Origin of the sequence: Paenibacillus sp. GSMTC-2017 (assembly GCF_016019935.1) — a bacterium.
In the GTDB taxonomy this organism is placed as follows: Bacteria; Bacillota; Bacilli; order Paenibacillales; family Paenibacillaceae; genus Pristimantibacillus.
On sequence record NZ_JAECMT010000003.1, the window covers coordinates 692058 to 749728 of the forward strand.

The window sequence follows — 57671 nt, forward strand, 5'->3', positions numbered from 1 at the left end:
TATTAAGGAAAAGGGACTTCTTGACGAGAAATTTAAGGCGCTTAATGCAACGATCATATGGAGTGAATTTCCGAGCGGTCCGCCTCTTCTAGAGTCGCTTGCAGCAGGTAGAGTCGATATTTCGTTGTTAGGCGACGGTGCCGCATTACAAGGACAATCGGCAGGATTGCCTTTTGTGAACATTGGACTGCTCAGCGACGGTGCGAAGTTAAACTCCATACTTGTTCCAACAGGCTCAGATATTAAAACAATCGGTGACTTAAAAGGTAAAAAAATTGCGTTGGCGAAAGGTACGACATACCATGTTTTTCTGCTGAAGCTACTGGAGAAAAATGGGCTTAAAGAGAAGGACTTAAACATCGTCAATCTGCAAGCAACAGATGCGCTTCCTGCATTTTTATCGGGGCAAGTAGATGCGTGGGCTTCCGGTGATCCTTTTAAGACACAATTGTCGGTACAACAAAAGGCGACGGTACTTGCAGGGGATGAGCAAGGTGTATTAGCTCCAGTATCGTTAATTGCACGTACTGACTTTGCCAAAAAGTACCCTGAGCTTGTAATTGAGTTTCTGAGTGTTTATGAAGAGGCGTTGAAATGGCAAAACGATAATATAGACGAAGTAGCGAAGATCCACGCTGATGCAAGAAAAATTCCAGTTGAAATTATGAAAGAAGTTATCATCAATCAAAAAGCGGAACTGTCTCCGATTTCAGATGCTGCGGTGTCAACACAGCAAGCTTCAGCGGATATTTTGCTTGAGACGGGCTTTTTGAAAAAAGGGATTACGTATAAAGAGTACGTAGATAACTCATTTTTAGAGAAGCTTGCAGATAAATAAAGGCATGATGAAGCTAGAAAAGAGCGGCTCTGCCGCTCTTTCCTGTATTTTATCCATCTAGGGAGGTGCTTAAGATGACAACGGGGCTGCTCGAAGTCGTGAATGTTAGTAGAACGTTCCATTCCGACACTGGAGATGTACATGTACTGTCGGGACTGTCACTTACGGTGAAACAAGGTGAAATTGTTTCGATAATTGGGCCAAGTGGATGTGGTAAAAGTACGTTGCTAAAAATTGTCGCAGGACTGGATTTAGAAATTGAAGGCCAAGTGTTTCTGGAAGGTGAGCTTGTTACGAAACCTTCAGAGCAAAAGGGATTTATATTTCAAGAACATCGACTGTTCCCATGGCTGAATGTGGAGCGAAACATCGCAGCAGACCTTTCATTAAAAAATTCGAATGTAAGAAGTAGGGTATATGCTTTAATTAAACTAGTTAAGCTACAAGGATTCGAACGTGCGTATCCAAAACAACTTTCGGGAGGGATGTCTCAGCGTGTTGCTATCGCTAGAGCGTTGCTTCGTAATCCAAAAGTACTGCTGCTCGATGAGCCGTTTGGTGCATTGGACGCTTTTACTCGTAGTCACATGCAAGATGCACTTTTGGATATATGGAGAGAGAACAAAACTACGATGTTATTCGTGACACACGATATAGATGAAGCGTTATTTTTATCTCATCGTGTTGTCGTTTTGGATGCAAACATAGGTGGTATAAGAACGATATTGCCAGTTGACCTGCCGATGCCTCGCAAAAGAACAGGAAGTGCATTCCAAGAACTAAGAATGCACTTGTTGCGTGCGTTAGTAAATGAAACTCCAGACAAACACTCGTGGGAAATTTAAATCATCCAACTGAGAAAGGACGGATAGGATGAAATATGCCAAAACAGAGCGGCTACAAGGCTTTAGTTTAAACAGAAACAAGAAGACGGATGCACAACAATTAGCTATAAGGCAAGGTAAAATAAGTTCATTCAAAGGACGAAGGCTTATTATGGGCAGTTTGCTACCCGTAGTTGTCGTCGCTGGGTGGCAATGGGTAAGTGGGACAGGTATCGTAAACGCACAGCTTTTTCCTCCACCATCCGCAATTGCCGCAGAGTTTTACCAAATGATACTCTCGGGCGAGTTATTTCATCATTTGGAAATTAGTGTTTTACGCGCAATATTTGGTTTCTTATTGGGAGGCAGTTTGGGGTTAATTGTTGGGTTGACTGTAGGCATGTTTAGGAGAGCAGAAGAAGTAATTGATCCAACGGTGCAAATGATTCGTACTGTTCCACTACTTGCGATAACGCCGCTGTTTATTCTTTGGTTCGGATTCGGTGAGTTATCAAAAGTTTTGCTTATTGCTTTAGGCGCATTTTTCCCTCTATATGTGAACACCTTCCTCGGTGTTCGAAACGTAGATGCAAAGCTGTTTGATGTAGCGCGAGTACTGGAGTTTAGCCGAGCTAAGCAGATGCTACATCTCGTACTGCCTGCTGCTATGCCGAATGTATTGCTCGGTTTAAGGTTATCGATCAGTGTAGCTTGGCTGGTTCTCGTTGTTGCAGAACTTATGGGAGCGGATCGAGGCGTCGGTTATCTGATTCAGGATGCACGCTCCTTTATGCGAACCGAGGTTGTTTTTATTGGTATCCTTTTATTTGCTGTAGTAGGTAAATTAACTGACTCTCTCGTTCGATTATTAGAGAAACGGCTATTGAAATGGCAAGATAGCTACAAAGGATAAACAATAAGTTGGCACTCTCATTGCTATTTGAAGCGATGGGTGAGGTCGACTTTTTCTTTTTTTACAACAAAATGGTTTCGACAAAAACAGTAGCATTTTGCTCAATAATGGCGCATCGAATCGACATGTTCTACTCCAACACTCAAGTATAATAAAAAGATATTTCCAAGAACTTGAGGAGGATGTTGCTTTGAAAATCATTTTATTGTCTGGTGGATCTGGAAGACGAGTATGGCCTTTATCCGACAATAGTATTCCTAAGCAGTATCTCTCTGTGTTGGATGGACCAGAAGGAAAGCCAGAGTCGATGATTGAACGGTTATGGAGGCAACTAGGCAATGCTGACCTGCTTGAAGGAACTAGCATTGCAACTTGCACAGATCAAGTAGGGTTCATTAAAAGACAATTAGGTAATAATGTACCGCTACTCGTAGAGCCGATGCAAAGAGGAACTTTTTCTACTGCTGCACTTATGGGAGCATATCTCTATACTGTTGCAGGTGTATCTTTAAATGAGACTATTATTGTACTTCCTGTTGATATATATGTTGAAGCAAACTTTTACCACTGTATTCGTAGCTTACCCAAGCTTCTTAGAGAAAGTGATTCGGAACTTATGATGGTAGGCACGAAAGCAACACATCCTAGCCAGCAATACGGATATATCAGTCCAATCAACGATAGTGAATCCATCGAAACGAGCAGTTATGATTGGAAAGTAAAGGGGTATCACGAAAAACCTTGTGAGGCATTAGCAGAGCAATTTCTATCTGAGGGAGCGATGTGGAATAGCGGCGTATATGCTTTCAGCCTTGAGTTTTTGCTTTCGAAATTAACTGATGCCAAATTGCCAGTACATTATGAGGAACTTTACAAGCATTATAATAAGTTTCCTAAACTAAGTTTTGAGGAAGCGGTAATTAGTGATCCAACGGTTCATAAATCAGTGACATGTTACGAGGGATTATGGGTTAATTTAAACACATGGCTAACGATATCGGAAAGAATTGGAGTACAATAGTATTGTCGAATCACTGCATTCCAAATGTTTCCTAATTAGTATATAATAAAAAGGTTGCATATTTCTTGCGGAAATGAATAAAGGCAAATTGAAGGAGGCTTATTTAGTATGGATGAGATCATCGTCCGCTTACAGGATGTGACAAAGCGGATCGGTAAACGAACTATAATCGATCGATTAACACTTGATTTGCCGCGTGGTGAAGTTTTTGGATTTCTGGGACCTAATGGTGCAGGAAAAACAACGACCATTCGTATGATGGTAGGTCTAATGTCGTTGACCTCAGGTCAAATTCTGATTGATGGTCATAGCATTACGAAAGACTATGAAAAAGCGATTAGACATGTAGGAGCGATCGTAGAAAATCCTGAAATGTATAAATATTTAACCGGTTATCAAAATTTAATTCATTATGCTCGCATGATTCCTGGTGTTACGTCTCATCGGGTGAAAGAAGTTGTATCACTCGTCGGCTTGACGGGCAGAATTCACGATAAAGTAAAAACGTATTCGCTTGGTATGCGTCAACGGCTTGGCGTTGCGCAGGCTATTTTACATAATCCTAAACTTCTCATTCTTGATGAACCGACCAACGGGCTCGATCCAGCTGGTATGCGCGAGCTTCGAGACTATATTCGTAATTTGGCCAAAAATGAAGGAATCGCAGTATTCGTATCTAGTCATATGTTGTCCGAGATGGAGCTGATGTGTGATCGAGTTGCGATTATTCAAAATGGAAAGTTAATAGATGTCCGCCAAATCCAAGGGATGCGGGATACTTTGACTATAACAAGTATAATATTTGAAGTAAATAGTACAGAGGCTGCAATTGATGCGCTTGTTGCACTTGGGACAAATGCTGAAGTAGCGGGACCAAACCATATTGCATTTCAAGGTGATAAGGAGATGGCAGCGACTGTTAATGCTGCACTCGTTCAAGCAGGTTTAAAAGTGTATAGTATACGAGCCGAAGCGAAGTCGCTTGAAGATCAATTTTTGGAAGTGACAGGGGGCGAGAGTGTTGGCTGATTTCTTTAATCTCATTCAGAATGAAAATATGAAAATATATAGACGCCCAAGAACCTATATTATGATGGGGATAATGGTAGCGCTCGCCTTGATCGTTTCGATAATATGGTTGTCCGTTGCAAATGACAAACCTTCGATGTGGGAAGTTGTGCAACAAGAGTCATCGCTTTTGTTCATGCTTATAACGATATTTACGGTTATTGTCGCTGCAAGTATCGTAGCAGAAGAGTTTTCTGCGGGAACGATAAAGCTACTGCTTATAAGGCCATGGTCCAGATCCAAAATCCTTTTGTCTAAATATATTGCGACTGTGATGTTCGCTATTCTACTTGCTATTGTATTGCTCGCTAGCACATTATTAATTAACTGGATATGTTTTGATTTATTCAGTACGGCGGACACTACAAATGATTTTCGAATTTCAGAGGGATCTTCGAATTTTGGATATATCATACAATATTATGCATTGTCATTGGTTACTACAATTATGACTGTGACGATTGCGTTTATGATATCGACAATTTTCAGGAGCAACGGACTTGCCATCGGAATTTCACTGTTTCTTGTGTTAATCGTTAACAATATATTGTTTCTGCTTGGAGCTTTGCCATACAAATGGGTAGATTATTTGTTATTTGTTCATCTGTATTTAACGCCATATCTAGACAATATACCAATGCGTGAAGGCTCGACTCTAGGGTTTTCATTAATGGTTTTAGCAGGATATTATATATTGTTTATGGCAATTACTTGGTGGGTATTCAACAAAAGAGATGTAGCATCGTAATAACGGAAGTTCACATTTCTTTCACACACTCAAAAAATGGTCCCTGTTTTGTTCTCCTCATAGGAGACAATAACGGGGACCATTTATTTATTTTATAAACGACTGATCATCCCGCTTGACGGGACTTGGAGCGTGAGTCGTTTTTGGAGTCGCTTTTACTTTCATTTTTTGAATTGGAGCTAGAACCATCTACTGCAGTTTGGTTTTTGGATTCGGGCGATAGCTCCATTTTGCAACTGCCATTAATCATACCGCCATCTTGGACAATGAGAGCGTGAGCTGTTATATTACCTGTTAAGTGACCAGATGGGGTGATAATGAGTCTTCCTTTTGTTACAATGTCACCAAATAGCTTGCCAGCAACAGTAACGTCTTTGGCTGATATATTGGAGCGTGCGATACCACATTCACCAATAATAACATCACCGCGGCACTCAATATCTCCTCGGTATTCACCCTCGATACGTAGATTAGCTTCAGTGATTATCTTTCCCTCTGCAATCGTCCCTTGTCCGATTAAAGTATCAGTCGAGATAATCCGTTTGTTCTCCTTAAACATGAACGCAAACCTCCTTAGCATTGGCTTATGGATATGGGGTGAAAGACAGCCCCTATTGCCTGTCAGCTATGCTGCGCTAAATACTTTAAAGGATTGACAGGTTCGTTTTTTTGCATGATTTGAAAATGTAAGTGTGGCCCCGTACTTCTTCCGCTAGAGCCCAGCTGTCCGATTTTCTCTCCGCGCACGACGATGTCGCCTTCTCTAGCGTCAATTTTCTTTAAATGCATATAAGCGGTTTGGAGGCCTCCAAGATGTTCAATGATGACGTAATTTCCAAGCTGTGAATCAAATCCTACTTCGTTAACAGTACCGTCAGCAGCACTGAAAACAGCATCTCCACTATCACCGCTAATGTCGATACCAGCATGGAAGGTTGCTCTCCCTGTAAAAGGATCTTTCCTGTAACCAAAGCTAGATGTAAGCTGCTTTGAACGGGTTGGCCAATGTGACGGTATCGCATCAATGGTCATCCTCTTATGCTGTGCTTGCTTTAGCGTCTGCTCCATGGATACTTCCATAGAGTCAACCATCTCGTTAAGAGCTTGCAAATCGAGTGAAGTATGTTGTGCAAGTGAAGCAATTCCCATATTATTATTCGAAATAGAAGAATAAAGAGCGGGTTTTGCTCCTCTTGTACTGGTAGATAACGTTTGAACAAGGCCTCTGTGATCGTTCTCTGAAACAGAACTGGTTGTGCCAGTAACTGAGCCGCCATACTTCTCAATGAATAGCTTTAGCTTAACTTCCAATTGGCTAAGCTCATCCATCTTAACTTTCATCTCATTTGCTTGTTGCGATAATGCTAATAGTTCTTGCTGAAGAGAAACGATCGCATCATCCTTCCCGGCGATAACGAGATCCATTCCAGTAATCGTTTGTGTGAATTGTGCAGACTGGGAGGACAATTCCTCTTCAAGATGCTTCAGTTCAAAGGCAGCCTTCATTTGCAGGCCTGCTACACAGCCAGTCACTGCTAATATAGCTGCCACCGGCGCTACTAAAACTGATCGCTTTGATACAGAGAACTGCTTCACAGATTTATCAGCGCCGCGCATCACAACAAATGACCAAGTTGGTTTCCGCGCTCGTTTCACTAGTGTACTCCTTCCGGCCGATGTTATAGTCGTACAGAACGTTCTATGACTATTTATTCTCGGAAGGTATAAAACATACCTTAAACTTATTTCATTGAAGTAATAACAGCCTTCATTGGCTCAGTAAATGCAAAGTTTCGACCCTGAAATTGCTCAGGAGGAAGAGTTGCAAGTAGATCAATTCTTCGTTGAACCTCTTTAGTAATTTCGTCAATCCGTTCTTCATATTGTGCAGGCTTCGTATTATCACCTGCGGCTACTGCACTGCCATGTGCTAACGCGTAAGTAGTCATTGCACGTTCATAGGTTGTAATATCCCATGGGAATTTCACTAGCGTCTCTTCGATAACGGGCAAAGATTCTACAATCTGATTGTTTATATGAAGTAATTTAATTTGGTACTCGAAAATAGCTCTGCTGTAAGAATCCTTTTTTGCCGCTTCATTAACGGTTTCAATTGCAAGTGCTAATATTTTCGGATCTTTTGATTGTTCATAACCCTGCAGAAGCCAATTTACTTTCGTAACAGCATATGTAGTTTGGCTTGGAGCAATTTTCATCGACTTATCTAATCCAGCTAGCAACTGATTGAATGGAACTTGTTGCTTGCTTGCTTGATCAAGTGTTTGTGTGAAATTTGTAACTGCCCTGTTGTTTTGAATGGCGATAACAATTAAAACTAAGCTCATAATAATAAGTGACACAGGATATACTGATCTTCTCCATGATTGTGTAGTCAACTTGTTCAGACGATCAATTGTCAATTTCTCATGATAAGGTGCCAACATAGCTCCTAATGAGATGAATACAATAGCTGCAATATAGACATAGCTCATATCAAAGTCAATTGCGCTATGCATGAGTATAGTTAGAGACAAAATAAAAAATACTAAATGACTGCCTCTAAGCTCAGGATGGCGAATATGAGAGCGAATATATAAGAAATAGATGAATGCAATTAAGCCAAACAACGTTATAAATCCTACCCAACCGATTTCTACGAGAACCTGAACAAAGAAACTATGTGCTTGTCGGCTATTGTATGGGTTATTTTGATATTGTTCATAAATGGATTGCCATGCACCGCCCCCTGCTCCAAGAAGTGGATAGTCTTGCGAAGCACGAAGTCCGTCTTTATAAAACGTTAAACGCTCTAATACACTGTGCTGTTGTAAATTAATGTTGGCAATACGATCTGATAATTGTGCTGGTAACAAATCCCGAATTGCTGAACTACTAAACAAAAGAGTCATTAATAAGGTACTAACAATAACAATAGCTCCCGAAATGGAAAGAGATGACCATTTACGCTCTGCAAATTTCATTAATCTAGTTTCAACCCAACTATCTACTTTTGCATGGTATAGCCATGTAAATGCCAAAGTGATTAAGATGGCTGCGAATAGTAATCCCCAACTTTGTATAGCCAAACTGCTGAACATTGAAATTGTATCTGGAGCTTTTTCAGCGGTTGGTTGTACAATTTTTGCAATTTCAATTGTGTTTTCTGTCATTTTCCCAAGTACTAACATAGAAGCTAGAATGGAAATAGCGAGAAACGCCAAGTAAGCAATTTGTTTGGACAAGCGCAAAAATGGAATGATTAAAATAATAACCACTGGAATGATAACGATAGCTCCGCGTGAGAAAGTCATCATAAAAGATATCCAAATGGGAGCAAGCATTGCTGCATGAAACATTCGTGATCTAGTTGTCGAACTATGTACAGCATAATAGGCAGTAGCAAGGAACAAAGCGATTAGAAAACCTGCATATGCATTTGAGTATTGGAAAACAGATGATAAGCGATAGCCATCATGGGCAAGCCAAAGCGCGTCTTTAACGAAAATTTGTCCAAAAAGGTTGAATAGACCGAATAGGACAATGATAAAACCAGATAACATTATTCCAGATTCAATAATTGTTTGTGATAATTTTGTTTGAGCAGCGTATAGGCTGATAATAAATAAAGCTGCAAACATAGCATAAATGACGATAGTAAACTTGGCATTATAGCTAGAAACAGCATTAAATGAAGAAATCCAATAAAGTAGAGGCAATATTAGTATTAATATTGACAACAAGCTAGTGTAGCTATTTAACTGCCATTTACGGATGAAATAAAAGGCTACAATAATTAAAAGAATGAAAGAGTAGATGGATGCTGTATTTAATATTGGCTCAAAGCTAAATTCATAACCGTTAAACATCCCTCTATCATAAGGGAAAATTAGTAAAAACAATGCAATGCCGAGAGCACTGATAATAGAGATAAGAGGAGCCTCGGTTTTTTCAAGTGTGTTTCTTTTTGCAACTTTTTGTCGTGCACTCATTCATTTGAACTCCTAACGTCGTGGGATCTAGTATATGGTGTCGATTACTTTCTATATTTTATCAAATGGTTGGGAGGAATGCTATAAAAAAGGGAGTCTGTAGGGACTCCCTTTCGTTTAAACGAATTATTGTGTCAAAATTTGATAGATGATTTTAGCGGCTTCCGCACGTGTGAGATTTGCTTTTGGATCGAAATTACCATTTTGCTTACCCGAGAGGAGGCCTGCCTCTGCTGCAGCTTTTACATATTCACTTGCCCAATCAGAAATTTTATTTTGATCTTTAAATGTAACATTAATAGAATTCTGGCTTGAAAGGCTAGGGTTCTTTTCAATAAGTTTACCTATTATTACTGCCATCTCTTCGCGAGTAATGTTGTCGTTAGGACTGAATTTACCATCAGTACTTCCTTCAAGAAGACCAGCATTTTTAGCTGCTACAACGTAACCTGCATACCAGCTTGTAGGGTTAACATCTGAGAAGGTAGATTCTGTACTAACGTCAGATTCTAGTTCAAGTGTTCTACTAATGATCGCTGCAAATTGAGCACGTGTAATATTGCCAGACGGATTGAAGTTGTCTTTATCTATGCCTTCAAGAATATGTTTCGCTGTAAGTAATTTGATATAATCATGCGCCCATTGCTCGGAATTAACATCGTTAAAGCTCCTATTGTATTCTAGTACAGCGAGCGCTCCTGATTTGTAAACCTCAACTTCAATTTCACCTTTATCATTCAGCTTTCCACCAAGATACTCAAGTTTGCCATCCCCATTTATGGAGTAGACTCCCAAAAGGGCGGTATTAGTATCTTTTAACACGTTTAGAGTAAACTTAATTGGATTGCTCAAATCAGGTAAAGGTATAACTGTTCCAACCTTTGTAATAACAGCAACATTAAAGTTAATAGATGATCCAGCAGAATTTAAAATTGTGTTATTTGGTTTAGTTACTGTTGAAATTAGCTTAGTGGTACTGATATCTGAAAAGGGAGCTAATTCGATTGTAATTTGAGCATCTTTTAATTGTGCTTCAGTTAATTTCTCTTTAAATTTAGCAAGTTCGTCTGAAGGGAATTGTAAAGAGAATCCATTACCCTTTATTTCTAAAGAATTACTTCCTAGAAGCTCTGCTGCATTAATCGGCAGTTGGATCTTCTTAGTATCTTTAGCCAATTCAACGTTAACTTTACCGTCTATTGGTTTAGAGAGAGCATCTGCTGTTAGCAACTGTATACTTGTATCTACTTTTTCCACCGGAGGAACTCCGGGAGTAGATGGGAATAATGGGTTAGTTGTACCTGTATTGTTATTTGTTAGGGTGACATTGTAGAAAAACTTCATATTTACACTGTCAAAGTAAGGAGTATCCCTATACTCAGTAATATCTCTCAGGTAGTCACCATATTCAATAGAAGCAATATAATCACTACCAGCACTTGGCAAGCGTATTTCATTATTTGAACTAGTTGATGAAAGTTTCAACTCATAATTATTTAGTTTACTTAACGGCTGTTGGAATTCTAAAATAAATGAATCACTAGATCGTCTCCATGTATTAGTGACACTGGAGAAATTGTGTACGGGATGTACGGCGTTAACGTAAACACTGCTCGTAACACTTTTATTGATTAATTCAAAATCTGTTGATGCTGTAACAGATGGATGGTATTGTGCGGATTTAGTTGTTTCATAATTATATGGCAAGTTTACCTGTATGTAACGATGACTATCAGCCTCAGGGACAAAAGATAGTATTGAATCTCCTGCTTTTAGATAGCTGTCCCCTAGTTTGCCAGTGAATGATTCAGTACCTGACATTCGATATACATTTAGTGATACTGATTCATCATAATATCCGAAAAAACCATTATTTCCTTTAGTTATAACATTAGCAGTGTTATTTTCTGTAATTCGTATTTGAGATGGATCGTAATTTAATTGTTCTGAAAAGCTTAGAAAATGGTGGAAGATATTATTATCATCATAGCTATATTTGCCCATGTCAGATACATGCCTATTCTTTAATTCCTGATACTGATTATTTTCATCCAAGTACTCTACTTTTACTTTATCAGGATCAGCAACGTAAATTCCTCCAGAAAATTTCCCGTTATAATAATTAAATTCAAACATACTTGCCCCATAGCTAATAAGCGGCAAGAGCATTGATAACAACATAATCGTACATAATGAGATACTTAGTCTCATTTTCCATTCCTTAATCATTTTTATTCCTCCTAATTATAGTAAATCATCCTTTTAATATTTTAACAGAGTAATTATACTATTACTATTGATTTACTTATTAGTTCAGTAAATTTTATTGTAATAAGTAGTTTCTAATTTCTTTCAATAATTCACTATATTTCTTTTGTCTTGGAACTTTTGCAGAAGCTACTATAAGTTTATCTTCAGCGATTGAATAGTAATATTGCTTGTTATCGATGTTTCCAAGCCGGACATCATTTTTTGCAGACTCGTAAAGAATAGAGCTTGACCAGGGTAACAATTTTTCAGCATACTCTAGATTCTCTTTAGCAATAAGTAGGTTACCTTCCCTTGCTATTTCTATGCCTAGTGATTTCTTATTGTATCCCACGGCAAACCAAGTAAACATTACTACTAAAATAATCGAACTAATAGAAATAATGAATAACCAACGGGTATTGATCTGGATCATCATATTTTTATGATCTATTGAAAGGATTAGAAACAGCAACATCGTCATTATTAATGGATAGATCAAATCAAAATCAAAAGCAGCGTGGGATAGAATGACCGTAACAATTAAAATGATGACCTTTGTGTCAAAATGGTTAGTTGTTTTATTATTTTTAATGTTTTGAATTCCTTGCCAGAAAAAAAACACTATAAACAGTAGTCCACATAAACCTCCAATAATACCAACATCCAATATGACCTGAATGTAATGATTGTGAATGTACTTTACAAAATAATCTTGTGATTGATACAAATGTTGAAGAGCAGTCCATCCGCCCCCACCGGAACCTCCAATTAAAAAATCAGACATCATATGTATACTGTCTTTCCAATAAACTAATCGTATTTGAAATTCTGATGTATTAGTTTGAATCGAAGAGACGCGATTAACAAAAAATAAGAAGTCTTGTTTTATTAGCGCCGCAAAAATCAAGCTCAGTAAGTGGGTTCCAAATACATAAGCAAGGGCCTTTAGTTTGCGCAACTCCGGTGTAATAGCAATAAGCACAATCACTGATATTAACCAAAACACCCAAACAGATCTCGACATCGTTAGAAGTAATCCGACCGAGTTTATTGCTAGTAGAATTAGCGTAATATTCGACTTCGTTCTAGTATAATTTGACATGCTAATTAGAATATTTATGAGTAAAATAATCGCTAATGCATTTGCATATTGTATCGTAGACTCTAGTCTGCCATTTCTGGACATATCGAATAGACTGCCTACAATAACCATAAAGGCTCCGGTCCACGGCCAAAGTGATAGTATATGATTATATTTTCCCTTAGGAATCATTGTAATCATTAATGAAAGTGGAATCAGACTTGAAACTCTTGATGCCTCTAATATAGCTGCTTCGACATCAATAGCATAGAAACAAGATATCCAATACCATGAAACAAATAGGATGATAGGAATATGTAACATTGTTAAAATGAGTTCTTTTCTAATCCATATTAAAGCTAGAAATGCAGTAAATACGATAGCGTTCATTGTTAATAGAGTTGTATCCGTAACAAAGCCAGACCAAATGACACCTGATATGAAGAAGAATAGCATGAAATAGTAAGGAAAGGTTTTCGACATGAGCACGCTCCTGAGATTTCTAAATTAGGTAAGTTTCAAATAGTATTTTAACAGATGTAATGAAGCGACAGTGATTATTTAATGTTTGGAGCATAAGATGATCACATTCTCAGTTACGTAAGTTCTGACATGAGAATTAGGTATTCATGTAATCGATTGTTTGGTAAACTATAAGGGAAGATTCGACATTTTTATCGGGGGAATGGGTTTGGAAAATCATTCTATGGCGAATGATGCGTTAATTACAGTTAACTCATCTACATAAAGTCGAATCAATTTTTTATTACAATAATTATGCTAAATCTCAACCAATATATGGTAGTAATTTTGAAGAAATGACTAGTAGGTTATAAAGGGAATGTTTAGTAAATTATATCCTTTGGTTGCTCACATTATATAAATAGTTGATTGGAAGTGTTATAGTAGTGTAGGTAAATCGGAGGATATTAGTTTTATTACATGCATATTAATAAATTTTGCATGTTTAATAATATATATTTTTTAACTACATAGTAAGTGAAAGGGGATCGATTTAGATCATGAAAGGAATTATATTAGCGGGTGGTTCAGGCACTCGTTTATATCCAATAACGAAAGCAATATCAAAGCAAATTGTTCCTGTATACGATAAGCCAATGATCTATTATCCTTTGTCTGTACTGATGTTATCAGGCATACAAGATATTTTAATTATATCCACTCCACGAGATATCCTTACATTTAAAGAACTGTTTGGAAATGGAGAGCATCTTGGGTTGAAATTGAGTTACGCAGTACAAGAGTCTCCAAATGGATTAGCAGAGGCATTCATTATAGGAGAAGACTTTATTGGCGATGACTCTGTTTCATTAATTCTAGGAGATAATATTTTCTATGGTCAAAGTTTTGGTAGAGTATTAACAGAAGCTGCTCAATTAAAAGAAGGAGCAACTATTTTTGGTTACTTTGTGAAAAATCCACAAGCGTATGGTGTTATAGAATATGACGAATATGGAAAAGTTCTATCAATTGAAGAAAAACCGAAAGAACCTAAATCAAATTATGCGGTTCCTGGTTTGTATTTCTATGACAATAAAGTGGTAGAAATAGCGAAAAGTATTAAACCATCTGCACGTGGTGAATTAGAGATAACGGAAATCAACAATCAATATTTGCTTAGAGGCGAATTAAATGTAAAGTTGCTAGGTAGAGGCATGGCTTGGATGGATACTGGTACTCATGACACAATGCTTGAAGCAAGTAATTTTGTAGAAGCAGTACAAAAACGCCAAGGATTATACATAGCTTGTATTGAAGAGATAGCATTTAAGAAAAAATATATTACCAAAGATCAGTTACTCCAACTGGCGTCTCCATTATTAAAGACAGAATACGGAAACTATCTGGTTCAAATAGCAGAAGGATACTATTAATATCTGCAGGAGGTATAAATGGGACAATTTATATTCACAAAAACAGGAATAGAAGGTTTGACGATCATTGAACCAAAGGTGTTTGGAGATGATCGTGGATACTTTATGGAAACTTATAATTTTAATGACTTCTCTGCTGCAGGACTAGATATGAAGTTTGTCCAAGACAACCAATCGAAATCCAAAAAAGGTGTTTTAAGAGGATTACATTTCCAAACTCAACATGCACAAGGGAAGTTAGTGCGAGTATTATCAGGTACTGTATATGATGTTGCAGTTGATTTAAGAAAAGATTCTCCTACTTTTAAACAGTGGCATGGAGTTATGCTCACTGGAGAAAACAATAAGCAATTTTATGTGCCGGAAGGTTTTGCTCATGGTTTTCTAGTTTTATCAGAGGAAGCGGAATTTGTATATAAGTGTACTAATTTTTATTATCCAGAATTTGATTCCGGTGTAATGTGGAACGATCCTGATATCGGGATTGATTGGCCACTAGATGGAATAGAAGAAATCTTATTATCAGAAAAAGATAAAAATCAAAAAGCGCTCTCAGAATTATTTTGATTAAGACTTAATTCATTTTTCTTTACAATCAGGAGGTAGTTAAATAATGACTTCGGTAGAAGTGACAGACAAACAAGATACGATATTAATTACAGGCGGAGCAGGTTTTATTGGTAGTAATTTCGTGTTGTATATGCTTGATAAGTACCCAAATTATAAAATAGTGAATCTTGATGCTCTTACATACGCAGGTAATTTAAACAATCTTTCTACGGTGGAAAATAACAGTAATTACACATTTGTACATGGTGATATATGTGATAGAAGTCTAATTCAAAGTTTGTTTGATAAATACTCTCCTAAGTATGTCATTAACTTTGCTGCAGAATCGCATGTAGACAGAAGTATTTCAAATCCTCAATTATTTTTAGAAACGAATATTAGTGGCACACAAGTGCTATTAGACGCTTGTAAAAAGAACTGGATTGATGCTGGAATTTCTCAATCAGAAGTAAAGTTTTTGCAAGTGTCTACAGATGAAGTATATGGCTCACTGGGAGAAGAAGGTTATTTCACTGAATCAACACCGTTAGCTCCTAACAGCCCATATTCTGCAAGCAAAGCTTCAGCTGATATGTTTGTTAGAGCCTATAACGAAACTTATGGTTTAAATGTAAATATAACAAGATGCTCTAATAACTATGGACCGTTTCAATTCCCTGAGAAATTGATTCCCTTGATTATCTCTAATGCTTTGGCAGATAAAGATTTGCCTGTTTATGGTGACGGATTAAATATTAGAGATTGGCTTTATGTAGGTGACCATTGCAGTGCAATTGATGTTGTTCTCCATAATGGTAAATCTGGTGAAGTGTATAATGTTGGTGGATTTAACGAAAAAACTAATATTGATATAGTTAAAATCATCTTAAAAGAGCTTGGGAAGCCGGAGTCATTAATTAAATATGTAACAGATCGACTAGGCCATGATAAAAGATATGCAATCGATCCTACAAAGATAAAAGATGAACTTGGTTGGGAACCTACAGTTATGTTTGATGAAGGAATTAAATTGTCTATACAATGGTATTTAACAAACAAAGAATGGCTAGAGAATGTCCATAGTGGAGAGTATAGTAATAATAAATTTTAAAAGTGGATCTAAAATGAGTTATGATTAAATCCTAATTTCACATTGTAATTATTAGGAGTTTTGAAGATGAGAGTACTGGTTACTGGAGTTAATGGTCAACTCGGATATGATATTATGCGATGCTTAAATGAAATTGGCATGGAAGCTAGCGGTGTTGGATCTGAATTGTTAGATTTACTTGATTCAACAAAGACAACTAAGTACATTTTAAATTATTTACCGGATGTAATTATTCATTGCGCAGCATTTACTAATGTAAATGCTGCGGAAGAAGAAAAAGAAAAGTGTAGGGCGGTTAATTTTGGAGCAACAGCTACTATTGCTGTTGCTTGCAAAACAATAAATGCTAAGCTTGTTTACATTAGTACAGATTATGTGTTTTCAGGTTCAGGCAATGATCCTTATGAAACGGATTCAACAACAAAACCGTTATCCTTCTATGGCCAAACAAAATTAGAGGGGGAAAATGAAGTTCTACGTCTTGTAGATAAACATTTCATAATTAGAACATCATGGGCATTTGGTGAAAATGGGAATAATTTTGTGAAAACAATGCTTAATCTGAGTAAGGAACGACAAAAAATTGATGTTGTGTCGGACCAAATTGGTTCTCCGACTTATACAAAAGATCTTGCCCTGCTTATTATCGATATGATTAAAACAGATAAATACGGAGTTTATCATGCAACAAATGAAGGATATTGCAGTTGGGCGGAATTTGCTGCTGAAATTTTTCGGCAAACAGGATCCCAAACAAGAGTTAATTTTATTAACTCAGAAGAATATGACACGAGTGCGACAAGACCAAAAAATTCGCGGTTATCAAAAAAAAGCTTAGATATCAATGGATTTAATCGTTTGCCAGAATGGCAAGATGCGCTTCATAGATATCTTATTAGTACGGATAATATTAATTGAAAGCCTACAATTCAGTAGGCAAAAAATAATTATTGAGGATAGATGTGTTATGAATAATTTTAAAAATATGTGGCGATATAAGGATCTACTACGTGAGTTTATAGTAAGAGATTTAAAGATCAAATATCGGCGTTCTTTTCTTGGGTATTTATGGAGTTTGTTAAATCCCCTTTTAATGATGTTAGTTTTAGTTGCAGTTTTTTCGAATATTTTTAGATTTGATATCCCTAATTTTCCTGTTTATTTGTTAGCTGGACAAATAATTTTTAGTTTTTTTGCTGAAGCTACCTCACTATCTATGAGTTCTATTATTAATTCAGGTTCATTGATCAAAAAAGTATATATACCCAAATATATATTTCCCTTATCAAGAGTCCTGTCTTCATTTGTATCACTTCTGTTTTCGTTGGCTGCAATACTAATAGTAATTATATCTACAGGTGCACCTCTAACGGCTACAGCTCTATTATTCCCATTACCATTAATATATATTTTAATGTTTGCAATAGGTGTAGGCTTAATTATGTCCGTATTGGCAGTTTATTTCCGTGATATGCTTCATTTATATACAGTTTTATTATCTGCTTGGATGTATCTAACTCCTATTTTTTATCCTATTAATATGGTGCCTGATTACGTACGGGCAATTATTTATGCAAACCCAATGTATTACTATGTAGAAGCATTTAGAGATGTGGTTCTTTATAATCAATTACCTGATGCTCAAACGAATATATTATGTATTACGTTTTCATTTGTATCCATTGCAGTCGGACTTTTTGTGTTTTATAAGAATCAACATAAATTTGTTTTGTATATTTAAAGGAATATGAAATGGAAGGATTAAAGCTATGTCTGAATTCGCAGTAGAAGTATCAAATGTCTCAATGAGATTTAATTTGGAAAAAGAAAAAACGAATAGTTTAAAAGAATATATGATTAAAATGTTGAAGAAGAAAATTAATCGCGAGGACTTTTTTGCATTAAAGGAGGTTTCTTTTAAAGTAGAAAAAGGAGATTCCTTTGCTATTATAGGTGCAAATGGTTCCGGGAAAAGTACCTTACTTAAAGTTATTTCTGGCATTTTTAAGCCATCAGATGGAAATGTGAAAATTAACGGCAGCATAGCCCCGCTGATTGAACTAGGAACAGGATTTGATGTGGAACTAACTGCTCGGGAGAACATTTTTCTAAATGGGGCTGTCTTGGGTTATTCTAAAAAAATTATGTTGCAAAAGTTTGATGAAATTGTTGAATTTTCTGAGTTACATGAATTTATAGATGTTCCCTTAAAAAACTTTTCATCTGGTATGGTAGCTAGATTAGGTTTTTCTATTGCTACATTAGTTAAGCCGGATTTACTAATTGTTGATGAAATATTATCGGTAGGTGATCAATCCTTCCAGGAGAAGTGCGAAAAAAGAATGGAAGAGCTAACTGCAAATGGTACTACACTAATATTAGTTTCTCATTCAATTGATCAAGTGAGAAGTGTGTGTAAAAATGCAATTTGGTTGAAAAAGGGTGAAATGCTGGCCTATGGTTCTGTAAACGAAGTTTGCGAAGCATATATGCAAGGATAATCTATGTTTCTATAGTTGGGAGATAATGTTATGTCAAAAGGGAAGACTGTGTTAGTCACAGGAGCTGGCGGATATATCGGGAGTAATGTAGTGACTAGTCTGTTGGATATGGGTATCAATGTAACTGCAATTAGTCATAAGACAACACACATTGATTCACGAGCAACTATTATTAGCTATGATATTTTTGGAGGAAGCGATAATATTTATGAGGAATTAGGACGTCCTGACGTATGTTTACATATGGCATGGACGGACGGATTTGTTCATAATTCAGATTCTCATATGAAAAATCTTTTTTTTCATTATCAGTTTATTAAAAATATGATAAACGGTGGCCTTAAACATATTGCAATAATGGGTACAATGCACGAAGTAGGTTATCACGAGGGAGAAATAAATGAGAGTACCCCAAATATGCCCTATTCCTTATATGGTGTAGCAAAAAATAGTTTGAGACAATCTATCGAAATTCTTTTAAAGGATCAAAATACTATATTTCAATGGATAAGAGCTTTTTATATTTATGGTGATGATCAAAGAAATAACTCCATTTTCACAAAAATAATACAAGCTGAACGTGATGGAAAAGAAAATTTCCCTTTTACATCCGGGAAAAATCAGTATGATTTTATTAATATTAACGATTTAGCACATCAAATCTCACTTACTGTACTTCAGGATACTGTTAATGGAATAATTAATTGTTGTTCTGGTAAACCAATAGCGTTAAAAGATATGGTTGAAAACTTTTTATCCGAAAATGGTCTAAAAATAAAATTGAACTATGGTGCTTTTCCAGATAGACCATATGATTCACCAGCAGTATGGGGAAGTAATGATAAGGTGGAAAAAATATTGCAAGCTTCTAGAAACAAAGAGGGAGTAGTTTAGATGATTGTAACAACTAAGAATAAAAGCATGAAAAGACTAGGGATTTTCTTATTCTATGATAAAGATGGTATTGTAGATGATTATATCCCTTATATGTTAGAGGATTTAAATAAAAATATTGACAAACTTGTAATCGTTTGTAATGGGAAATTATCAGTAGAAGGTAGACAAAAGTTCGAAAAGTTATCAAGTAATATCGTTGTTAGAGAAAATAAAGGTTTTGATGTTTGGGCGTATAAAGAAGGCATGGAGTATATTGGATGGGAAGGCATTTCTGAATATGATGAGATGGTACTTATTAATTACACCATGTTTGGTCCATTGTATCCCTTTAAAGAGATGTTTGATGAGATGGGAACACGCAACATAGATTTTTGGGGAATAACAAAACATTATGGTTCTGAGGATGATTGGACAGGCGGCAATATGAAATATGGTTACATCCCAGATTTTATACAATCATTTTTTATAGTTGTTAGAAACAAAATGTTAACTAGCTATGAATTCAAAAAATACTGGGATACTATGAGACCGATTGGTTCGTATATTGAATCTATGGCATATCATGAAGGCGTTTTTACAAAAGATTTTTGTGACAGTGGTTTTATTTCTGATGTGTATATAAATACAGATGATCTTAAGGAATACACACAGGCTCCAACAACATATACACCTCTTGAATTAATAAAGAGAAAATGTCCTATCGTTAAAAGAAAAGTGTTTTTTGATTATTATGATTATTATCTGCGTTATAATACTGGCGAAGTCGGATTAGAAACTTACGAATTTATTCGAGACAACCTAGATTATGATATGAAACTCATTTGGGATAATATTCTTCGCACCAGTAATCAAGCTGATATTAAGAAAAATATGCAATTGAATTACATACTCCCAACAAAGTTCACCGAAGAAAGACCAAATAAAAATGCTAAAGTTGCATTGATTATGCACTTATATTTTGAAGATTTAATAGAAACTTGTTATACATATGCATCATCTATGCCCAATTATGCTGACGTGTACATTACAACTAACACTGAAGTCAAGAAGAATGCGATTATTAAAGTATTCGAAAAATTGGCAGTTAATAAAGTAGAAGTAAAAGTTATTGAGAATAGAGGAAGAGATGTTTCGTCCCTTCTTGTAGCTAGTAAAAAAATTCTAATGGATTACGATTATGTTTGCTTTGCGCATGATAAAAAAACCGCTCAGATTAAGCCGTTCAGTGTTGGAGAAGCATTCATGTATAAATGTTTCGAAAATATTCTTGGAAGTAAATCGTTTGTAGAAAACATTATTCATACGTTTGAGGATAATCCGCAATTGGGTCTGATGACACCACCTCCACCAAATCATGGGATATATTATTCTACAATTGGGTTGGAGTGGTCCAACAATTTTAAAAACACTAAAGAACTAATGGAAAAGCTAGGGATGAAAAATGTTCCATTAGATTCAAACAAAGAACCAATTGCCCCATTAGGTACAATGTTTTGGTTTAGACCCAAAGCTTTGAAAACACTGATTGAGTACGATTGGGAGTATAACGATTTTCCAAAAGAGCCAAATGAAATAGACGGAACGTTATTACATGCTATTGAAAGAATTTATCCGTATGCTGCACAATACGAAGGATATTATCCAGGATGGGTAATGTCAGATAAATTTGCTAAAATAGAAGTTACAAACTTGCAACATATGCTTCGACAGTTGAATGGAGCCATTTTTGAGAATGGTAGATATAGATACAAACATCTAGATGAAATTGTATATGGAGTTCGAACAAGCATAACCAAAAATAAATCAATGAAATACTTTATCAAATCAAAATTGCGTGAAAATTTACCTCCTAAAATGGTTAATGTGTTAAAAAGATGGAAGAGAAAGGTTTATGGAAGATAGTTATTTTGAACATATTGCTATAGACGAGGAGTAGGAACGATGGTTTTTAGTTCGTCCGTTTTTCTTTTTTGTTTTCTTCCTATTGTTTTAATAGTTTATTACTTGCTAAAAGTAGAGTATCGTAATCTGTTTTTACTTGTTGCAAGTCTTGGTTTTTATGCATGGGGAGAACCAGGTTTTGTTTTAATCATCATTCTTTCTATTCTAATTAACTATATCTTTGGTTATTTATTGCATTACTGTATGCAAAGGTATAGTAAAGCGATTAACCGGGCTGTTATGTTAATTGGAGTTGCAGCCAATTGTGGTCTATTATTTTACTTCAAATATTATGATTTTTTCATTATTAACGTTAACAATATTACCGGATTTGAGTTTGTAGTTCAGAATATCATTTTACCTATAGGGATATCCTTTTTTACCTTTCAAGGTTTGTCCTATATAATCGATATTTACTTAAAAAGAGTTGAAGTGCAGAAAAATCTATTGAAATTTGCTTTGTTTAAAGCATTTTTCCCGCAACTAATAGCAGGTCCAATTGTAAGATATGTTGATGTTCAAGATCAAATGGATAATCGAGTTACCACTGTAGATGATTTTGCTTATGGTGTGAGAAGATTCGTAATTGGATTAGGTAAAAAACTTATTATTGCTAACACGTTGGGCCAAGTAGCTGATAATATTTTTGCATTACCTTATGATCAAAATACGATGGCTATCGCTTGGGTGGGAGCTATCTGTTATTCCTTACAAATCTATTTCGATTTCTCTGGTTATTCTGACATGGCAATCGGTCTTGCTAGAATGTTTGGTTTTAGATTCAAGGAAAACTTTGATTTCCCTTATGTATCGCGGAATGTTACTGAGTTTTGGCGTAGATGGCACATTTCACTATCCACATGGTTTAGAGATTACTTGTATATCCCATTAGGTGGTAATCGTACAGGTAATGTATACTTTAATTTGTTAATCGTATTTCTCGTAACAGGTCTATGGCACGGCGCTGCGTGGAACTTTATAATTTGGGGATTGTGGCACGGGTTATTCCTTATTATTGAACGTATAATTAAAAAGTCGAATTTCAAATGGAAGATACCACAATTTATTACTTGGTTTTTTACAATGATAGTAGTAGTTATTGGATGGGTTCTTTTCCGCGCCCCTGATATCAACTATGCTATTGGTTATTTAAAGGTAATGTTTGGTATTGTAAGTCCTACTAACGTAGGTTTCACTGTTTGGTACTACCTAGACCCAATAGTAATTACAATATTGATTATCGGATGTATCGCATCATTACCGATTTCGAAATATATAAAAAATAATGTAGGGACATATGAAGAACATAGTACTATTAGTTTGTTCATTCAAAATGTTTATGTTGCAGTATTGTTGATTATTTGTATTATGTTTATGGCAACGTCAACATATAACCCTTTTATTTACTTTAGATTCTAAGGAGTTATGGAAATGAAAGCACATAAGTTTTTTAATATTATGATGGCGGTATTTTTTTGTTTAGCCATTTCTATACCCTTAATAGCTGTAAATAAAACACCGGGAAAAGTATCTACTTCCGAAAACAGGGTTTTGGCTCAATTTCCTTCATTTAATAATGAACAAGGTGGTTTAAACACTCATTTTATTAAAGAGTTTGAAACTTGGTTTAACGATAACTTGGGTTTAAGAGAAAAATTCGTTAAAACAAACACAATGATGCAGTATAAGTTGTTTGGCGAATTGACAAAACAGGATACTATGGTAGGAAAAGAAGGATGGCTTTACTATGTAACTCCAGAAATCATTAAAGATTACCAACATTTAAATTTACCAACTGATGAACAATTAGAACAATGGGGAAAATCAATAAATCAAATTGATGATTATTTAAAATCGAAAGATATACCATTCATCACAATGTTAAATCTGGATAAGAAAACTATATATCCTGAGTACTATCCAGATACAATTTTAAAAGTTGGTAATGTTTCTAGGACAGATTTACTTGAAGAATACTTTACTAATAAGACAGATTTGGATTTCTTTACTCCTAAAAATGCACTGTTAGAAGAGAAAAATAGAACAACCATCTATTCACCTAACTTCGATAACGGTCATTGGAATAGCTATGGAGCATTTATTGGTTATACGGAACTTATGAAGAAGGTTAGTTCTTATTATCCGGATATAAAAGTTTTAACATGGGCTGATATTAATACAAATGCTTATGACAGAACTACGAATATTTATGATGCTGTTACATTTTCAGAGAAAGATATTTCTTTAAGTTTAAAGAATAAAAGCACTGCTACTCAAGTATTTGGAGTATTAGACAAACTAAACCTTTCTACAAGTTTGATGTCGGCAAGTTACCAGAATGAAGATAAATCATTGCCTAAAGTACTTGTTTTAGGAGATAGCTATCTTTATGGCTTTGTAACACCCTATCTTGCAGAAAGTTTCTCGGAAATGAATTTTATTTATACTGACAACATAGACCGGATAAAAATGTTAGTTGAGTATTTAGATCCAGATATGGTTATCTATGAAAATGTAGAACGCAGTTTTGATAAAACGATGAGTATTTTATCCACCTCAACGGAGTTCAGCACATTTAAAGATTATATCGAATTACCTATTTCTCAAAACGCAACAACGATGTGGATAGATTTTTTGAATGGTGCATATGTTGAACAACAGGATAATATCAATGTCGATAAGTCAACTAATGTAACTAGTATTAGCGGATGGGCTATGGATGCTCAGGCTCAAGATGTTGCAAGCAATATATTTTTGAAAGTTGGAGACAAGTATTATTCGGGGTCTTATGGCATAGCGAGAAATAGTGTGTCAGAACACTTTAATAATCCTAAACTGCTAAATTCCGGTTTTGCTTTTTCAGTTCCTTCTTCTGAGTTAATCGAAGCAGGAAAATTTAGTTTTGTTATTATTTCAAAGGATGAAAAATATCAATATCATTCATCTGAATATAAAGTAATAGTTAAATAACTAAAATTCAAGCCATTAAAGAACTTGAATGAATACTAGTAATAAAGAAATAGGTGAAAAATGATTATGCCATCTGTAAGTATTTGTATTGTCACCTATAACAGCGAATCAGAGATTGCAAACTGCCTGGAGGCAGTTTGCAATCAATCCCATCCAATTCAAGCGATCATTATTGTAGACAATGAGTCAAAAGATTCCACGCTTCAGACCATTGAAAGTTATGATAGCAGGAATGTGCCGCTGGAGATTATCAGTAATAAAAAGAACAATGGATTTGCTGGTGGACAAAATCAAGCTATCAAAGCTACGAATAGTGACTATGTACTTGTTCTAAATCCCGATGTAAATCTGGGTACATTTTATATTGAAGAACTTGTTAATGCATTAGAATTGAATCGGAAAGCAGGAAGCGCAACGGGACAGCTAGTTTTTGCTTTAGACCCTGATGTAATTGATAGTACTGGATTAACAATGGGTATTACTAGACAAGCTAAGGACCGAGGGACTGGAGATCAAATAAGTAAGTGGCAAGTGGCGGGAGAGGTATTTGGTGTTTCAGGTGCTGCTTCTCTTTACTCAAGACGGATGATCCAAGACGTATCAGTTAATGGTGAGTTTTTTGATGAACAGTTTTTTGCTTACAAGGAAGATGTTGATGTTGCCTGGAGAGCTCAGAAATTGGGATGGAAATCCCTTTATGAACCAAATGCAAAGGCATTGCATGCTAGGGGCTGGAAAAAAGGTAATAGAAAATCGATCCCAGTATTTATTCGTCAGCATTCGTATATGAATTATTTCTATACGTTGATAAAAAACGAAAAGTTATCTACGTCTTCATTTTATCAACTTCCTCTAATTGCAGGAAAAGAAATGTTAAAGTTTGGCTATCTCCTATTTAGGGAACCTGCTGTACTTAATTGCCTACCGACACTTTTACGTACACTCCCCTCTATGTTCAAAAAGAGACGAATAATCGAGAACTTAATAAAAGAAAAACAAAGATAATCCTGTCGTACTACAAATAATAATTGTTTAAGTAATAATGGAGAAAAGGTCATTGATACAATCATGCTTGTAATTGTGTAATAAATTGGTTGACATTTTATACACTTGATAATGTGATATCTTTTTTATTCATCAAGTCGAGTGTAACTATGAAATAAAAATTGGTTTTAAATAAAGACCGAGTTTGATACAATGTTGCTAGCGTCGAAATTTAATAGAATGTGAGTGAGATCGGCCCTATGCTTCGACAAAATCAGCGTTTCCTGTCACAACTTTATATGATTGCCGATTTAGTTTGTACACTACTAGTCTTTCTTATAGCATATTGGATTAAATTCGATAGTGGCTGGCTTGTACATGCTAAGTCGGTTCCTTTTTCCACATATTTAATGTGGGGAACGGTATATTCTTTTTCAGCTGTTTTATATGGTTTCTACTTACAGTTTTATTCGCCTAAACGACATAAAAACTTCTCATATGATATTTTGAAAATTCTTCAGATTCAAATGATTAGTTTCCTTGGTTTGTTAGGCATATTTTACTTCAGTAACGAGTCTAATATTTCAAGGCAATTTCTTGTTATTTTCATACTTTTAAACTTTGTTTCTATTTCTCTATATCGTTACATAGTAAAGAGTGTGTTATCTAATTTCCGCCGTCGTGGATTTAATAAACGGTTTGTATTAATTGTCGGTGCTGGTTCAGTAGGACGTAGTTTCTATAACAATTTACAGCAGCATCCCGAGCTTGGCTATGAAACTATAGGATTTTTGGATGATTATCAAAAAGTTCATCTAATAGAGCATAGACAAATGAAACCAATCATCGGTAAGCTAGACGATCTTCAAGAAATACTTGCATCAGGCACAGTAGATGAAGTCATCGTTGCACTTCCACTTGACGCCCATCAGAAGTACTCACAAATTATCGAAACATGTGAGCAGGCTGGTGTAAAAACATTAATCATTCCAGACTTCTTTGATTTATTACCTGCACGTCCTCTTATCGACAATTTCGCAGGTATTCCTCTCATAAACGTTCGAGATGTACCGCTCGATGAAATGAGTAATCGATTTATGAAACGATGTTTCGATCTTGTTTTCTCAATTGCGGCTATTATTCTAACATCACCGTTTATGTTGGTAGCGTTTATTGGCATAAAGATCACCTCACCAGGACCAGTATTATTTAAGCAGGAACGTATGGGACTAGACCGTAAGTCATTTAATATGTATAAGTTCCGATCCATGAAAGTTACGAATAGTAATGTAGCTGATACACAATGGACGGTGGAAAATGATCCTAGACGCACGAGATTTGGCACTTTTTTACGTCGCACAAGTATGGATGAATTACCACAATTTTTTAATGTCCTCTTTGGGCATATGAGCGTTGTTGGACCACGTCCAGAGCGACCGTTTTTTGTTCATCAATTTAAGGGAGAAATTCCGAAATATATGATTAAACATCAAATTCGTCCTGGTATTACAGGTTGGGCGCAAGCAAATGGTTTGAGAGGCGATACCTCGATACAGGATAGGATCATGCATGATATTTTTTATATTGAGAACTGGACATTTATATTTGATTTGAAAATTATTTGCAAGACGATTGTGAAGGGTCTGATGAACAAGAATGCATACTAATGACCAATTGTCAGCCCAAGTATCCGTTATTATTCCTACCTTAAATGCAGGATTAGAGTTTGAGCAACTATTAGTAAAACTGCAAGAACAAACACATCTGCCACATGAGATAATTGTGATTGATTCAGAATCGACTGATGGAACTTGCGAACTTGCAAGAGAAGCAGGTGTTCGTTTACTACAAGTTAAACGAAGCGAGTTCGATCATGGTGGTACACGTAATCAAGCAGCTACGCTAGCTACAGGTAATATTTTAGTATTTATGACTCAGGATGCAATGCCTCATGATAATAGGCTGATAGAGTATTTGATTAAACCACTTGTTAATCAGAACAAAATTAGCGTTCTTGATGGTGAGATGTTTGAGGACAATAAAATTGCACTGTCTTATGCTCGTCAATTACCAAGACATGATGCTTCCTTGCCAGAAAGATTAGCACGAGAGAGTAACTATCCTTCAAAGTCACATATTCAATCCATCGACCAATTGGATAGTCTAGGAATAAAAACTTTTTTCTGTTCCAATGTATGCTCAGCTATTAAGCGAGAAACATTTGATGAGATGGGGCAGTTTCAAGAACCAGTTATTTTTAATGAAGATTTATTTATGGCTGCTAAATGCATATTAAACGGATATAAGGTAGCTTATTGTGCGGAAGCAGAGGTAGCTCATTCCCATAACTATTCGATAAAGCAACAATTTAAACGTTTTTTTGATAATGGTGTCTCAATGCGTCTAAATCCTTTAATAACGCCATACAGCGCTGTTGGTGGAGCAGGTTCTAAGCTTGTTCGCTCTCAGGTGAAAGGCCTTACGGCAAGTGGAAGTTGGTACTTGGTTCCTCATTTGATTGTGGAATCAGCAGCGAAACTGATAGGCTTCAAATTAGGGATGTATCATAAGAGTCTCCCTAAGTTTTTTATAAAGCGGATAAGTATGCACCCACTCATATGGGGGCAATTAGACAGAAAAGGTGGAACGGTAGAAACTCCTCCCGCACCTACTACGCTTAACCAATGAAAAAAGCTATCCCAACGTATATGTTAGGATAGCTTTTTGTTATGTTTGAAGAGTAGTGGATGATTTGCTGGAAAAAGATCTTTTGAGTAGTCGTTGCTTAATCCATTGTGTCAATCGATCTTCTATAATGTTATAGGATAAATGAGAAGTTATTATAGACAACAAAATCGTTAGAGCACCATAAACAAGCAGCAAGATCGTTGGGTGAGGAACGTATACACTAATCTTTGGCATTACAATCTTTAAAGCGAACATCACCATCGTATGCCACATATAAAGACTGTAACTAATTTTCCCTAAATAAAGCATAGGAGGGGTACGTAGTATCATTGACAAAAGCCCTTGTTGGAACAAGATTGGGACAAAAAATAAATAACTAAGCAACATTGCTAATAGAATAAATGTTTTTTCTTCGCTATAAGTTAAAAAAAGTGCTAGAAGCAATAGTATCCCGTTTAAGAAAAAAACTTTAAATGGCTTATTCCACGAAGTTAGCTTTTTCTCACTTAAGTACAACATAACCCCAACTAGGAAAAATAAAGAGTCCGGACGGAGATAGAAAATAGTTATGCAACTTAAAGCAATTAAAGTTAAGCAAGTGTACTTCAAAAACGTCGGAATTCTTGTTGAACGATATGCGAGAAAAATGATGCCTGAAACCAAATAAAAGGCAATTTCATAACTTAATGACCATGCTACGATCTGTGCAATTGGCAATGGAAACAATCCTGGTAGTAAAAAGAGATTTGAAAAGAAATTCACTATGTAGGAAGATAAGCTAATGTCAGTCATCCACTTGTATCCGATGAATGGTCCTATAGCAAACACCAATAAATGAATGGTGAGAAACACAGGGTAAATTCTAAGAATCCGATTAGTAAAAAATTTTCCAATGTTCCTTCTCTCTGAAATACTTCGAATAATCAAATATCCGCTAATAACAAAAAATAGCTGAACAGACACGGGCCCTAAAGCATGAACGATCGTATTCCAAAAGCCTTTTGGCCACTCTTCGATATAGCCCTCAATTACAGCTGATCCATAAATGTGATAAATGACAACAGATATTGCTAATAAACCACGTAAACCAGTTAATGTATCATTCGTTTGAGTTTTCATTGTTATATTGTAGTTTATTGCAGATTTTTTTTCTATACATAAGTTGTTTACATGCTCTGCTCTTAACTTCTATTGCCCCCACCCAAGTATACACTTCACTCCCCCGGCTCAAACTAACTTAATCTTGGCCGGGTTTGACATGCAGGAGGAAAGAGGTGTATTGATGAATGCATGGCTTATCTGCGTAATCGTTCTATTAGTAGCATATGTCGCACAGTTGGTTGCGATTTTATTGCTTGAACATAGACGTCAAGCTCATATGATGGCATGGCTATTCATATCGATTGTCTGTCCATTCATCGGCATTGCTGCATATTTGATTGCTGGCAGAAGAATGAATCAACAATTAAATAAGCAATATGGGACGAAGCTAGACCGTTTGAATCAACAAAAATATACAATACACGAATCTTTAATTATAGATGATCTAAACCAAATGAATAATGAAAGCCTTAAATCGCAGAATCGCCTTTTTGCTTTACTCGATGAACTTACCCCGTTTCCCATTACTGGTCAGAATCGAACAAAGGTGCTAACTGATGGGGAGAAAACGTTCAAGTCCATCTTAGATGAGTTAAATAAAGCTAAGCATCATATTCATATGGACTATTACACAATTCGGAACGATGGGATCGGAGAGAGGTTTCTACAGGTTCTAATTAAGAAAGCACGTGAAGGAGTTATTATACGCGTAATCTATGATGGTGTAGGCAGTTTAAGTTTGGATGAGCAGTATCTTGATCGATTACATAAAGTGGGAGTACAGACGTGCTGCTTTTCACCTCCGCGAAGAGCAATCTTTAACCGAACCATTAACTTTCGTAATCATCGTAAAATAGTTGTTGTAGATGGGGAGGTAGCTTTTTTAGGTGGAATTAATATTGGCGATGAGTATGTAGGGCTTAATAAGAAGCTTGGTTTTTGGCGAGACACTCATATACAGGTAAAAGGAGATGCGGTATTTCATCTTCAACAATTGTTTATCGAAGATTGGCTTTTCGTGACGAAAGAACAATTACCCGTGGATGAACATTATTTCCCGAAAAATAATTGTCATGGAGATGAAAGAGTTCTTATCGTTCCGGGTAAGCCCGGCATTAATGATCAGAAAATAGTAGAAGTACTCCTTTCAGCGATGGCAGCAGCCAAAACAAGAATATACGCGACAACGCCATACTTTATCCCTGATCCTAGTTTGGCTGCTAGTCTTCGCACAGCAGCGAGAAGCGGGATCGATGTTAAGCTTATTATTCCGGGTATTTCCGATTCTAAGCTCATACTTCTTGCCACACTCTCGTATGTTCAGGACATGCTTGAGTCTGGAGTACGTATATACCGCTATCAAAAAGGTTTTATACACGCTAAAGTGTTATTGGTCGATTCCATGTTAGCAACGGTTGGAACAGCTAATCTAGATATGAGAAGTTTATTCAGCAATTATGAGCTGCTTGCCATATTGTTTGATGAGCATCCTATTCGAAAGCTGGAGTTGGATTTTTTGCAGGATCTTGCACATAGTGAACGCATTGAACTTGAAGTATTCAAAGAGCGTTCGCGTAAGCAAAAGGTAGCTGAAGAATTGATGCATATGTTATCACCTTTGCTGTAGCAATTAGGAAGCCTTCTCTAATAGGAAATGCATGTTTTTATCTCGTATTGGGCATATTTTTTCAGTAAGATCCAATCATATGAACATAAGGAGGCTATAGCCTAATGAGTGATCAGAACCTTTCAGAACAATTACAGAAGGCTGAAGCTGAGCCGCATAACGAAGGCCGAGATGAATTTGATATGGATATTGATCGCATGGTCAATGAGGGACTTGGTGGCGGTAATGTGACTTTGCATAATGGATTAATAGCAGAATCAACAACGGATACGATGGAAGAGAAGCAGGAAGGGGAATAAGAAATGGAAACGACACGTGCCAAACAAATTTATGAATCTAAAGATACATTTGCTGTTCATTTGGAAGGTGATTCTGTCTGGATCGAAAATGTTGATGAGGCTAATGGAATGGCGACTGTTACAGTAGGTAATAATCCTGTAAATACGAAGACTGTTTCTGTTGATCGCCTGAAGGAAGCTAAGGAATAACGCTGTATTAACTATCTAAGAAAAAGCTAACAATTAAAGAGCCCAAGGGAGCCGCTAACAGCGGTAAACTTATGGGCTCTTTTTGTGTATTCCTCTATCCGCCATATGCTTCGCGGAATGCTTCACATAAGCGGATACGGTCAACCTCCCATAGCTCGGCTATTTCCGCACTAACATTTTCGTTCCACCACTCAGCTTGTGCTCTCCGGTTGCTTTTATTGTCTACGATCCATTGCATGTTAGTGACCACTTTTCTAAAGTATAGTGTCTCGGCTTGGTCCATCTTTTCCTTGGAAACCCACAACTTCAAACGCTTCACAGTTCGATATAACTCGTTACTGCAGGATCGGCGAATTTTGCGAGCTGAAGGCAGATCTGTTGTATGTTTCTGGGCACTAGGCTTCATCGTTACCGCCTCCTCTCTATCCCATAAGTATGCGGAATGAGTAGAGAAGGTCACTGGCCTAAATACAGGGCTGTTTAATCTTCAACTACGATATAACCTACCATTGGTCCACCACTGTGCATATCGGTATGGGTCAAGCATAGGATAGGAAATATACCTTCTTCCTGGGGTGTGAACGTTATTTTAGTTGTTTTCCCTTTAATGACTTCGCCTTCAATACCTAGCTCTTTAATGACGAATGGATGGCTAATTCCATTTACTCCGGATATACGAAGTTCAGTCCGTTCGCCTTTATTCACAACAATTGTACCGGGAGACCAGACGTAGGACTCAATTTCTCTTCCATCTTCGGTCTTCGACTTAAATTCACCTGTAACTAGCTCGAAGACGCGGGTCTCAGTTGGCTCACTGCTAACGGTACGAGCTCCATTCCATTTGATGAAAACACCCGCTGCGATGACTAGTGCAAATGTCACAAGTAAGAGCTGGATCATTCTTTTTTTGACTACAAATGCTTTGAACATCGTCAAACACCTCCCTGTTCCGGATTCTTGTGGATAGTCTATGCGAGGGCTTGTCTTTCGATGACTACTGCTTGACTTTCATCGACTAGTGGAAGGTTGTCCTAGCTGTATGTTAAGATAATAAAGGCGATTATGCGGCTTCTTGCAAATCGCACATATTGGATGGAGGAAACATATGGAAAGCTGGATTACAGGAATTATGGAACAATACGGTTATTTTGGTATTTTGCTTTTAATAGCACTCGAAAATTTATTCCCACCTATTCCTTCCGAGGTTATATTGACATTAGGTGGCTTCATGACGACCTCTACTGATCTTACACCTGTTGGCGTTATTTCGGTTGCAACTGTTGGATCATTGATTGGCGCCATTATATTGTATTTTGTCGGTCAATTACTTGGCGTTGAGAGATTAGAGAAAATAATTGATCGTTATGGACGTATTCTTCGGGTGAAAAAGGAAGATATTCGTAGAGCAGATGCTTGGTTTGATAAGTATGGATATTGGGCAGTATTGCTCTGTCGTATGGTTCCACTTATTCGTAGTCTTATCTCTCTTCCAGCTGGAATGTCAGGCATGAAGTTTGTACCATTTTTATTTTTTACAACAATCGGGACACTTATTTGGAACATTTTATTAGTTTCAATTGGAGTAGCGGTCGGCGATAACTGGACCAAAATCGTTGATTTTATGGATATTTACTCTAACATTGTATACGCGTTAATCGCGATTGCCTGCGTTGTTGTAGTCGTGCTTTATATTCGCAGAGCTAAAAAGTTTAAAGTATAATGGAATGGATGTTTATGGGCGAAGAAACCAAACTTATTGAAAAGAGGGATACATATGAGTAAAAGTGTAGCTGACAAACTTGGCAAGGGCATTAGCCCGAAACAATTCGTTGATGGTATGAACAAAAATAAAGAAATATTTGTAGAGTGGATGGAGAAATTCAGCTGGCCTTCTGAAGAAGATCAGCAATATTTTGAATCACTTAATAATCGTGACGATCTTCGTTGTCTCATTCTTATGGCTGAATGGTGTGGAGATGTAGCACGCAATGTACCTGTTATATTTAAAGCTCTAGAAAATAGCGGAATTCCGACAGAAGTGCTTATCATTGAAGAGCATATGGAGACGATGGATCAGTATTTAACGATGGGTGGTCGTGCTATTCCGATCGTAATTTTCGCAGATACTGGTGGAGCTGTCCTTGGACAATGGGGACCAAGATCGAAGTATGTACAAGAGCCAATGATCGCATTCAAAACCGCTAATCCGGATCGCGAAGCTGCTGACTATCAGGATAATTTGGCAGTTACACGCCAAGAGATCATGCGTCGTTATGGCGAAGGGACTGGCTACCAAGCAGACATCGTCAATGAGTTGCGCGTAGTATTGGAGTCGTTATAATTCATGTCAGTTGCACAATTTAAAGTTGAGACGTTTTCACTAGGACCTCTTCAAACAAATGCTTATCTTCTTACAATTAAAGATGGTGAGCAAGAGCGTGGAATCATTATTGATCCTGGGATGAACCCAAAGAGACTGTTAGAGCGAATTGCAGACACAACAATTGAAGCCATTCTACTTACACATGCTCACTTTGATCATATGGGCGGTGTTGATGAAGTACGGAAAGCAGCAGGTTGCCCTGTATATATTCATGATTTGGAAGCAGACTGGTTAACTGATCCACGTAAAAATGGTTCAATGCGCTGGCAAGATGTAACTCCGCCGCTATCCACCGATCCGGCTGAGTTCGCACTTGCAGAAGGTCAATCGTTAGAAATGATAGGCCACACATTCCGTGTTTTTCATACTCCAGGTCACTCACCCGGTAGTGTAAGCTTCCTATGCGGGAACCATCTTTTCTCGGGGGATGTACTTTTTAAAATGTCTGTTGGCAGAACGGATTTGCCTGGCGGTCGCGAAAGAGATTTATACGATTCCATTCGTAATAAGCTCTATAAGTTAGATTCGGATGTTGTTGTGTACTCCGGTCATGGTGGACGTACGACAATTGGCTTCGAGAAAACTAACAATCCATATACGGCATAACCAATAGGAAGCATTCAAGTCTGGTAACGGACGGGAATGCTTCTATGACGTCAATACAAATTAATTAAAGGACGGTGCATCGCATTTGGCTGAGACGACAAAAGGGGCTACTCATACAGCTTTTGAAGAAACAACAGCGAAGGTGAAGCTGACAGAGGAACAGAAGGAAGCTGAGAGCAAGCGTATTATAGCTGGAATTGCTGCTGGACTTTCCATTCCAATCTCAAAGGTGAAATCAGCGGTTGCACTGCTGGATGAAGGAAACACGATTCCGTTTATTGCCCGTTATCGGAAAGAGATGACAGGGGAACTTGATGAGAACGAATTGCGATCGATCGAAGAGAAGCTGCAATATATGCGCAATTTAGAGGAACGCAAACGTGAAGTTGTTCGTCTTATTGACGAGCAAGGCAAACTTACGGATGAACTACGAGCAGGAATTGAGCAAGCAATTAAGCTTCAGGAGATAGAAGATCTATACCGTCCATACAGACAGAAACGTAAGACACGTGCGAGTGTTGCCAAAGAGAGAGGTCTTGAGCCCCTTGCGGAGTGGCTCTGGTCACAACCGCGCCAAGGAGATCCACTCGCAGAAGCAGTGCGTTATGTAAGTGAAGAGAAGGGCGTAGCAACAGCGCAGGATGCTCTTCAAGGGGCTATGGATATTATTGCGGAAAATATTGCTGATGATGCTGCGATCCGTGCTTGGGTGCGTAAATTTACGTTCGAGCAAACATTACTTCGTACAGAAGCTAAAAATGCGGAAGCAGAGTCGGTTTACGAAATGTACTATAGCTACCAGGAGCCAATTCGTAAGTTGCCACCACATCGGATATTGGCGATCAATCGTGGTGAACGTGAAGAAGTGCTTCGTATCTCTTTTGATACTCCGCCCGATCGAATTCATGAGCATATCCGTCGTAAGCTTCTCCGTAATGGTACCGCACAGTCAGTACGTGAAATATTGGAGTCAGTAATCGAAGATTCCTATAAACGACTCATATCGCCTTCTATTGAACGTGAAGTGCGCGGAGAAATGACTGAAAAGGCTGAGGAACATGCCATTACGATATTTTCCGAGAACCTTCGAAATCTATTACTGCAACCTCCTGTTCGCGGGCATATCGTGCTTGGAGTCGATCCGGCCTTCCGTACGGGCTGTAAGCTTGCAGTTATTGACGACACGGGCAAGCTTCTTGAGGTCGCGGTATCGTATCCGACTCCACCTAACAATAAGGTAGTTGAAGCAGAGAAGCTCATTAACGGCTTAATCGACAAGTATAAGGTTGAATTAATCGTCATTGGCAATGGCACTGCATCCAGGGAAACGGAGCAATTCATTGCTACATTACTTGGCAAACGTGTTGAAGCGGGATTGACGAAGTCTGGTTCTGAGATTAAATATATAATCGTAAATGAAGCTGGAGCGAGTGTATATTCCGCATCAAAGCTGGCACAAGAAGAATTCCCTAGTTTGGACGTTGCAGAAAGAAGTGCTGTTTCAATCGCAAGAAGGTTACAGGACCCACTGGCTGAGCTAGTTAAGATCGAACCTAAAGCAATCGGAGTTGGACAATATCAGCATGATGTAAGTCAAAAACGTTTGGACGAGACACTGGGCGGTGTCGTTGAATCGGCAGTTAACCATGTTGGTGTGGACGTAAATACAGCATCAGCTTCATTACTTTCATATGTAGCGGGTGTTAATGCAACACTAGCTAAAAATATTGTAAAGTACCGTGAAGAAAACGGTCGCTTTGTAAAACGTACTCAGTTGCAAAAGGTTCCGCGGTTAGGTGCTAAATCTTATGAGCAATGCATTGGCTTCCTGCGTATTCCTGAGGCCGTGAATCCGCTTGATCGTACTCCAATTCATCCAGAGTCTTATGATGTGGTGGACATGCTCTTTAAGGAGCTTGGACTTGAGCTCAAAGCGATTGAGACAGAGGCTGTAAAAGAAAAGCTTTCCGAAGTTGACATTCAAGGTTTAGCTGCCACTCTCGCTGTTGGAGTTCCGACACTGCGGGATATTATTGACAGTTTGCTAAAGCCAGGTAGAGACCCTCGTGAAGAACTTCCGCCGCCTATCTTCCATACGGATGTACTGAAAATCGAAGATTTGACAGCGGGGATGGAGCTTCAAGGCACTGTTCGGAATGTAATCGATTTTGGTGCATTTGTTGATATCGGTATCAAAAATGATGGATTAGTCCATATTTCTCAGCTCAGTGATAAATTTGTTAAACACCCAATGGATGTTGTTTCTGTAGGTGATAATGTAACGGTTTGGGTAATGAGCGTTGATTTGAAGAAGGGCCGCGTCAGTCTTACGATGAAGCAGCCTAATTAATTGGAAGCCCGTCCATGTTGCGCTGGACGGGCTTTATTATTTATAGCACAGAACGAATAATGAGAGTGAAAACCGAGGAAAATATACAGAAAATATTAGTTAATGAAGAAAGGTTAGTTAATTGACAAAAGTTCGTAATCTGAATATACTTTTAGTATTGGAATGACAAAGGGACGTATCGTCTTGCTGTATAAGTTTAAGGAGGAATAATAATATGACTAATTCAAACAATACTAGTACGCAAGCTGAACTGGAAAAAGATCAATCATTTATTAACGTAATCGAGGGGCGCCGTTCTGTACGCAAATATGACAACAGTGCAGTTATATCTGACGAAGAAATTCGTGAAATTATAGCGATTGCAACAAAAGCTCCGTCATCTTCAAATTTGCAACCATGGCGTTTCCTTGTCGTTACAGATGCTGAATTGAAAGCGAAGCTGTTGCCAATCGCTTATAATCAGGAGCAAGTAGCAGATTCTTCTGCGGTCATTATCGTTGTCGCAGATCTTGAGATGTATAAACATGCTGACACAATATATACTTCTGCTGCGACAGCGGGCTATTTATCAGAAGAGCTTAAAGATAAAATGATTGCAAATACGACAACGCAATACTCCGCACTTCCTCAAGAACGCTTGAAGGAAATCGCTGTATTTGATTCAGGTCTTGTATCTATGCAACTTATGCTTGCTGCTCGTTCAAAAGGTTACGACACAGTGCCGATGGCCGGATATAACCGTGCCCAAGTTATCGAATTGTTTAACTTATCTGAGCGTTATCTTCCTACGATCTTGTTGCCGATCGGAAAAGCTGCGACTCCGGGTCATCCTACGACTCGATTGCCTGTTGATGAAATTACGTTCTTCAACCGTTTTTAACGAAATAAAATCATAAACCCGGTTTCTCTCGTTTAGGAGGGGAACCGGGTTTTTGTTTGTTATCGTAATGTTACAGTTATTGAAATACGGTTTCAGTACCTTGTTCCTTTGGACTTTGTTTCGTGCGGTAGAAGTACCAGCAATCGTTAAGTAGTTTGATCTGCTTTCGATCCTTCTGGTGAAAAGCACGCATCATTTGATTGCACAGCCACTGCGGCATACGCAACCTCCTCCTTCCGGGGCCTAACCTGTTGTTCTACTACCATATGGAGGAGGGCGTATGACCGTGCAGGTCCAATAAAATGTATGGCCGGAACAACTTTATTCGGGCTTACTTTGTGCTAAAGTTGTTGTTCTTCCTCATACTCTTCATACCATTGCTCTAACTGTGCTTGAAGTGCACGGATCTCCGTTAAGAGTGAAATAAGCGGGTAAGACTTTTCTTTTGTATCCGAAAACTCTTTTTCTAGACTGTTAATGTAGTCAAGCCCTCCAATAATAGCAATAGAGGTATCATGCAGATCGACGTTGTCGCATTCTGCAACGGCATAAGGCAAAGTAGGTACATTGTCAGCCGTTAATTTATCGAGTTCTTTATGAAGACGCAAGTTTAACGCGCTTAGCTGGTAAGCGTGAGTAGCCGGCATTTCGACAAAAGCGATAGAATGTTGCTCTTTTAAAAGTACGTAACGCATAGTAGCCATAATTGTAAAGCTCTCCCTTCAATCTGTTGCTACGATTCATAATTCCTACTTGACAGTGTAGCGCATGCTAGCGTTAAAATTCAAGTAGTTAGGAGGGACTGGCTATGGATAATAAAGTATTGCAGCAATGGGTAGAAAAAGTTTCGCTTGAATCGTTCGGAAGGCCGTTTCTACATAAAGCCACTTTTAATGCGAGATTAAAAGCAACAGGAGGCCGTTATTTTACACGTACTCATCATATAGAAATCAGCCCTCATCAATTGGACTCATATGGACCAGAGGAAACAGAAAAAATTATTAAGCATGAGCTATGTCATTATCATCTCCATATTATGAAGCGGGGTTACCAACATAGAGATGCTGATTTCAAAACTTTGCTTGCACATGTAGGTGGTTCAAGGTATTGCAAGTCATTGCCGGAGCGTATTGGAAAGAAAGCAACTGCCTTTCGGTATAAGTTAGTATGTAGGCATTGCGGGATGGAATACTTACGTAAGAGGAAGGTAGACCCATCGAAATACGTCTGTGGAAAGTGCCGAGGAAAATTATTATTATTTATGCTTGACAATTCTTCTGGGTCATGATAAATTATTTAAAGTCACTAATTGCTATTCCCTGATAGCTCAGTTGGTAGAGCACTCGACTGTTAATCGAGTTGTCACAGGTTCGAGTCCTGTTCGGGGAGCCAGAGTTTGGAGAGATACCCAAGTGGCTCAAGGGGACCCTCTGCTAAGGGGTTAGACTGCGTAAGTGGTGCGAGGGTTCGAATCCCTCTCTCTCCGCCACATTTTTTCTCAGGACTCATCGTAAAGAGGCCGAGCAACGGTCTTTTTTATTTGTAAAAAACCTAAACTATTCCGCGGAATATAAGGGTGATGAAGTTCTAAAAAAGATTTAAAAAAAGAGTTGCTTTTTGTGAGACAAGCTGATACAATAATTCTTGTCGCTAAAAAGCGAAGGTAAGAAATTAACAGTGCGGCCCGTTGGTCAAGTGGTTAAGACACCTCCCTTTCACGGAGGTAACAGGGGTTCGAGTCCCCTACGGGTCACCAATCATCCTCTTATGGAAAAAAGCTCAAATGAGTTCATTCCGCTTATGAGAGCCATTAGCTCAGTTGGTAGAGCACCTGACTTTTAATCAGGGTGTCGAAGGTTCGAGTCCTTCATGGCTCACCAGTTTCTTCTTCCCTCGAAGTCGACTGGTATGGGGGATACACCACAACTTCAAATGTGCGGTAGTGGTGGAACGGCAGACACGCTATCTTGAGGGGGTAGTGTCCAATGGACGTGCAGGTTCAAATCCTGTCTACCGCACCATTCTTAAATTTTAAAGATTTACATAGTTGAATTTAGATAGTGTGATTACTACACACGATTCTTATAAATGAAACCACTTTCTATTCAGGAAAAACTGAGCAGGAAGTGGTTTTTTGTTTACACTCTTACTTTTTTTATATGGAAATTCTAAAGGCAGGTGGGGGGAACATTAAGAAGAAAACGGGGATAATTCTTTTTGTAGTTCCGTTACTTACATTGTTTATATTCCGAAATCCTCTTATTAATCTTGTTGAGCAAAATAAAAATGTACACAGTATTATTGTTCTTACCGGTATTAAAGTGGAGGATAAGCTGGTTATCGACGGAGAATATTACGTAAAGTTAAGTTTCAGGAAAGAAATTACCGATAGATATTTAGTTAATAGTAATGAAAAGGTTTACCGGTTAGAAAATAAGGAGATATACGACTCAGTAACAGATGAGACTAAAGAAGATATTTATTCCATTAAGTTTATTGCTGATATAGATACAGATAAGTTAACTTCAGTTGAAGTAAAACAATTAAAAGATCAACCTCTGGTTGTTTTGTCTGAAGAGAAGTATGACGAGTTTATTACAATACAAAAGTTTTATTAGTATAAAATCGAATCATAAATTAGATAGAGACTATTCTGACTTATGCTGCACTCATTTAATTGAAACGAGTTAAGATTGAAACATATAGAAAAGGCACTGCGATAAGCAGTGCCTTTGTTGTATAACAAACTTTTAATTCAATAATTATCTTCCCCACAGCAACCAAGAAAATTTGATTTTCTTAGTAACATGAACGACAAACCATGACATAACAAGAATGAACAGTAACGTTATAACGTTGTAAATATGATAATAAGGATGCTCTATAGTGGGATTAAACAACTTTCTCCATGACGATAATACTGCTGGGTGAATGAGATAGATGCCAAATGATGCTATCCCTAATTGCAAAATCGTTTTACTTACAAAAGTTGATCGTTCGCATACGATCTTTCCGATCCATATGAGACTGATACCGACTAGAACAGCATAGAGGTTGTATAAAATCATGTAGGATGGTGACCAATATTGAGCTCCGGCTTTATTAGAGAGCAATAACATGATATAAATAAATCCAACAAAAATAGCTAGTCCGAACGTCCACCAGAGATGGTGGCTCTTTTCTGAAAAGGACTGGTAAGCCATGCCGATTGCTGCGCCTACACAAAATACGATGAAATAGTTGGGCATTAATGCTGCTGCATGTTCAATGGGTTTAACCAAAACATGATAGGAATGAAAGGCAGCTTTTACTAGTATGCCAAGTGCGATCATATGATAGGCTTTTAATTTCAGCTTTCTCACAAGAGTCATTAGTATTGGGAAAAATAAATAAATCTGAATGACAATGACCATGAAATAAAGATGATAGCTAGCTTGACCCCACTGTAATAGTTTTAAATAGGAGATAGGATCAAACTGAACGGAGTCTTTATAAAGAATCTGATTGTACACATAATAGATCGCAGACCATATTAGGTAAGGGACTACTATATACTTAATACGTTTTTTGTAAAACGATAAGGTTTGTCCAAGTGACCAATCATCTTGGTAACGATAAAACAATACTAACCCATTAATAAAGATAAATACTGGAACTGCAAACATACTTAGTTGATTGACGATTAAATAAAATGGCGCCGATTGGCTCCCCCAAGGTACGTCTACCCGCGAATTTGCTGTTGCATGAATAATTAGTACTGCCAATATAGCAATTGCTTTTACTACATTTAATTCTACAATATTCTTTTTTATTTTCTGTGCTTTCTCCATCTGCAACCCCTTCAATAGTTGTGAAATTAAATCATTCTTTTAAGCGCAAATTTTATTATAGCACACAGGCTTAGTCAGTAATATGAACAATCTTTTTTCTTTTATTCGCAGTTGATTTTCTGAAAGTAATTGTCGAAAAAACGAAATAGCTATGTTAGATTAGTTGAGGTGAGTTGAAATATTTTACAAATTAACAATTTGTATTACCTATTTCGGCTTACGTCTTGACACTTCCGTTGTGTAACAATTTATATTTCTTGGGAGAGAGGATGATAATTGTGAAAATAAAAGAGGTTTGCAAGCGCACAGAACTTACGGAACGTACAGTTCGCTATTACATTGAAGAAGGACTCATACAGCCAAAGAGTACTTTACACAATGGTCGCGAACACAGAGATTATTCGGAAACGGATATAGAAAATCTACAAACGATTGCTGGGCTTAGAAAATTGTTTTTCACCATAGACGAGATAAAAGACATGCAGAATAACCCTGAAAGGATCGCTCAGGTGCTGTCCGCTTATAAGTTAAAGATGGCAACGAATGCGAAGGCTAAAGCGTCGATAGTTGCAGCGCTAGATATGATTGATCATCATGAGCTGCGTCACATTCATTCAGTTGCGAGCAAACTAATCGCTATTTCTGGTAAGTTGCCTTTACCTCAAAGAGATATTAATCCTAACATTGGTCAGTTTGAAACAGATTCAAAGGAGAATCGTGAACGTGAATATGGAAAGTTCTTAGAACGGCAAGAGAGGCAGTTCAAGCGGGGAAAGTGGATCATTATTACGATTGCATCTCTTAATATTTTATTTGCATTGCTTACTCTTATTGTTGCAGGTGATATCATTAAACTTATAATACAGGTGGCATTATCTGCATGTTTGTTTTGGGGAGTTACGTGGGTTCGTTATTTGTTTGCGGCAGGGGCAGCACTTAGTTTTATCGTTGCTATTCAGTTCGTGTTTTATAGTGCAATGGCAGGGGACGGAATGTTTTTCTTAATTTTCTTTTGCCAAACGATTTATGGAGCGATTGCGTGTTATTTGTTGTTTAAGAGTGATGCAGTAAGCGAGTTTTTATACGCACAAAAAAATGGCTAGAACGTGTAATTATCAATAATGTGATAAAATCCGCACAATGGTGCCACATTTCGACGAGTGTACAGAAATAAGAAGGTCATAGTTTACATAGTATCGAATACATTAATTCTGAAAGGTAGGTGATAAGATGGAGTGGTGGTTATTATGGCTTATCGCAGCAGGTGCTTTAATTGTAATAGAAATGCTGACACTAACCTTTTATTTGTTATGGCTAGGTATTGGAGCGCTTGCAGCAGCGGTTGTTGACTTAATTGTTCCTGATGCTTTATTGCTTCAAGTTATTGTTTTTTGTGTTGTGGCTGTACTGCTTACTATTTTTACAAAGCCGCTTACACGTCGTATTCAGGCTTCGAGAGGGTTTAAAGATACAATAGATGATCTGATTGGTATGAGTGGAACCGTTGTAGAAGAAGTTAGTGAAGATGCTCCGGGCATTGTTAAGGTAGGCAATGAAACGTGGAGCGCATCTGCCGATGAAACGATCAATAAGGGTGAGACGATTGTAGTTGTCAGTCGTGGAAGTGCAATACTTCATGTAATTAAACGAGGAGGGTGACGATATGGGCTACACCTTAGTTATTGTCTTACTTGTTATTGCGGTCGTTTTTATTTCTTTATCAGTAAAAATCATCCCACAACAAAGAGTTGGTGTTGTTGAAAGATTAGGTAGATTTAATCGATTATTGACTCCGGGAATTAATATTCTTATTCCAATTATCGATCATGTTAGAACGTATCATGATCTTCGTATTCAACAAGCGAATGTGCCTCCGCAAACGGTAATTACGAAGGATAATGTACAAGTAAAAATTGATACGATTATTTTTTATCAAGTGACAGGCCCAGAGCAAGCTACATATGGCATATCAGATTATGTATACGGTGTGCGAAATATAAGTACTGCAACAATGAGACAAATAATTGGTAAGATGGAGCTTGATGAAACGTTGTCAGGCCGAGAGAAGATTTCGACAGATATTCGTGTTGCACTTGATGAAGCAACCGAGAAGTGGGGCGTTAGAATCGAGAGGGTTGAAGTTATCGATATTCAGCCGCCAGTTGACATTCAGGACGCTATGGATAAGCAAATGAAAGCTGAACGTAGCAAACGAGCACTAGTCCTAGAAGCTGAAGCTGCCAAACAAGATATGATTTTACGTGCAGAAGGTGATAAACAAAGCAAAATCTTGAAAGCTGAAGGGGAAAAGGAAGCACGTATCCGTCAAGCGGAAGGTCAACGTCAAGCACAAGAATTGGAAGCTCTTGGTGAAGCAAAGGCAATTCAATCTATAGCTGAAGCAGAGAAACTTAGAATCGAGTTAATTAAATCTGCGGGATTGGACGAACAAGTATTGACTTACCGATCATTGGAAGCGTTAACTGACATTGCAAATGGTGCGGCTAACAAAGTGTTTATACCAACAAGAGCAGTAGAAACACTAGGTAGTATTGGAGCAATCGGAGAAATGTTAAAAGAGAGCAAAAAGTAATTTTTCTCTTTATTCTAGTTCATTCGATAGAAAGTAATTCGATAGAAAGTAAATCAAAACATTAGTCTATCAATCTTCTGAAAATATGCCTCTATCCATAGTCTATTATACCTGTCGGTCATAGATTAATCTCATACAATATGTAGAGGTGAATCTGTTGGCTAAGAAAAACTATGCTAGCCGAACGATAAGAGGCAAGCTTCGAGTTTGTCGTTATTTACTAACCGAGTCTCACATTGGAAAGTATGTACCACGCACCGTAAAATTCAACCGATTAAACTTAGAGATGATGTGCAGCAAATATTCCTCTCTATATGTTAAACCGGATATAGGTTCACTTGGAATTGGCATTTGTAAAATTAAAAAGTCAGCCGATGGTTATGTTTTGCAACGAATAGTAGGGAAAAGGCAGTTGAAAGAGCAGTATCGAAACGTATCTGATATCTATGCGAGTATGAATAGATCGAAACAGGGAAGTCTTATCATTCAACAAGGTATCGGACTAGACCGTGTTAATAATCGTCCTTATGATATTAGAGTTATGGTTCAGCGGAAGCCCGGTGGCTCATGGGTTTGTACAGGATATATGGTAAAAGTAGGGGTAGAAAATAAGATTGTGACTAACTATTATCAGGGTGGTTCAATCTACACACTAAATAAATTGCATAGTCAGCTGCAACTGACCAAAGAAGAAGGAGAACGTAGAAGAGGAAGGTTGACTACTGCAGCTTTAGATGTAGCTAAAGTGCTCAGCAAAAAGAAATCGGGCATGCATGAGATGGGTATTGATTTCGCTTATGATAGTGATCGCCGTCTATGGATATTAGAAGTTAATTCTAACCACCCTCAATTTCATCCATTGAAAAGTATAAACAGAAAAGCATTTGATAAGATGAAGGAGTATGCTGCTTCTTATGGTAGGTATGATGCTAAATGATAGTCAGAAACAGTAGAACAAGGGAATGCTTGGTCTGCTGTTTTTTGTATGTTTCTAAAATATAGCTTGATAAACTAATGTCGTTAGTTTATTATAAAACTAATGATATTAGTTTACTGGAGGAGCTACCATACGATGAGAATGATTCGTGAAGGAAATGTTGTACAACTTACTTATTTGCCATTATTATTTCCTGTAAATTGTTATTTGGTTGAAGAGGAAAATGAGCTTACTTTAGTGGATACGGCACTACCGAACAATGTAAATGCTATTTTGAAAGCGGCAGAGAAAATCGGGAAACCTATTACACGTATCGTACTTACCCATGCACATAATGATCATGTAGGTGGCTTGGATGGTTTGAAAAAAATGTTGCCGCAGGCTACGGTTTATATATCCGGAAGAGATGCTATTCTTCTTAAGGGCGACTCTTCGCTTAAGAAGGAAGAAGGAAACTTACCTATTCGAGGTGGTATACCTAATAATATAAAAACAACACCTAATCTGTTATTGAGTGATAATGATAGAATAGGCTCATTACTTACGATTGCTACACCAGGTCATACACCGGGGTCGATGGCATTTTTGGATGAACGTAGTGGTATTCTTATTGCTGGAGATGCTTTTCAGACACGCGGTGGAATAGCAGTATCAGGGCATATGAAGTTATCCTTTCCATTTCCTGCACTCGCTACATGGAATCCAGCTTTAAGTTTAGACAGTGCAAGAAGATTGGCTAGTTTGAAGCCTACAGTATTAGCAGTTGGGCATGGGAACATGTTGTTAAGTCCTATGGAAGCTATGAACAAAGCCATTCATAATGCAGAACAACGTATAATAAAGAAAGGAAGTATGAACAGTCATGTCACCTAGAAGAGGACTCGATTTAGGAATCATCGTTGCGGCGGCTACTGAAATCGCTGATACAGTTGGATTTGAGGAAATAACTTTAGCATCACTCGCTAGTCGGCTTGGTGTAAGATCACCGTCTCTATATAATCATGTTGATGGGTTACCTGCACTAAAATCTCATTTAGTTACGCATGGTCTCAATCAATTGAATGAGGCGATTAAAGCTGCTTCAGGCACAAATCAAACGCGCGGAAAAATAATTGCTATAGCTGACGCTTATTTATTGTTTGCACGAAATCATCCCGGTTTATACGAATTGACATTGCGTGCTCCAACCGCAGAGCAACCAGAACAAATGAGACTTGGATCAGAGATTGTTGAAAGTCTTGTTGCTGCTCTATCGATTTATAAATCATCTGAAGAAAAGGCAGTTCATGCTGTTAGGGGACTAAGAAGTATACTACATGGTTTTGCTTCGATTGAAAAAAGTGGCGGCTTTGGAATGGCTTTAGAAGTGAATGACAGTATTACATTTGTTCTGAATAGTTTTTTGAACGGACTTGAAGAATAGTAACTAAAGCTGTACAAATGCGGATGCTTGTAATTATTCATTAATCAAAATAAGGCGCTGCCTACATTGCATGAAGCAATGTGAGCAGCGCCCTATTATTATTGAACGATAAGATTAGTAAAGGGAAATTGTAAGTGAGTCACGCTCGTAGTAGGAATGAAGCGTTGCTTCACTGCCTACAATTTCTACACTAATTAAAGAGGTAATACATTTTTTGAGTGCATTTTTGCCTGTCGTAATTTTGCGATTAAGTACGGTTGTTAGTTTCTCTACTGATTGTTTGTTCGTATCTGTTAAATATACAGGTATCGTTTTATTCTGGAAGATTAACATTGTTTTCATGGTATTGCCTCCATCCTCTGAAGGGGTTTCTTTTTAGTCTAACGTATAAATATTAAATGATTCTTAAAATTCGGTGTGCAAAAGATTACAAGTTTCTAATAAAGTCGCAATCTTACACCATAATACGGACATTCTACGTAAAAGTCGCATTAATTATAAGAAAAATGATGATTTTTTGAAGACAATTATGTAATTAGTTCGATTGTGTGTCAAATCTGCAAATCTAGTAGGATTGAATCTGGCTCTACCATCCCTACCACTCATCTAAAGTTTAATTAGCATAACATACGGTGTACCGCAGACGCCACGCAAAAATCACGCAATTACTCTTTCGGTATTTAAAAAAGCAAGGACAAAATCACATAAAAAGAGAGTAATAAAATAGCTAGTTTCCAGTGCTTTAGCTCTATATAATGAAACTCATAAGGCAAATTGACACATGTAAGACATCATAATATCTATCAAAGGGGAGTAGCACTTTTATGAAACGGATGGGCATTGGTCTACAGTTGTATACGGTTCGTGAAGCTACAGCGGTAGACTTCGAGGATACACTTCGTAAAGTTGCAGCAATAGGTTATGAGGGTGTTGAGTTTGCAGGATATGGAAATATTAAAGCAGAAGACATGCGTGACCTACTTCAAGAATTAAAACTGACTGCAATCGGAAGTCATATTGGACTTGAGAAACTTGAGAACAACTTAGAGGGTGAAATTACATACCTTAAAACAATCGGAGCTAAATATGCGATATGTCCATGGCTGTCCCCTGAACTTCGTAGTGAGCAAGCATGGAGAAACCATATGGTTGCATTCGAGCATTATGGGAAACGATTTATTGAAGAAGGTATCACATTTGCATACCATAATCATGAGTTTGAATTTGAAGTAGAGGTTGACGGGAAAAGTGCATTCGATGCGCTTTATGATGAAGTATCTCCGCATTTTTTACAGGTTGAAATGGACATCGGCTGGGTACAATTTTCCGGTAATGATCCGATTGCATATATTAATAAATACAGCGACAGACTTCCATTACTACATGTAAAGGATTACCGTACGAAACCGACCGATGGTGCAATTGAAACGGTTGAACTTGGCAGGGGAACGTTACAGTTACAGTCAATTATCGAAGCTGCATCGGAAACATCTGTAGAATGGCTTATCGTTGAGCAAGACGTATGTACGAATCCGCCGCTTCAGTCCGTAGAAGAGAGTTTTAATTGGATGAAAACAAATTATTTGAATCAATTTAAATAGAAGGCAGGGAATAGCTTATGTCAAAAATACGTGTAGCGATTATTGGGTGTGGCTCCATTTCTAAATACCGTCATGTACCGGAATATGCGGCTAATGCTAATGTGGAACTTGTAGCTTTCGTCGATCCTGTTATAGAACGTGCTGAGAAATTTGCAAAACAACATGGTGGCAAAGCATTTGCGGATTATAAAACGATGCTGGCAGAAGTTAAGCCTGATGCTGTAAGTGTTTGTTCACCGAACGCGTTACATGCTTCAATGAGCATTGATGCAGCAGAAGCGGGGGCTCATGTATTAGTAGAGAAACCAATGGCTGTTACAGATGAGGAAGCAGAAGCAATGATAAAAGCAGCAAGTGATAATGGCGTTTACCTCATGGTTGGTCACAACCAGCGATTAATGCCTCCACATGTGAAGGCAAAACAACTATTAGATTCAGGCATCCTTGGAAAAGTGTTAACATTCAGGACATCATTTGGCCATCCTGGGCCAGATTCTTGGAGTATCGATGGCGCAAACAGCTGGTTTTTCCGTAAGGAAGAAGCATTGATGGGTGCTATGGGTGACTTAGGTGTTCACAAATCTGATCTCATCCGTTGGTTGTTGAACGATGAGGTAGCGGAAATTGGTGCTTTCGTCAGCACTTTGCATAAGGAAAATACGGAAGTTGATGATAATGCATCATGTATTCTTCGTATGAACAGTGGAGTAATTGGTACGCTAGTAGCTAGTTGGACCTATTATAGAGGTGAGGACAATAGCACTATTTTATGGTGTGAAAATGGTGTTTTGAAAGTTGGTACCCATCCTGATGATCAGGTAATTGTTGAGCTTCGTAATGGGCAAGTAGATAAATATAAAGTTGGAGATATTGCAACGAATGACAAGCAACTATCTAGCGGCATAGTAGATGCATTCGTAGAAAGCATCATTACAAATACGAAACCTACTATTTCGGGAGAAGAAGGGCGCGCCTCCTTAAAAGTCATTCTTTCAGCTTTCGAATCTCAAGAAACAGGAAAATTCGTTCGTGTAAATGAATAATAAGTATTTCGAAAGTTAGCACCTCCTTTTGCTCAATTTGAGCAAAAGGAGGTGTTTTTTGTTCTATTTATACGGATGAGTAGATTCTAATAATGCAGGAACCGCGTACATTTAGGCACTATTTTCAAGCGTTTGGAAATTTTTGAGCCATGAAACACCCTACCCCCCATGCTAAGATAAGTGGCATCGGGACAAGCAACAACAAACTATCATGCTCAGGAGGAATTGAATTATGAAAATGCAACCTATACGCATTGGCGTGGCCAGCTTACTTGCAGCAACGATGATCGGTTCGGGTATCGCAGCTCCAAAGGCTGAAGCCGCTACAATTACGAAGTCTTACATTAAGGTGCATGCCTTTTATATGAATCACCAATCTCTTAACGAGATCGCACAAAAATACGGAATAGATTTAAGTAAGTTTAATGTCACGATTAAATGGCCTTCAACTGGTGGTGGTATTAATCCAACACCGAAGCCAACGCCGGTGCCGACACCGAAGCCAACACCGGTACCTACGCCGAAGCCAACGCCGGTGCCGACACCGAAGCCAACACCGGTACCTACGCCGAAGCCAACACCAGTACCGACACCGAAACCAACACCAGTTCCTGAAACTGGGACGATGCAAAACCAAGTGGTTACGTTAGTGAATCAAGAACGTGCTAAAGCTGGACTACCAGCACTTCAGACGGACGCACTATTGAATAAAGTAGCTACTGAAAAAGCAAGAGATATGGACGTAAACAATTACTTCAGTCATACATCACCAACCTATGGATCACCATTTGATATGATGCGTACCTTTGGTGTGAAGTACAATTCTGCTGGTGAGAACATTGCATCAGGACAACGAACAGCTGCACAAGTAATGAATGATTGGATGAATAGTCCAGGTCACAAAGCTAACATCATGAACAAAAGCTTTACGAAAATCGGCGTTGGTTATGTAAACGGCGAATGGGTACAAATGTTTACTGGCTAACATTAGCCATCATTTTTATCAGAACGTTAAAGGTTTTCACCTTTAACGTTCTGTATCATTCATTATTTTTGGAGGTAATACATCTTGAAGAAAACATTAATAGCAAGCGCAGCAATAGCACTTTCAATCGCACTATCCGCAGGTACAGCACAAGCATCAGCACACACACATACTGTAATTAACAATGATACATTCTGGAAGCTTTCGCTTCAATATAAAGTTCCAATGAAAAAGATTATGGATGCAAATGCATGGATCGATCCACTAAATATGCAAACAGGAATGAAAGTTAAAATTCCTGGTGTATCCAAAGTTACTTCCAACTCACAGAACAGTCCAACTATAATTCCAACTGGCAAGACGGTAACTGCTGCTAGTGGTGAAGTACTTTCTTACTCCAAGCAATTGTCAGTGAAAGCAACTGCATATACGGCAGCTGCCTCTGAGAATGGAAAATGGGGAGCAGTTGATTACTTTGGCAATAAACTTAAAGTTGGAACAATTGCTGTTGATTCCAAAATGATTCCGCTTGGAACAAAACTCTATATTACAGGCTATGATTATAACGGTTTGCCAAGTGGCGGAATGATTGCAACTGCAACAGATATGGGCGGTTCAATTAAAGGCAATCGAATCGACATCTTTGTACCTGGCACTACACAACAAGCGAGTAAGTTTGGCATTCAGAACGTTACAGCATATATTTTAAAATAATACAAACAACCGTAACCGGCGAATATCTTCTTAATGATGATATTCGCCGGTTTTTATTATTAACGGTAAGCTCTTTTTCCTATAAGCTCAGGTAAAGTGACGAGATCATACCCTTTGCTTTGTAGCTCTTCTATGAGAATAGGTAGTGCATCAATTGTGCCAGACAAGCTTTGACCTACTCCTCCACCAGCATGTTGTAGGATGATGGAACCAGGCTGAAGTGTCCGATTAATGTTGGCGATGACTTGTGAACTGCTCGGGTTTTTTTTCCAATCCTCTGAATCAACATCCCAGTTTACGATTGTGTAACCATTTTGTTTCCCCCATATAACTTGTTGAGGTAACAGATCCCCATAAGGTGGGCGAATAAGTCTTGGGGATAGACCACTTATGTTTTTAATAATACGGTTTGTTTGTAAAATTTGTTTTTGAAACTGAGCAGTAGTTAGCTTAGAGAAGATGGCATGGTTATAAGAGTGGTTACCTATAATATGCCCTTCATTTTTTATTCTTCTCACTAATGCCGGATGTTTGGCTGCTCGCTCGCCAACAACAAAAAAAGTCGCACGAATATGATGTTCCGCCAAAATATCTAATACAGCAGGTGTATATCTCGGATCGGGCACATCATCGAATGTAAGTGCCACTTTCTTCTGTTCCCTCGAGCCGCTCATCATAAAGGCACCAGGGTATTGTTTTTGTAGCTTAACCCAGGATACTTTTACAGCTCGTTTAGGAGGACGGTTTTTGTTTGGGTTATTTTTGTTTTGATTTTTTTGCGAAGATGGTTGCCGCTTAACCGTTTTTTTTGAATTGTTGTTGTTCGATTGCTCAGGTGCAAAAGTTTCGATACTCCCGTTAATGCTTAAAGAAGGAGCGGGAAGCGTAGTGGATAGAATAGCACTTATAACGAGAAACGAAAACAGCCTTATTAGGCGTTTGGTAGTTTTTTTAGGCATTCCCCTCATCCGTTCTTTTCAAATTTGTATGGTGGTATATGTACTTTCTCCGTCATAAGTTATATTCATTCGTGAAATTGTTAAATACTCATTTTCAAGCGAAACAAAAAGACCCGAATCCAATGATTAGGACTCAGGTCTTACTTGTCGTTTATTTCATTTTAAATACTTGAATCGTTCGTTGAAGTTGTGTTGCCATAGTGAGCATTCGCTCAGTTTCTTGTACAACTGCTTGAACAGAAGCAATTTGTTCATTCATTGAAGCAGATACTTGCTCAGTACCAGCTGCTGATTGCTGTGTTATTGCTGAGATGTTTTGAATCGCACCAGATATTTGTTGAGCACTCTCGAGCATAACATCGCTTTCTTTAGAAAATGCATAAATTTGTGTTGTTATAAATGTAATGCTTTGTTCAATTTCTTTGAATACGAGCTCAGACTGTTTAATATGCTCCGTTTGCAGGCTAACAACTTCTTCATTTACTTTCATGTTGCTAATCGCTTGTTTGATACCTTCATCGATACTTTTTACAAGATTAAATACTTGTTTGGTTGAAGCAGTAGATTCTTCCGCAAGTTTACGTACCTCTTGAGCAACAACTGCAAATCCTCTTCCATGTTCACCTGCTCTAGCTGCTTCAATAGAAGCATTAAGGGATAGCAGGTTTGTTTGCTCAGCTATGTCTGAGATCGTAGTTGTAATTGCGGATATTCCTTGTGCTTTGCGTGCTAAATCTTCTATTGTTTCGGATACTTTTGCAGTTGCGTCTATGTTGCGTTTCATCCCTGTTGCTTGAACTTCCAGAGCATGTTTACCTTTCTCAACAAGCTCTATCGTTTGCTCAGATCGGTCGTTCATTTCTTTGGTGGAATGGGCATATGCAGCAACTTTCTCTTCAATCTCATTAATGGAAGCGCTCATATCAGTAACATCTTCTGAGATCTCATTAGCTCCAGTAGCAAGTTCATGAGCAGATGCAGCAACCTGTTCCATTGCTGTTTGAACGTTGTTGTTTTTTTCGAAGATGCTGCGACTAGTTTCGGATACATGTTTTATAATGTTAGAAGTTTCAGTTAAGATGTCACGAAGCTTGTCTACCATACTGTTGAAGGAATGGCCTAACTCGCCAGATCCCGAATTTGTTGATGTGTCAATCTTTTGTGTAAAGTCACCTTTGGAAATTCGGTAAGCTGCGCTAGTTATTTCGTCAAATGAATATGTAATCGACTTTTCTACAAATGATGTAAATGGGTACACGACGAGAGCAACAATAATAGTACCAATGACGATTGCAAGCATATTTTCGCCCATAATTGCAGTAACAATAAGTGTAGCGATAGCAAATAGTGCTAAATATAAATAAGTTGTAATCAATAGTTTGTTGCGCACAGATTGTGAGTAGTACCATCGAATCATCATGTAAGCGCTCCCTTACTTGGAATATCCATATTATAACACTGAGCTCGAAAATGGTCTATATTTGTCGAAGTATTTTCAGTCTTTTTTAAGCAGGACTTAAGTCCCATTCGTATAGGCACAAAAGCGCAGAAAACCTTTCGGAAAATACTATGAATTTTTTCGGTGAACATTGCTTTTAGTGATGCTAACATTAAGGAAGTCGATGTAATATCTAGTTAATATTTGTCGAATTACATGATAAATTGTCGAAATTGAGGAGGCTTTCAAGAATGGAAATGACTTCGGTTTCTCTTGCGCGACAGGTAGATTTTGTTTTTCGGCAACTAGAAGGAGAATTAACGAATGCTTCAGCGGGTACTGTATTAATACATATTCGGAACAATGCAGTAGGAAAATTCGGGATGAAACATCATCCTATTGAAAGTAAAAATGGAAAGATTGAGCATTGTGACAAAGGTTTGACGCCTGCACAAGTACAAGCTTTTCGCCAAATGGCGATTGATGCATTAAAGTACAGAAAAGATTGGACGCATGGTGAGATTTTGTATGACTTTTCGGTACGTGCGAGCACAAACTCTTGGTCGGCTAGTGTTCTTTATGAATCAAACTACAATATGGCTACTTGGAATAATAAATACGTTCCGCAATTAAGACAACAACAAACACTACGTGATTTTCAATAAATAAGCGCTGTAATTAAATAAACAATGGCTACGGTAATTGAGTAGCCATCGTTTGTTTAATGGTTTTAGTATCCAAATTGGAGATCAGGATAAACATAAGGCGAAGCCGGTGCATCGATTCGTGTTATCGAAGTGACATCAATCGTTATTATTTCGTTTTCATTGTACATAGATGTTGTGAGCTTCCCCGTCACACTTACCCATTCATCTGAGCCATATTCATTTGCCTGTGGCCATTTAATCATAAGACCGTAAGGTAAAGAATCCGCAGAACAACAGTTCATAGCAAAGCGGCTAACAGCTAGGCGATCTTGCCCCATGTCTTCCTCTCGATAAACAAATCCACTTATTTCGATTTCTTTACCGATAAAGGCATTTCTGTATAAATCGAGTGTAGTTAAAGTTTCAATAAATTGCTTCTCAGGAACTTGAATGAGTGATTGTTCATAAAGGATTTTCCCATATTTCGCATGATCAATTGTATAATCATCGAATGGAAATAACTCATCAACCAAAGCGGAAGAACTTGCTTCTATAACCCCTTTGCGCGTAATCGATTCATTGCCAGAGAAGCTAACACCTTTTTTGGCTGCGAGAGAACTTCCGAGTGTTCCAGTTGGGAAAATGAAGCCAATAAGTAATGGGAATAGAAATAAACAGTATATGACCGTATTTTTAAACTTGGAAGGTGAAGGATGATGAGAACATCCACAATCTGCTGTATGTTTGTGTACTCGTTTTTGTAATGCGGCATAGAACTGATAAGCAGCGGCGGCGTAAAGACCTAGTGCAGATAACTTAACAAGCAATTCCATGCGTGGAGCGATATAAAGTGAAATTTCACCTGTATGGAATAAGTAGAGGATTAATAATGAAAATCCTGTTAATATGGTGCCGCGAATAAGATGGTGGATCATAGTAACACCCCCACTAAAAGTGCACCAGTTAAAGTAAGAACTGCAGTGAGCGCAATAAGTATGAGTACGATTTTTACTTTAAAAGTAGATAACATCATTAACGTATTTTTGAAGTCAATCATCGGGCCGAACACTAGAAATGCAAGCAATGGACCTTGCTGGAAAATACCACTGAATGAAGATGCTATAAACGCATCTGATGTCGAACAAATCGATAAGATAAAAGCAAATATCATCATAAAGAAGTAAGAAAATAGGGGTTGATCTGCAAAGGAGACAAGAGTGCTTCTGTCGATAGCCGTTTGGATAATAGCTGTTAGAAATGCGCCAAAGATCAAATATTTCCCCATCTCAAAAAACTCGTCTGATGCATGAGCAAGAGTTGCAGACGTTCTACCACGAACTTTATTTCCTTTTGGTTCTATTGGTTGTGTACTTATCATATGAAAAGGAGCTTGGCTAGCAGCAGATACACCTGTTAGATGAATAGGTTGATTATCTCCCCGCAAGGGGCTCGATTTAACAAACTTTGCGAATATAAATCCGATAATGATCGCTACTACAAAAGCTAGTCCCATCCGATAATAGGCCATTTCGGGTGTCGTTCGAAAAGCTGTGAATGTGGAAGTATATACGATTGGATTAACGATTGGTCCAGCGAGTAAATAAACGATTCCTATGTATGAGGGCATTCCCTTGCGAATTAATCTGCGGATGACTGGAATCATACCGCATTCGCACAGTGGAAACACGATACCAAGAAGTCCACCGAAAAGTACGCCCGCTATCCGATTTCGAGGTGTGAACTTGCGAATCATGGCGTCTGTGACGAACACCTGTAGTACGGCTGAAAATAAGACGCCAAGTAAAATAAACGGAAATGCTTCTAAAATAATACTAATAAATAATATTTTGAAGGATTGCAAGTTTGCTGTTTCAAAGAGAGAAGTAAGGGCTGACGGCAACTCACGATTCGTTGCTATTAGAGCGAGCATGATAAGGCATCCAGTTGCTAAGGCAGGTGTACCAAATCGAAAAATCATTTGTCGCATGAGGAGTTCCCTTTCTTAATTGTAATTATTACGATTGATCGTTTTAGTATAACATATGCAGTTTGTTTTGCCGATAGGACAACTTTTTAAATCTTTGCGCTTGTAAGCTAAACTCAGTTGTAACTTCACAACAGTTGCCATTAGCGGTGAACGTATGCGGATGACTTTGTTTAAAGCTAAATGGGATGGAAAAGAATTTGTATGCGCAGGTAGAAAAAATGGTTTTATTGAAGTAGCGAGGATAAAATTAGAAATAATTAGCCACCACCGTGAGTAACAATGCGGTGGCTTTAGAATCGTTTACGGTGAAATTCAACGTATCTTATTTCGTATCTTCTGAGGTTACTTTTTCATTCTTTCTTCTAAGTCTAGCCTTAACGATAAAACCTGCTCCCACACTAAACAAGGAAAGTAAGCTAAAGAGTAGTACAAGCCAACCATTATGACTGATGGAGATAGCTGTTGCACTCATAAACAATATAGATAAGCTGGCAAAAAATATCGATAGTGATTTAGACATTTATATAACACTCCTTAGATGGTTTGAAGTCGATCCAAATATTTTTTTAGAATCCAGCATAGTTTTTAAGACGATGCACATAATAACTTTGCAAGCTTGCAACACATCAAAGTGCAGAGGACGAAAGGAGAAATACCTTATGGCAGGAAGCAACCAACTAATTGTCCCACAAGCAACGCAAGCACTAAATCAACTAAAACTTGAGGCAGCGCAAGAACTCGGAGTACAAATTCCGGCGGATGGCTACTACGGAAACTTATCCACTCGCGAGGCAGGTTCACTTGGTGGATACATTACGAAGAAGCTAGTCCAAATTGCTGAACAACAATTGTCCGGCGGCTACCGTTAATCGCTTCTCATACACAACGATGGTTCAAATGAACGAAGCCCAAGGGAAACCTTGGGCTTTGTTTATGTTTCAAGTTCCGTCGTAACGAATAAAGCCCCTTCCCATTGTGCAGGAAGGGACTTGCTCTCGTCAATGTTAATACGTATCCATTCGTAGTCTCTTCATTAATCTTTCATCACTTAACCATCCGACATAAGAACCAACAGTTTCATATTGTTTGTTCATTAGCAATACAGCTACAAATGGATATTGCTTGCGATGTCGGTATCTTACATCTGACCATCTGACCTCGTAGCCCCAACTGTGCTCCTTCACATCTGCACAAGCAAAGCTTGTAAAATAAAGAAAGGAACGCACCGAAGCATCATTTTTTGATTTTTCTACCGCGGGATGATTGGAACATTGCACTTTATCCATCCAACGAAGTGAACTGCCGCGTAGATTACCTATAGAAAACGTTCCATCAGCGGAATGTTTCACAATATTCCAAATCGATAGCGATATGGTTGGAATAGCGAAATAAGTATCTCCCTTGTGATGGCCTTTATCTTTGGCTGGAAGTGATTTGACTGTACGACGAGCATCGAATGTTCGCCATATGAAGTAAATAGTAAGGAACAAATACATGAACGGAAACAGAGTGGCGGGATTTACGAGATTGGCTGCCCAAAGTAAAATAGCTATAATATGGACTGCGAATATGACAGGATCGAAGATATGGATAATGTTCCAGGAGATCCACTTTTCTTTGAATGGTCGCATCGCTTGAGTACCATAGGCATTAAATAAGTCTGTAAATACATGAAGCATAACGGACAATAGCACCCATCCTCCTACATGTAGCCAAGGCAAGCTTCCTCTGTACAACAACTGGAGTATTCCAGTAATTGCAATTGTCCAAACAAAGATGGCAGGAATGGAATGGGAAATACCGCGATGATT

59 protein-coding genes and 5 tRNA genes (2 of these 64 cut by a window edge) are annotated in these 57671 nt (G+C 37.8%); 46 read left to right on the forward strand and 18 right to left on the reverse strand.

The window, feature by feature from the left end; genetic code table 11:
• The 6 genes from I6N90_RS15080 to I6N90_RS15105 form a co-directional block, all read left to right on the forward strand.
• Positions 1-838, forward strand: partial view of an aliphatic sulfonate ABC transporter substrate-binding protein gene (locus I6N90_RS15080; RefSeq protein ID WP_197936417.1) — the 3' portion only. 170 nt of this gene lie to the left of the window's left edge; only the last 838 of its 1008 coding nucleotides appear in the window; its start codon lies beyond the left edge, outside the window; its stop codon occupies positions 836-838.
• Positions 839-912: 74 nt separating this feature from the next.
• Entirely contained in the window at positions 913-1683 is a 771-nt protein-coding gene (locus I6N90_RS15085; RefSeq protein ID WP_197936418.1) for an ABC transporter ATP-binding protein, read from the forward strand.
• Between the two features lie 28 nt (positions 1684-1711).
• Positions 1712-2575, forward strand: coding sequence for an ABC transporter permease (locus tag I6N90_RS15090; protein WP_197936419.1), 864 nt, complete (start codon positions 1712-1714; stop codon positions 2573-2575).
• 190 nt (positions 2576-2765) lie between these two features.
• On the forward strand, positions 2766-3596 hold the full coding sequence (locus I6N90_RS15095; RefSeq protein WP_197936420.1) for a sugar phosphate nucleotidyltransferase: 831 nt from the start codon (positions 2766-2768) through the stop codon (positions 3594-3596).
• Positions 3597-3704: 108 nt separating this feature from the next.
• The gene (locus I6N90_RS15100) at positions 3705-4625 is read left to right on the forward strand and encodes an ABC transporter ATP-binding protein (RefSeq protein WP_197936421.1); all 921 of its coding nucleotides are present in this window, start codon (positions 3705-3707) and stop codon (positions 4623-4625) included.
• Positions 4615-5412, forward strand: a complete 798-nt coding sequence (locus I6N90_RS15105) for an ABC transporter permease (protein ID WP_332262459.1) — start codon at positions 4615-4617, stop codon at positions 5410-5412. Before I6N90_RS15100 ends, I6N90_RS15105 begins: the two co-directional genes overlap by 11 nt.
• 106 nt (positions 5413-5518) lie before the next feature.
• On the opposite strand, the gene I6N90_RS15110 is transcribed toward I6N90_RS15105, so the two are convergent.
• The 5 genes from I6N90_RS15110 to I6N90_RS15130 form a co-directional block, all read right to left on the reverse strand.
• Positions 5519-5971, reverse strand: coding sequence for a bactofilin family protein (locus I6N90_RS15110; protein ID WP_197936423.1), 453 nt, complete (start codon positions 5969-5971; stop codon positions 5519-5521).
• Between the two features lie 62 nt (positions 5972-6033).
• Complete coding sequence (locus tag I6N90_RS25285) at positions 6034-7068, reverse strand: M23 family metallopeptidase (RefSeq protein ID WP_197936424.1); 1035 nt, start codon at positions 7066-7068, stop codon at positions 6034-6036.
• An 86-nt stretch (positions 7069-7154) separates the two neighbouring features.
• Positions 7155-9401: an O-antigen ligase family protein gene (locus I6N90_RS15120; RefSeq protein ID WP_197936425.1), complete on the reverse strand. Its 2247-nt coding sequence runs from the start codon at positions 9399-9401 to the stop codon at positions 7155-7157.
• Positions 9402-9527: 126 nt separating this feature from the next.
• Positions 9528-11630 carry an S-layer homology domain-containing protein gene (locus I6N90_RS15125; RefSeq protein ID WP_197936426.1) on the reverse strand — a complete coding sequence of 701 codons (2103 nt, stop codon included), beginning with the start codon at positions 11628-11630 and terminating at the stop codon, positions 9528-9530.
• 94 nt (positions 11631-11724) lie between these two features.
• Complete coding sequence (locus I6N90_RS15130; protein WP_197936427.1) at positions 11725-13215, reverse strand: O-antigen ligase family protein; 1491 nt, start codon at positions 13213-13215, stop codon at positions 11725-11727.
• A gap of 539 nt (positions 13216-13754) precedes the next feature.
• Between I6N90_RS15130 and rfbA the strand changes: the two genes are divergently transcribed.
• The 13 genes from rfbA to I6N90_RS15195 all read left to right on the forward strand — a co-directional run bounded on the left by rfbA (position 13755) and on the right by I6N90_RS15195 (position 28268).
• The gene (gene rfbA, locus I6N90_RS15135) at positions 13755-14627 is read left to right on the forward strand and encodes a glucose-1-phosphate thymidylyltransferase RfbA (protein ID WP_197936428.1); all 873 of its coding nucleotides are present in this window, start codon (positions 13755-13757) and stop codon (positions 14625-14627) included.
• Positions 14628-14645: 18 nt separating this feature from the next.
• Complete coding sequence (gene rfbC, locus I6N90_RS15140; protein ID WP_197936429.1) at positions 14646-15194, forward strand: dTDP-4-dehydrorhamnose 3,5-epimerase; 549 nt, start codon at positions 14646-14648, stop codon at positions 15192-15194.
• Positions 15195-15240: 46 nt separating this feature from the next.
• Positions 15241-16287 carry a dTDP-glucose 4,6-dehydratase gene (gene rfbB / locus I6N90_RS15145; RefSeq protein ID WP_197936430.1) on the forward strand — a complete coding sequence of 349 codons (1047 nt, stop codon included), beginning with the start codon at positions 15241-15243 and terminating at the stop codon, positions 16285-16287.
• Positions 16288-16353: 66 nt separating this feature from the next.
• Entirely contained in the window at positions 16354-17205 is an 852-nt protein-coding gene (rfbD, locus tag I6N90_RS15150) for a dTDP-4-dehydrorhamnose reductase (protein WP_197936431.1), read from the forward strand.
• Between the two features lie 49 nt (positions 17206-17254).
• A complete protein-coding gene (locus I6N90_RS15155; protein WP_197936432.1) occupies positions 17255-18028 on the forward strand; it encodes an ABC transporter permease in 774 nt (257 codons plus the stop codon).
• 28 nt (positions 18029-18056) lie between these two features.
• Complete coding sequence (locus I6N90_RS15160; RefSeq protein WP_197936433.1) at positions 18057-18788, forward strand: ABC transporter ATP-binding protein; 732 nt, start codon at positions 18057-18059, stop codon at positions 18786-18788.
• A 30-nt stretch (positions 18789-18818) separates the two neighbouring features.
• Positions 18819-19682: an NAD-dependent epimerase/dehydratase family protein gene (locus I6N90_RS15165; protein WP_197936434.1), complete on the forward strand. Its 864-nt coding sequence runs from the start codon at positions 18819-18821 to the stop codon at positions 19680-19682.
• Positions 19683-21587, forward strand: coding sequence for a rhamnan synthesis F family protein (locus I6N90_RS15170; RefSeq protein WP_197936435.1), 1905 nt, complete (start codon positions 19683-19685; stop codon positions 21585-21587).
• A gap of 39 nt (positions 21588-21626) precedes the next feature.
• The gene (locus I6N90_RS15175) at positions 21627-23045 is read left to right on the forward strand and encodes an MBOAT family O-acyltransferase (RefSeq protein WP_197936436.1); all 1419 of its coding nucleotides are present in this window, start codon (positions 21627-21629) and stop codon (positions 23043-23045) included.
• Positions 23046-23057: 12 nt separating this feature from the next.
• Positions 23058-24596: a hypothetical protein gene (locus I6N90_RS15180; protein ID WP_197936437.1), complete on the forward strand. Its 1539-nt coding sequence runs from the start codon at positions 23058-23060 to the stop codon at positions 24594-24596.
• A gap of 66 nt (positions 24597-24662) precedes the next feature.
• On the forward strand, positions 24663-25601 hold the full coding sequence (locus I6N90_RS15185; protein WP_232243010.1) for a glycosyltransferase family 2 protein: 939 nt from the start codon (positions 24663-24665) through the stop codon (positions 25599-25601).
• Positions 25602-25840: 239 nt separating this feature from the next.
• A complete protein-coding gene (locus I6N90_RS15190) occupies positions 25841-27247 on the forward strand; it encodes an undecaprenyl-phosphate glucose phosphotransferase (protein ID WP_197936439.1) in 1407 nt (468 codons plus the stop codon).
• A complete protein-coding gene (locus I6N90_RS15195) occupies positions 27237-28268 on the forward strand; it encodes a glycosyltransferase family 2 protein (protein WP_197936440.1) in 1032 nt (343 codons plus the stop codon). The genes I6N90_RS15190 and I6N90_RS15195 overlap by 11 nt, the downstream gene beginning before the upstream one ends.
• 39 nt (positions 28269-28307) lie before the next feature.
• On the opposite strand, the gene I6N90_RS15200 is transcribed toward I6N90_RS15195, so the two are convergent.
• Positions 28308-29387 (reverse strand): acyltransferase family protein, encoded by a 1080-nt coding sequence (locus I6N90_RS15200; RefSeq protein WP_197936441.1) that lies wholly within the window; start codon positions 29385-29387, stop codon positions 28308-28310.
• A gap of 163 nt (positions 29388-29550) precedes the next feature.
• Here I6N90_RS15200 and cls point away from each other — a divergent pair, with 163 nt between their 5' ends.
• From cls to I6N90_RS15215, 3 genes are all read left to right on the forward strand, one after another.
• A complete protein-coding gene (gene cls, locus I6N90_RS15205; protein ID WP_232243047.1) occupies positions 29551-30996 on the forward strand; it encodes a cardiolipin synthase in 1446 nt (481 codons plus the stop codon).
• A gap of 104 nt (positions 30997-31100) precedes the next feature.
• Positions 31101-31295, forward strand: a complete 195-nt coding sequence (locus I6N90_RS15210; RefSeq protein ID WP_197936443.1) for a hypothetical protein — start codon at positions 31101-31103, stop codon at positions 31293-31295.
• A 3-nt stretch (positions 31296-31298) separates the two neighbouring features.
• Positions 31299-31484 (forward strand): H-type small acid-soluble spore protein, encoded by a 186-nt coding sequence (locus I6N90_RS15215; protein WP_197936444.1) that lies wholly within the window; start codon positions 31299-31301, stop codon positions 31482-31484.
• 94 nt (positions 31485-31578) lie between these two features.
• On the opposite strand, the gene I6N90_RS15220 is transcribed toward I6N90_RS15215, so the two are convergent.
• Positions 31579-31890, reverse strand: coding sequence for a dehydrogenase (locus I6N90_RS15220; RefSeq protein WP_197936445.1), 312 nt, complete (start codon positions 31888-31890; stop codon positions 31579-31581).
• A gap of 74 nt (positions 31891-31964) precedes the next feature.
• Positions 31965-32414, reverse strand: a complete 450-nt coding sequence (locus I6N90_RS15225; RefSeq protein ID WP_197936446.1) for a cupredoxin domain-containing protein — start codon at positions 32412-32414, stop codon at positions 31965-31967.
• A 175-nt stretch (positions 32415-32589) separates the two neighbouring features.
• Here I6N90_RS15225 and I6N90_RS15230 point away from each other — a divergent pair, with 175 nt between their 5' ends.
• From I6N90_RS15230 to I6N90_RS15250, 5 genes are all read left to right on the forward strand, one after another.
• Positions 32590-33204, forward strand: coding sequence for a DedA family protein (locus I6N90_RS15230; RefSeq protein ID WP_197936447.1), 615 nt, complete (start codon positions 32590-32592; stop codon positions 33202-33204).
• Between the two features lie 54 nt (positions 33205-33258).
• Positions 33259-33825, forward strand: a complete 567-nt coding sequence (locus I6N90_RS15235; protein WP_197936448.1) for a thioredoxin family protein — start codon at positions 33259-33261, stop codon at positions 33823-33825.
• A 3-nt stretch (positions 33826-33828) separates the two neighbouring features.
• Positions 33829-34473, forward strand: a complete 645-nt coding sequence (locus I6N90_RS15240; protein WP_197936449.1) for an MBL fold metallo-hydrolase — start codon at positions 33829-33831, stop codon at positions 34471-34473.
• An 85-nt stretch (positions 34474-34558) separates the two neighbouring features.
• A complete protein-coding gene (locus I6N90_RS15245) occupies positions 34559-36823 on the forward strand; it encodes a Tex family protein (protein ID WP_197936450.1) in 2265 nt (754 codons plus the stop codon).
• 214 nt (positions 36824-37037) lie between these two features.
• A complete protein-coding gene (locus I6N90_RS15250) occupies positions 37038-37703 on the forward strand; it encodes a nitroreductase family protein (protein WP_197936451.1) in 666 nt (221 codons plus the stop codon).
• A 76-nt stretch (positions 37704-37779) separates the two neighbouring features.
• On the opposite strand, the gene cmpA is transcribed toward I6N90_RS15250, so the two are convergent.
• Positions 37780-37923 (reverse strand): cortex morphogenetic protein CmpA, encoded by a 144-nt coding sequence (gene cmpA, locus I6N90_RS15255; protein WP_197936452.1) that lies wholly within the window; start codon positions 37921-37923, stop codon positions 37780-37782.
• Between the two features lie 121 nt (positions 37924-38044).
• Positions 38045-38407: a hydrolase/acyltransferase gene (locus I6N90_RS15260; RefSeq protein ID WP_197936453.1), complete on the reverse strand. Its 363-nt coding sequence runs from the start codon at positions 38405-38407 to the stop codon at positions 38045-38047.
• Positions 38408-38511: 104 nt separating this feature from the next.
• Between I6N90_RS15260 and I6N90_RS15265 the strand changes: the two genes are divergently transcribed.
• From I6N90_RS15265 to I6N90_RS15295, 7 genes are all read left to right on the forward strand, one after another.
• Positions 38512-38991: a SprT family protein gene (locus tag I6N90_RS15265; protein ID WP_197936454.1), complete on the forward strand. Its 480-nt coding sequence runs from the start codon at positions 38512-38514 to the stop codon at positions 38989-38991.
• Positions 38992-39019: 28 nt separating this feature from the next.
• Positions 39020-39095 (forward strand) — tRNA-Asn (locus I6N90_RS15270).
• Between the two features lie 6 nt (positions 39096-39101).
• Positions 39102-39192, forward strand: a tRNA-Ser gene (locus I6N90_RS15275).
• A 192-nt stretch (positions 39193-39384) separates the two neighbouring features.
• Positions 39385-39459 (forward strand) — tRNA-Glu (locus tag I6N90_RS15280).
• Positions 39460-39507: 48 nt separating this feature from the next.
• Positions 39508-39583, forward strand: a tRNA-Lys gene (locus tag I6N90_RS15285).
• Positions 39584-39639: 56 nt separating this feature from the next.
• A tRNA-Leu gene (locus I6N90_RS15290) sits at positions 39640-39724 on the forward strand.
• A 138-nt stretch (positions 39725-39862) separates the two neighbouring features.
• Complete coding sequence (locus tag I6N90_RS15295) at positions 39863-40321, forward strand: hypothetical protein (protein WP_197936455.1); 459 nt, start codon at positions 39863-39865, stop codon at positions 40319-40321.
• Between the two features lie 144 nt (positions 40322-40465).
• On the opposite strand, the gene I6N90_RS15300 is transcribed toward I6N90_RS15295, so the two are convergent.
• Positions 40466-41533 (reverse strand): acyltransferase, encoded by a 1068-nt coding sequence (locus I6N90_RS15300; protein WP_197936456.1) that lies wholly within the window; start codon positions 41531-41533, stop codon positions 40466-40468.
• A gap of 278 nt (positions 41534-41811) precedes the next feature.
• Between I6N90_RS15300 and I6N90_RS15305 the strand changes: the two genes are divergently transcribed.
• The 6 genes from I6N90_RS15305 to I6N90_RS15330 all read left to right on the forward strand — a co-directional run bounded on the left by I6N90_RS15305 (position 41812) and on the right by I6N90_RS15330 (position 46486).
• Positions 41812-42636: a MerR family transcriptional regulator gene (locus I6N90_RS15305; protein ID WP_197936457.1), complete on the forward strand. Its 825-nt coding sequence runs from the start codon at positions 41812-41814 to the stop codon at positions 42634-42636.
• Between the two features lie 127 nt (positions 42637-42763).
• The gene (locus tag I6N90_RS15310) at positions 42764-43192 is read left to right on the forward strand and encodes an NfeD family protein (RefSeq protein WP_197936458.1); all 429 of its coding nucleotides are present in this window, start codon (positions 42764-42766) and stop codon (positions 43190-43192) included.
• 4 nt (positions 43193-43196) lie between these two features.
• On the forward strand, positions 43197-44126 hold the full coding sequence (locus tag I6N90_RS15315; protein ID WP_197936459.1) for an SPFH domain-containing protein: 930 nt from the start codon (positions 43197-43199) through the stop codon (positions 44124-44126).
• Positions 44127-44283: 157 nt separating this feature from the next.
• A complete protein-coding gene (locus I6N90_RS15320) occupies positions 44284-45063 on the forward strand; it encodes a YheC/YheD family protein (protein WP_197936460.1) in 780 nt (259 codons plus the stop codon).
• A 135-nt stretch (positions 45064-45198) separates the two neighbouring features.
• Entirely contained in the window at positions 45199-45936 is a 738-nt protein-coding gene (locus I6N90_RS15325; protein ID WP_197936461.1) for an MBL fold metallo-hydrolase, read from the forward strand.
• Complete coding sequence (locus I6N90_RS15330; protein ID WP_197936462.1) at positions 45926-46486, forward strand: TetR/AcrR family transcriptional regulator; 561 nt, start codon at positions 45926-45928, stop codon at positions 46484-46486. Before I6N90_RS15325 ends, I6N90_RS15330 begins: the two co-directional genes overlap by 11 nt.
• A gap of 114 nt (positions 46487-46600) precedes the next feature.
• On the opposite strand, the gene I6N90_RS15335 is transcribed toward I6N90_RS15330, so the two are convergent.
• Positions 46601-46828 (reverse strand): 3-dehydroquinate dehydratase, encoded by a 228-nt coding sequence (locus I6N90_RS15335; RefSeq protein WP_197936463.1) that lies wholly within the window; start codon positions 46826-46828, stop codon positions 46601-46603.
• A 482-nt stretch (positions 46829-47310) separates the two neighbouring features.
• On the opposite strand from I6N90_RS15335, the gene I6N90_RS15340 reads away from it, so the two are divergent.
• The 4 genes from I6N90_RS15340 to I6N90_RS15355 all read left to right on the forward strand — a co-directional run bounded on the left by I6N90_RS15340 (position 47311) and on the right by I6N90_RS15355 (position 50829).
• Positions 47311-48087, forward strand: a complete 777-nt coding sequence (locus I6N90_RS15340; RefSeq protein ID WP_197936464.1) for a sugar phosphate isomerase/epimerase family protein — start codon at positions 47311-47313, stop codon at positions 48085-48087.
• Between the two features lie 17 nt (positions 48088-48104).
• Positions 48105-49130: a Gfo/Idh/MocA family protein gene (locus I6N90_RS15345; RefSeq protein ID WP_197936465.1), complete on the forward strand. Its 1026-nt coding sequence runs from the start codon at positions 48105-48107 to the stop codon at positions 49128-49130.
• 232 nt (positions 49131-49362) lie between these two features.
• Positions 49363-50115: a CAP domain-containing protein gene (locus I6N90_RS15350; RefSeq protein WP_197936466.1), complete on the forward strand. Its 753-nt coding sequence runs from the start codon at positions 49363-49365 to the stop codon at positions 50113-50115.
• An 84-nt stretch (positions 50116-50199) separates the two neighbouring features.
• A complete protein-coding gene (locus I6N90_RS15355; protein ID WP_232243012.1) occupies positions 50200-50829 on the forward strand; it encodes a 3D domain-containing protein in 630 nt (209 codons plus the stop codon).
• Positions 50830-50888: 59 nt separating this feature from the next.
• Here I6N90_RS15355 and I6N90_RS15360 read toward each other — a convergent pair whose 3' ends face one another.
• Entirely contained in the window at positions 50889-51788 is a 900-nt protein-coding gene (locus I6N90_RS15360) for a polysaccharide deacetylase family protein (protein ID WP_197936467.1), read from the reverse strand.
• 151 nt (positions 51789-51939) lie between these two features.
• Positions 51940-53202, reverse strand: a complete 1263-nt coding sequence (locus I6N90_RS15365) for a HAMP domain-containing methyl-accepting chemotaxis protein (RefSeq protein WP_197936627.1) — start codon at positions 53200-53202, stop codon at positions 51940-51942.
• Between the two features lie 275 nt (positions 53203-53477).
• Between I6N90_RS15365 and I6N90_RS15370 the strand changes: the two genes are divergently transcribed.
• Positions 53478-53891 (forward strand): O-methyltransferase, encoded by a 414-nt coding sequence (locus I6N90_RS15370; protein WP_197936468.1) that lies wholly within the window; start codon positions 53478-53480, stop codon positions 53889-53891.
• A gap of 65 nt (positions 53892-53956) precedes the next feature.
• On the opposite strand, the gene I6N90_RS15375 is transcribed toward I6N90_RS15370, so the two are convergent.
• The 3 genes from I6N90_RS15375 to I6N90_RS15385 form a co-directional block, all read right to left on the reverse strand.
• Positions 53957-54808, reverse strand: a complete 852-nt coding sequence (locus I6N90_RS15375) for a TIGR03943 family putative permease subunit (RefSeq protein WP_197936469.1) — start codon at positions 54806-54808, stop codon at positions 53957-53959.
• A complete protein-coding gene (locus tag I6N90_RS15380) occupies positions 54805-55860 on the reverse strand; it encodes a permease (RefSeq protein ID WP_197936470.1) in 1056 nt (351 codons plus the stop codon). The genes I6N90_RS15375 and I6N90_RS15380 overlap by 4 nt, the downstream gene beginning before the upstream one ends.
• Positions 55861-56182: 322 nt before the next feature.
• Complete coding sequence (locus I6N90_RS15385; RefSeq protein WP_197936471.1) at positions 56183-56380, reverse strand: DUF2244 domain-containing protein; 198 nt, start codon at positions 56378-56380, stop codon at positions 56183-56185.
• A 139-nt stretch (positions 56381-56519) separates the two neighbouring features.
• On the opposite strand from I6N90_RS15385, the gene I6N90_RS15390 reads away from it, so the two are divergent.
• The gene (locus I6N90_RS15390; RefSeq protein WP_197936472.1) at positions 56520-56729 is read left to right on the forward strand and encodes an alpha/beta-type small acid-soluble spore protein; all 210 of its coding nucleotides are present in this window, start codon (positions 56520-56522) and stop codon (positions 56727-56729) included.
• Positions 56730-56864: 135 nt separating this feature from the next.
• On the opposite strand, the gene I6N90_RS15395 is transcribed toward I6N90_RS15390, so the two are convergent.
• Positions 56865-57671, reverse strand: the 3' portion of a protein-coding gene (locus tag I6N90_RS15395) for a metal-dependent hydrolase (protein ID WP_197936473.1). It continues 180 nt past the right edge of the window; only the last 807 of its 987 coding nucleotides appear in the window; the start codon falls outside the window, past its right edge; its stop codon occupies positions 56865-56867.

Bases quoted from the DNA above. Each gene is read 5' to 3' on its own strand.
- I6N90_RS15120 (WP_197936425.1), bottom strand. From the start codon at position 9,401: ATGAGTGCACGACAAAAAGTTGCAAAAAGAAACACACTTGAAAAAACC.
- I6N90_RS15235 (WP_197936448.1), top strand. From the start codon at position 33,259: ATGAGTAAAAGTGTAGCTGACAAACTTGGCAAGGGCATTAGCCCGAAA.
- I6N90_RS15165 (WP_197936434.1), top strand. From the start codon at position 18,819: ATGTCAAAAGGGAAGACTGTGTTAGTCACAGGAGCTGGCGGATATATC.
- rfbD (WP_197936431.1), top strand. From the start codon at position 16,354: ATGAGAGTACTGGTTACTGGAGTTAATGGTCAACTCGGATATGATATT.
- rfbC (WP_197936429.1), top strand. From the start codon at position 14,646: ATGGGACAATTTATATTCACAAAAACAGGAATAGAAGGTTTGACGATC.
- cls (WP_232243047.1), top strand. From the start codon at position 29,551: ATGAATGCATGGCTTATCTGCGTAATCGTTCTATTAGTAGCATATGTC.
- I6N90_RS15085 (WP_197936418.1), top strand. From the start codon at position 913: ATGACAACGGGGCTGCTCGAAGTCGTGAATGTTAGTAGAACGTTCCAT.
- I6N90_RS15160 (WP_197936433.1), top strand. From the start codon at position 18,057: ATGTCTGAATTCGCAGTAGAAGTATCAAATGTCTCAATGAGATTTAAT.
- I6N90_RS15220 (WP_197936445.1), bottom strand. From the start codon at position 31,890: ATGAAGCCTAGTGCCCAGAAACATACAACAGATCTGCCTTCAGCTCGC.
- I6N90_RS15225 (WP_197936446.1), bottom strand. From the start codon at position 32,414: ATGTTCAAAGCATTTGTAGTCAAAAAAAGAATGATCCAGCTCTTACTT.
- I6N90_RS15090 (WP_197936419.1), top strand. From the start codon at position 1,712: ATGAAATATGCCAAAACAGAGCGGCTACAAGGCTTTAGTTTAAACAGA.
- I6N90_RS15390 (WP_197936472.1), top strand. From the start codon at position 56,520: ATGGCAGGAAGCAACCAACTAATTGTCCCACAAGCAACGCAAGCACTA.
- I6N90_RS15175 (WP_197936436.1), top strand. From the start codon at position 21,627: ATGGTTTTTAGTTCGTCCGTTTTTCTTTTTTGTTTTCTTCCTATTGTT.
- I6N90_RS15230 (WP_197936447.1), top strand. From the start codon at position 32,590: ATGGAAAGCTGGATTACAGGAATTATGGAACAATACGGTTATTTTGGT.
- I6N90_RS15200 (WP_197936441.1), bottom strand. From the start codon at position 29,387: ATGAAAACTCAAACGAATGATACATTAACTGGTTTACGTGGTTTATTA.
- I6N90_RS15190 (WP_197936439.1), top strand. From the start codon at position 25,841: ATGCTTCGACAAAATCAGCGTTTCCTGTCACAACTTTATATGATTGCC.
- I6N90_RS15100 (WP_197936421.1), top strand. From the start codon at position 3,705: ATGGATGAGATCATCGTCCGCTTACAGGATGTGACAAAGCGGATCGGT.
- I6N90_RS15215 (WP_197936444.1), top strand. From the start codon at position 31,299: ATGGAAACGACACGTGCCAAACAAATTTATGAATCTAAAGATACATTT.
- I6N90_RS15335 (WP_197936463.1), bottom strand. From the start codon at position 46,828: ATGAAAACAATGTTAATCTTCCAGAATAAAACGATACCTGTATATTTA.
- I6N90_RS15240 (WP_197936449.1), top strand. From the start codon at position 33,829: ATGTCAGTTGCACAATTTAAAGTTGAGACGTTTTCACTAGGACCTCTT.
- I6N90_RS15300 (WP_197936456.1), bottom strand. From the start codon at position 41,533: ATGGAGAAAGCACAGAAAATAAAAAAGAATATTGTAGAATTAAATGTA.
- I6N90_RS15125 (WP_197936426.1), bottom strand. From the start codon at position 11,630: ATGATTAAGGAATGGAAAATGAGACTAAGTATCTCATTATGTACGATT.
- I6N90_RS15345 (WP_197936465.1), top strand. From the start codon at position 48,105: ATGTCAAAAATACGTGTAGCGATTATTGGGTGTGGCTCCATTTCTAAA.
- I6N90_RS15210 (WP_197936443.1), top strand. From the start codon at position 31,101: ATGAGTGATCAGAACCTTTCAGAACAATTACAGAAGGCTGAAGCTGAG.
- I6N90_RS15330 (WP_197936462.1), top strand. From the start codon at position 45,926: ATGTCACCTAGAAGAGGACTCGATTTAGGAATCATCGTTGCGGCGGCT.
- I6N90_RS15195 (WP_197936440.1), top strand. From the start codon at position 27,237: ATGCATACTAATGACCAATTGTCAGCCCAAGTATCCGTTATTATTCCT.
- I6N90_RS15315 (WP_197936459.1), top strand. From the start codon at position 43,197: ATGGGCTACACCTTAGTTATTGTCTTACTTGTTATTGCGGTCGTTTTT.
- I6N90_RS15350 (WP_197936466.1), top strand. From the start codon at position 49,363: ATGAAAATGCAACCTATACGCATTGGCGTGGCCAGCTTACTTGCAGCA.
- I6N90_RS15310 (WP_197936458.1), top strand. From the start codon at position 42,764: ATGGAGTGGTGGTTATTATGGCTTATCGCAGCAGGTGCTTTAATTGTA.
- I6N90_RS15375 (WP_197936469.1), bottom strand. From the start codon at position 54,808: ATGATCCACCATCTTATTCGCGGCACCATATTAACAGGATTTTCATTA.
- I6N90_RS15260 (WP_197936453.1), bottom strand. From the start codon at position 38,407: ATGGCTACTATGCGTTACGTACTTTTAAAAGAGCAACATTCTATCGCT.
- I6N90_RS15185 (WP_232243010.1), top strand. From the start codon at position 24,663: ATGCCATCTGTAAGTATTTGTATTGTCACCTATAACAGCGAATCAGAG.
- I6N90_RS15170 (WP_197936435.1), top strand. From the start codon at position 19,683: ATGATTGTAACAACTAAGAATAAAAGCATGAAAAGACTAGGGATTTTC.
- rfbB (WP_197936430.1), top strand. From the start codon at position 15,241: ATGACTTCGGTAGAAGTGACAGACAAACAAGATACGATATTAATTACA.
- I6N90_RS15360 (WP_197936467.1), bottom strand. From the start codon at position 51,788: ATGCCTAAAAAAACTACCAAACGCCTAATAAGGCTGTTTTCGTTTCTC.
- cmpA (WP_197936452.1), bottom strand. From the start codon at position 37,923: ATGCCGCAGTGGCTGTGCAATCAAATGATGCGTGCTTTTCACCAGAAG.
- I6N90_RS15370 (WP_197936468.1), top strand. From the start codon at position 53,478: ATGGAAATGACTTCGGTTTCTCTTGCGCGACAGGTAGATTTTGTTTTT.
- I6N90_RS15180 (WP_197936437.1), top strand. From the start codon at position 23,058: ATGAAAGCACATAAGTTTTTTAATATTATGATGGCGGTATTTTTTTGT.
- I6N90_RS15250 (WP_197936451.1), top strand. From the start codon at position 37,038: ATGACTAATTCAAACAATACTAGTACGCAAGCTGAACTGGAAAAAGAT.
- I6N90_RS15155 (WP_197936432.1), top strand. From the start codon at position 17,255: ATGAATAATTTTAAAAATATGTGGCGATATAAGGATCTACTACGTGAG.
- I6N90_RS15130 (WP_197936427.1), bottom strand. From the start codon at position 13,215: ATGTCGAAAACCTTTCCTTACTATTTCATGCTATTCTTCTTCATATCA.
- I6N90_RS15265 (WP_197936454.1), top strand. From the start codon at position 38,512: ATGGATAATAAAGTATTGCAGCAATGGGTAGAAAAAGTTTCGCTTGAA.
- I6N90_RS15340 (WP_197936464.1), top strand. From the start codon at position 47,311: ATGAAACGGATGGGCATTGGTCTACAGTTGTATACGGTTCGTGAAGCT.
- I6N90_RS15295 (WP_197936455.1), top strand. From the start codon at position 39,863: ATGGAAATTCTAAAGGCAGGTGGGGGGAACATTAAGAAGAAAACGGGG.
- I6N90_RS15380 (WP_197936470.1), bottom strand. From the start codon at position 55,860: ATGCGACAAATGATTTTTCGATTTGGTACACCTGCCTTAGCAACTGGA.
- I6N90_RS15110 (WP_197936423.1), bottom strand. From the start codon at position 5,971: ATGTTTAAGGAGAACAAACGGATTATCTCGACTGATACTTTAATCGGA.
- I6N90_RS15385 (WP_197936471.1), bottom strand. From the start codon at position 56,380: ATGTCTAAATCACTATCGATATTTTTTGCCAGCTTATCTATATTGTTT.
- rfbA (WP_197936428.1), top strand. From the start codon at position 13,755: ATGAAAGGAATTATATTAGCGGGTGGTTCAGGCACTCGTTTATATCCA.
- I6N90_RS15325 (WP_197936461.1), top strand. From the start codon at position 45,199: ATGAGAATGATTCGTGAAGGAAATGTTGTACAACTTACTTATTTGCCA.